Genomic DNA, 57,025 nt, shown 5'->3' with positions numbered 1-57,025 from the left:
GACGGTGGCGGTGGACAAGGTGGCGGCCAGCGGCGGCTACATGATGGCCTGCGTGGCCAACCGCATCATCGCCGCCCCCTTCGCGGTGATTGGCTCGATAGGGGTGCTGGCGCAATTGCCGAACTTCCATCGCCTGCTAAAAAAACACGATATCGATTTCGAGCTGCTGACCGCGGGAGAGTACAAGCGGACCCTGACCCTGTTCGGTGAAAACACCGACAAGGGCCGGGAAAAATTCCTCGAGGAACTGGAAACCACGCACACGCTGTTCAAGGACTTCGTCGGCCGCCACCGGCCGTCACTGGATATTGCCAGGGTCGCCACCGGGGAGGTCTGGTATGGCCAGAACGCGCTGGACGAGAATCTGGTGGACGAGCTGCAGACCAGCGACGCCTTCATCCAGTCACGCATCGCGGACTGGGAAATCTATGAAGTGCGTTACGTGGCGCGCAAGCACTGGCAGGAAAAGCTGGGTATCGCCGCCGAGGGTGCCGTCGAGCGGAGCCTGCTGCGCCTGTGGCAGCGCAGCCGGGGCCCCCATTTCTGAATTTTTGAATAGTCCCGCGGCCTATTCGTAGCCGCGGTAGCGATTGTAATCGAAAAGGCCGTGGTACAGCGGGTCCGCGGCCAGGTGACGACGGTGAAACTTGTCGCTCAGGGCCCAGAACCAGGGCGCGTTGCGGGCCACCGCGTAGCGCTCCAGCAATAGCCGCCAGTCGGCTTCGTTTTTCAATCCGGCGATATCGGCGACGAACAGCGGCACCTGCTTTTCGTGGACCTGGAAGAACAGGTTGGGGTGCTCGCCGATGAATCCGCGCACCACCGTCAATCGGTCTTCCGCTTCGATCCGCCGCGACTCCTCCAGGAACAACAGCGCGATATTGGCATAGCCGGAATCCCGCAACACGGTGTAGGTTTCGTCGCGGTCCGGGCCGATCACATTGACGAAGCTTACCTGCGGCATGAAGCTGTTGTGGCGGCCCGCGCTGCCCGCCAGTACGTCCAGGGCCTGCCGTACTTCGGTCCTGGCGCCTTCGCGGTAGTCGTAGCGCGTGGCGCGGGCGCCGTGAATCCGCTCGCGCATCCAGCCCAGGAACTCGGCCTTGGGGTCGTCGCTGTCGAAGCGCAGGTCCGTCGGCTGTTCACGCATCAGCGCGCTGTCGGCGAACACGTGGTCCTTGGCGAAGCCCGGCGCCTTGCGGTACCAGTAACTGCGCAACTTGAGCCGTTCCCGCGCCGGCAGGTAGAGCAGGAAGTTTAGCTCGCCTTCCATGCGCAGGAAGTCCATGTACAACCGGGTTTCCAGCTGGTGGGCCACCGCCCCGTAGACGTCGAAACCCGCCACCAGCAGGTAGTGGATGCGCTCCAGCAGCGAATAGCTGATTACCCAGGCGGTCTTCGGCGTATCCCCGACAAAGCCCTTGACCACCGAAGCGGTATCGAAGTGGCGGAAGATGGTGAGAGCGGCATTGGGGTTGCGGCCGTCGCCATCCCAGAGCGTATCCAGGTTGATGCTTCGCCGCTTGTTCGCCAGCAGTTCGCCGAGGTGCTCCACCTTGGCCTCCTGGTAGCGGTCGTGGGCGCGGGCGTAGCTGCGCCAGTTGACCAGGTCCGCCACGGTCCCGGTGGTGGTTTTGGGCAGTCTGAGGTTGTCGCTCTCGCGGGCGAGAAAAGCGCCGTCGAGTTCCGGGTCCACCGCCTCCGGGTCGACGAACATGACCCAGAAGCGATCCTCGATCACGTTGAGCGCCACCTGGCCCCTGCACACCGGCCCCTTGATAAAATTCATGATGGTGAACTGGGCCTCGCGCAACAGGAAGCGGTAGCGGGCCCGCACCGGGATGGCGACAAAACTCTTGAAGGGGTTGGAAGCCACTTCCGGGCTGTAACCCGGCAGCTCGGGCACCAGGTAGTCGCGCTGCAGGAAGTTCTGCCGGTACCAGTCGCGCCGCTTGCCGTCGAAGCGGTAGGCGAGGTGGCTCTTGCCCAGCGGCGTCACCGGCAGTCGTTGCAGGCGGTAGTAGACGCGTTCCACGCCGGGATCGTCGTAGGGGCGTCGCGTGCTGATCAGCTCGAGCGGTTCCCCCGGGGGGGTGGCCGAGCGCACCAGGCGGAACCAGGCCGGTTGCGCGCTACTTTCCAGAAACAGCGAGGCCAGGAACAGGTGTTCGTAGAGGTAGCGCGCCACCAGCCGCTCTTTCAGGCTGTCGCCGTTGAGGAAGGTCTCCCAGGCACGCCACTCGGTTTCGACCGTGGCGGACAGCGGGGATGGGGGCAGAGCGGGGGCGCCGCGTTCCAGCCACTGGGTCATCACCTGATGCTCGTGGGGTTTGAGGCCGGGCAAGCCATAGGGCATGCCCCACAGGGGATAATCCTCGGCGAAGTCGTCGAATTCCTCCTGTTGCGGACACTGCTGGTCCCGGGACAGGGAAAAATCAAAGCCTTCGGGGAGCGGTCCGCGCCCCGGCAGGGGATGGGCCTGCTTCAGGTCGAGCATGCGGTACATCACGCCCCGCCCGGGAGTGTCGTCGTCAGTCACCGCGAAGAAGTCCTTGTCCCGCCATTGCGCCACGGTCTCCGCGTCGTCGAACAGCCGGGTCATGTTGGCCGACACCAGGCGCGTGCCGTCGTAGACCAGTTCCTTGTTCGCCCCGCGCTCCAGACCGGCCCGCGCTTCGAGCTTCAATTGGCAGGGGGCGTCGTAGCAGCCGTGGCAGACCATGCAGCGTTGTTGCAGCAGATTGTGGGCGGCCCGGGTATTGGCGCCGGCGTTCCCGCCGGCGCCGGCGGCGGCCAGCGGCAGCAGGAGCAGGAACGGCAGTAATTGTGTAAATCGTTTGCGAATTGCCTCAGTCCCGCTCGTCCTGCTCACATTTGCCCCTTACAATAATGGCTCGATTGACCAGAGCGTCCTGGTCGCCTTCGCTGTCGGCGAGTACCGCGGCGCCGATGTCCCGCTTTGTACTGGCGCAGGCATCGGCACCGTGTTGGTCCGCGCCGCCGCCGTCATAGGTGAGCCAGAACAGGGCGGCCGCAACGGTGACCACGGCGACGAACGCCACGACCGACAATACCAAGGGCTTTCCCATGCGCCTTACACTCTTTGTTTGTGAGTTTTTACAGGGCCGGATGATAGCACGGCACGTCGAGGACAACCGTGTTCCCGCCTGCAATCGGACGAGGTATTAAGCCATGGACCTGGCCACCACGATCTACACTTTCGACCTGCTCGGCGTGGCGGTGTTCGCCATCAGCGGCGCGCTGGCCGCCGCCGAGCGGCGCATGGATATTCTCACCTTCGTCCTGTTCGGCACCATCACCGGCGTCGGCGGTGGCACCATTCGCGATTTACTGCTCAACACAGACCAGGTTTTCTGGATCGTCGACACGGCCTACCTGTGGGTCTGCATCGGCGCTTCCGTGGCCACCTGGTTCCTGGCCCACCGCTTCCACTCCCGGCGGCGGGTGCTGCTGTGGGCCGACGCCATGGGGCTGGCGCTGTTTTGCGTCCTCGGTACCCAGAAGGCGCTGTCCTGGAACGCGCCGGTGGTGGTGGCGATTGGCATGGGGATGATGACCGCGAGTTTCGGCTCGCTGATCCGCGACAGCCTGCTGAACCGGCCGCCAGTGCTGCTGGGACCGGAAATCTACGTCACCGCGGCGCTGCTCGGCGCGGCCAGTTTCGTGCTGCTCAGCCACCTGCCGGTCACCGCCTCGCTGGCCCTGCCGGTGAGCATCGCCGCGGCCTTCCTGCTGCGGGCCGGCGCGCTGCTGTTCGACCTGCGGCTGCCCAAGTACCAGCATGAGCAACCTTGAACGCTTATCGGCATGAACTGCCTGGAGCCCTGTTCGGGCGAATGGCTCGTCGGCGGTCGCCGACGTTGCGCCCAGCTGCTCGCGCCTCCTCCATTGGCCTGATTAATGCTCTGTAAAATGCTCGGTGAGTGTTGCCAGGGCCCGGGCAGTGATCTCGAGCTCTTCCGCGCTGAGCAGGGATTCGATCCGTCGGTTGATGGCGTTAAAGGCCGAGCTGGCCTGGCGGGTCCGCTGCCGTCCCAGCGCGGTTAATGCCAATTCCCACGCCCGCCTGTCATCGGCGCGGCGCCGGCGACTGAGTAGCCCGAGTTTCAGCAGGCGATCCACCATTGCCGTTACCGCCGATTCATTCAGTTTCAGTGCCGCCGCGATGCGTCGCTGAGAGGTGTGTTCCTGCTCGGCGACGACCGCGAGCACGGCGGCCTGGGCCGTGCTGATCCCGGTATGTTGCAAGAGGTGCTGGTCCGCGGTTTTCTTCATGACCTGGGCGGCCAGTTGCAGACGGTGGTGGAAGCGCAGTTGTCGGGCAGTCATAAATAGCTTCACTAGTGAAGTATATGGTCGTATATTACTTTAGCACTGAAGCAATGGGAGTCGACCATGACTGGTGGAAAAATCATTGATGTATGGGCCCAAAACCTCACTCCGCGCATGGCGCAAGCACCCTGGCTGGAATCATTGCTGCGCTGGACGAATCAGTCCACAGCGCAAGTCTTGCCGAGCGTGGGGGATACCGTGGCGGCCATGGATGCGGCGCAAGTGGATATCAGCCTGTTGTCCGCCTGGTACGGGCCGCAGGGCGCGCTGATCTCCAATGACGAGGTCGAGGTGCAGATTGCCGAAGCTCCTGAACGCCTCCGGGGTTTACTCAGCGTGGATCTTGCCGACCCCATGGGCGCGGTGCGCGAGATTCGCACACGCGTAGAGAACGGTCCCTTTGTCGGTGTGCGGGTAGTGCCCTGGTTGTGGGATCTGCCGCCAAATGACCGGCGCTACTATCCGGTCTATGTCGCCTGTGTCGAAGCCGGGGTCCCCCTGTGCACCCAGATCGGGCATACCGGCCCCTTGAAGCGCTCGGAAACCGGCCGGCTGATCCCCTACCTTGAAGACGTGATGCTGGACTTTCCCGAGCTGGTGGTGGTGGGGGGGCACGTCGGTTTTCCATGGCTCGATGAACTGCTGTCCATGACCTTCAAGTTTCGCAACTTTTACGTCGACACCTCGGCCTACACCCTGCAGCGACTGCCTGCCGCCTTTAAGGATTTCATGCGCGGCGCCGGTCGCGGCCGGGTGATGTTTGGAACCAACTGGCCGATGCTGTCGCCGCAACAATGCCTGGCGGGCTTGCAGTCAATGCAGCTCGAGGCGGACGTCGAGACAGCATTCCTGGGGGAAACGGCGCAGCGGGTTTTCCAGCTCTGAGTCGGCCGCGTCGCCTGTCTTCCCGCCAGCATGCGTTGCGCGCTTCAAGCCGTTGGCGGGTAATTGTCGAGGCCCTGCCCGAAAAACCGACAGGTGTCGCCGCGCGCGCTCCTCCCGCGCGGCGCTCGGTGCTAACATGGCGCGCTGATTGAATCACCGCCATCGCACCGACACGGAGAGGGGCCTTGCGACTGTTACACACCTCCGACTGGCACCTGGGGCGGCAGCTCCACGGTGTGTCCCTGCTGCCGGACCAGGCCCACGTGCTGGCACAAATCGTCGACATCGTGCGCGAAGAAGCGGTGGATGTCGTGGCCATCGCCGGCGACATCTACGATCGCTCGGTGCCGCCGGCGGAGGCCGTGGAACTGCTGGGCGCAACCCTGCGCAGCCTGTGCCTGGAACTGGGCCGGCAGGTGGTACTGATCGCCGGCAACCACGACGGCCCGGAACGACTGGGCTTCGCCGCCGAGCTGCTGGTCGATGCCGGCCTGCATATCGCCGGCCCGCTGCGGGACAGCCTGTCGCCGGTTACGCTCGCCCTGGCGGGCGGCGAGCTCGATATTTTCTGCCTGCCCTACGCCGGGCCAGCCACGGTGCGGCAGGTTTTCGGCGAGGCGGTGAGTACCCACGAAGAGGCGATGGCGGCCCTGCTGCGGCGCGTGGACGATCAGCGAAGGGCGGATCGGCCGAGTGTGGTCATGGCGCACTGTTTCGTGGACGGCGGCGAGGAGAGCGACTCCGAGCGGCCCCTTTCCCTGGGCGGGGCGGACCGGGTGCCGGCGGCGTTGTTCGAGCCCTACACCTACACCGCGCTGGGCCACCTCCACCGCCCGCAACAGCGCGGCGCCGAACACATCCGCTACAGCGGTTCGATCCTCAAGTATTCCTTTTCCGAGGCCGCGCACCGCAAATCGGTAACCCTGGTGGATATCGCCCAGGGCGGGGACGTGGCTATATCCCAGCGCGAACTCACCCCGCTGCGGGAACTCAGGGTCCTAGAGGGCCCCCTGGACACGCTGCTGCGCCAGGGCGAAAGCGATCCCCGGCGGGAGGACTATATCTGCGCCCGCCTCACCGACACCGCGGCCCAGCTGGATGTGATGGGCAAGTTGCGCGCCCTCTACCCCAATGTGCTCCAGGCCCAGTTGCTGGCCCGGGAGTACAACGGGCAAGGCCCCGTGGCCAGCCGCGAGATGCTGAAGAAATCCCACCTGGACCTGTTCGGTGAATTTTTCGAGGAGGTTCAGGGCGAGCCCCTCGCGCGGGACCAGGCGGACTACCTGAAGGCGGTGCTCGACACCCTGCACGCGGAGGGCGGGCTGTGAGGCCACTGACCCTGACCATGCAGGCTTTCGGGCCCTTCGCCGGCCGGGAGAGCATCGATTTCGCCGAACTCGGCGAGGCGCCGCTGTTCCTGATCAACGGTCCCACCGGCGCGGGCAAGACCACCATCCTCGACGCCATCTGCTACGCCCTCTACGGCACCACCACCGGCGCCGAGCGCGAGGGGGCGCAAATGCGCTGCCAGTACAGCCCGCCGGAGCTGCTGACCGAGGTCTGTCTGCGCTTTGAATTGAATGGCCAGTGCTACCAGATCACCCGACTGCCGGAGCAGGCGCGCCCCAAGCAGCGCGGCGACGGCACTACCGTGCAGAAGGCGCGGGCGGAACTGTACCGCCTGGGCGAGGACGGCGACACCGCCACTGGCAAGTTGCTGGTGGAACAGAAGGTGACCGATGCCAACCGCGTGGTGCGCGAACTGACCGGCATGAACGCCGACCAGTTCCGCCAGGTCATGGTGCTGCCCCAGGGCCAGTTTCGCAAACTGTTACTGGCGGATTCCCAGGAGCGGGAACAGATCTTCCAGTCGCTGTTCCAGACCGGCGTTTACAAACAGATCGAGGAGCGACTCAAGCAAGCCGCCATCGACATCCGGCGCGACTACGAAGCCGGCAATAACAAGCTTCGCGGGATTCTGGAGGCGGGGGAGGTGGTCGACGAAGCGGCGCTCGACGGCGAATTGGAGCAGCTGTCGCCACAGCTCGAGCAACAACAGGCCGCTTACCGGGAGGCCTATGACCGCTGGCAGCAGGCCGAGCGGCAATTGACCCGCGCCCGCCATGCCACCCAGACCCGCCAGCGACGGCGGCAGGCCGAGGCCGAGTTGGCCGCGCTGCTATCCCGAGAGCCCGAGGTGTCCGGCAAGCGCGAGCAATTGCGTTGGGCCATCGCCGCCGCGCAGCTGGAACCCGCCCGCCGCCGGTTGGCGGAGTGCGCGCAGGCAGAGGCGCGCGCGCGCGACGAGGAGGCCGTGGCCGGCGAACAGCTCGATATCGCGGGCAAGGCCATGGAGTCCAGCCGCGAAGCCCTCGCCATCGAAGAGGCCAGGGAACCCGAGCGGTCGGCGTTGCGGCAGTCAGTGGCGGAACTGGAATCCCTGCGGCCGCTGGCGTCCCGCCTCGGGGAGGCCGGACGGGAAGCGGAGCAGGGCGCCACCGCGCTGACCCGCGCCCGGCGCGCCGAATCCGGGGCTCGCGAGACGCTGCGGCGAGCCGCGGAGGAGCGGCGGGCACTGGCGCAGGATATCGACGCGCTGCGCCTCGGGATTGGCGCGGCCCAGGGCGTGGAGCTGGCGCTACACCGGGCTCGCGAGGCCTTGGCCAATGCCCGGCGCCTGGCGGACCTCCAGCAAACCCTCGACACCGCGGGCCGGCAACTGGCCGCGGCCAGGGCGCGGCGCGAGCAGCTGGCGGCGGAGAGTGGGGGGGAGCAGGTCGCGCTCACCGCCCTGCGGCGGGACTGGCATCTGGGCCAGGCCTGGCTGTTGGCAAGGCAGCTTGAGGCCGGGCAGCCCTGTCCGGTGTGCGGCAGCGAGGAGCATCCGGCGCCCGCCAGCACCGAAACCGCGGTGCCCGACGACGCGGCCCTGGAAGCGCAGGAAACGCGCTGTGCCGAGGCGGAGCGACGACTGGCCAGCTGCGACCGCGACACCGCCGCGCTGGCTGCCGAGTGCGAGGCGATCGGGCAGCAGCATCGGGCGCTTGTCGCAAGCGCCGGCGATGCCGCCAGCCATGAACCGCAGGCCCTGCAGCGCCAGGTTGAGCAATTGCAGCGCCAGGAATCGCAATTGATTCGTGACCGGGAACGCCTGCAGGCACTGGAGTCACGGGTGGCGACCAGCGATAACGCGGTGGCGGCGGCGGAAGCGACCCTGGCGCGCGACGTGGAGGCCGCGGTGGCTGCCGGGCAGGCGCTGAGCGCGGCGCGCGCGCGGCTGGAACAAATCGAGGCCGAGTTGCCCCCCGAGTACCGCACCGAGTCCGCGCTGGCGGGGGCGCTGGCCCGACAGCGCAAACAACTCGATAGCCTGGACAGGGCCCTGGCCGAGGCGCGATCGGCGCATGCCCGGGCGGATAAACAACAGGCCGTTGCGGTGACCAGCGCCGCCAGCGCCACCCGGCGTCGCGAGGCCTGTGTGGCGGAGGCCGGGGCTACCGCCCGGGACTACGAGCAGGCGCTGGCCTCCAGTCCCTTCGCCAGCGACGACGAGCGCGCCCGGGCGGCACTGACGGAGGCGCGGCGCCAATCCCTGCAAGCAGAGCTCGAGCAACACGACCGGGCCGTCGCCGAGACGCGCTCCAGACTGCAAACCCTGGAGCGGGAGCTCGAAGGCGAGCCGGAAGAGGACCTGGAAGCCCTGACCGCGGCGGAACAGGTCGCGCGCGAGCAGCGCGACACGGCGCTGCGCGCGCGGCAATCGAGCGAGGCGCGGCGCGACAGCCTGCTGTCGACCCGCGACAAGCTGGAACGCCAGCGCGCCGCCAACAGTGAGCTGGAGGGACGCTATCGGGTGGTGGGTACGCTGGCGGACGTCGCCAGCGGCCAGGGGGGCGCCCGCATCAGCCTGCAGCGCTACGTGCTGGGGGTGCTGCTGGACGACGTGCTCGCCCAGGGCAGTCAGCGCCTGCTGAAAATGTCTGGCGGGCGCTACCAGCTGATCCGCAAACTGGACCCGAACAAGGGCAGGAAAGCGGCGGGACTGGACCTGGAAGTCCACGACGATTTCACCGGCGCCGCGCGGCCGGTGGCCACCCTGTCGGGCGGCGAGAGCTTTATGGCGGCCCTGTCGCTGGCCCTGGGCCTGTCCGACGTGGTGCAATCCCAGGCCGGCGGCATTGCCCTGGACACCCTGTTCGTGGACGAGGGCTTTGGTTCGCTGGACAGCGAGGCGCTGGAACTGGCGATCAATACGCTGCTGGATTTGCAGCGGGCGGGCAGAATGGTGGGTATTATTTCCCATGTCAGCGAATTGCGGGAACAAATGGACCTGCGCATCGACCTGCACGCGGGGCGGCAGGGCAGTCGCCTCGACATCGTCTCGCCTTTTGCCGGTGGGGCGAGCGCAAAAGCCGGATAGAAAATAGAGACATTTTGTATATGCAATCATTTAGCGAAATTCACCAGCGCGCCGTGGAGCGCCAGGGCGGCAAGGCGGCACTGGGCAGGTTATTGCCCGCGGTCAAGAGCCCGCGCCAGCTGGCGCGCACCGACGATCATCGCTGGCTGTCGGAGATGGCGCGCTGCGTTTTTCAGGCGGGTTTCGTCTGGCGGGTGGTGGACAACAAGTGGGAGGGTTTCGAGGAAGTCTTTTTCGGTTTCCCGCCGGAAAAGATCGTTATGTTGAGCCCCGAGCAGATCGACCGTTTCGCGCAGAATCCGCTGATTATCCGCAATCGCCAGAAAGTGATCAGCGTCCAGCACAACGCCCGCTTCGTGCTGGACACCGCGCGGGAACACGGCGGTTTTGGCAAGTTCGTCGCCCGCTGGCCGGATGAGGACCTGGTGGGCCTGTTCGCGCACCTCAAGCGCCACGGCAGCCGCCTGGGGGGCATGACCGGCCAACGCGTGTTGCGCAACATGGGGCGGGACACCTTCCTGATCACCGGCGATGTGGCGCGCTGCCTGCGCGACGCCGGACTGGAAATCGCCAGCAATCCGGGCAGCAAACGGGATCTCGCGCGAATCCAGGATGTGTTCAATGGCTGGCACCGTGAGAGCGGGCTGCCCTACAGCCACATCAGCCGTATTTGCGCCTGCTCGCTGTAGAGCCCGGGCACCTCCACTGGCGGCACAGCGCGGTATAAAGGTAGACAAAAACTAAAAATAAGTCTAAATTTAAACCGAAAGGTGCTTAAAAGGAGCTCCCGATGCCCCAGGCGCTTCCCGTTCGCTCGGACCAGGAAATCGTTACCACCGCCCTGCTTGAGGCGGGGAGCTACCTCGGCCTGACCCTGGCGCAGCTCGCCACGGTGGTCGGGGTGAGTGTCGCCACCATGAAGAACTATTCCCGCGGCAGCGCCTGCCTGAGCAATGACAAGGCGACCGAGCTGGCCCTGGGACTGGTGCGCGTGTACCGCTCCCTCTACGCCATCGTCGGTGGCAACCGGGAGCAAATGCAACACTGGATGCGTACCGCCAACTCCCACCTGCGCGATACCGCGCCCGCCGACCTCGTCGCGACCTACGAGGGCCTGGCGATGGTAAACCACTATCTCGACGGCATGCGCGGCCGGCTTTGATCGACAGGGCCCTGCTGCGGACCGGCCCCTCGGGCGGGCATATCTGGCGCATCGTCGAGCACCAGGAAGAGGCGGCGACCCGCAATATCACCCGCTCGTCGTCGGAACAGGGCAGGCTGGAACAGCTGCTGGACGCCCACAAACCGGCCTACCCCCCGGCCACCAGCCACCTGAACTGGATTCTGCGAGCGCCGTTTCGCTATCCCCCCCTGCGTCACGGTTCGCGCTTTGGTCCGCCGACTGAAATGGGCATTCTCTACGGGGCCCGCGAGCGCAATACCGCGATGGTGGAGGCCGCGGTTTACCTGTGGCTGTTCCAACAGGGTTTGTCCGACCTGGGGCCGCTGGAGGTCATACAGGATGGCCGCAGCGCCTTGCATTTTCCGGTGTTTCACCCCAGCACCGCGGACCTTACCGCCGACCCGCTCAGGGATTGGTGGCCGCGTATTTCCGACCCTGCCGACTACAGTTTTTCCCAGCCCCTGGGCTCCGCCCATCGCCAGGCGGGGAGCGGGATGATCTGGTTTCATTCCGCGCGCTGGCCGGCCGGGGTGAATTGCGCGGTGCTCGATCCCGCCGCCATCCACTCCGGCACGGTTCCCGCGCAGCAGCAGTGGAACCTGCGCATCGATGTTACCGCCTGCTGGTGGGGCCGGCCGGGCGGCGAGCAATTCGAGGTGGGCTACGGCGAGGTCGCCGACGCCACCGGGCGCATTACCCACCCGGCGCTGGCGAGCGGCAGCCTTCCGTCCAGTCATGCGATGCGGTAGCGCCTGCTTGCGGTGATGCGCTGTCACACTGTCATACTTGCGACAAACTTTCCCCGGACGCCGGCCTATACTGCAAGGCTCTAGCGGGTCACGGGCTCGCAAGGGCTTCATTCCGGGCGCGGATTCGCTAAATACACCCTCGAATCTAAACTAGGGTTTGCGCTGTCACGCGGACGGCGACATCGGCGCAACATACCGAGAGGACATAAAAACCATGGCGGACAACCAGAGCAGTCATAAGCCTCCCTACCGATCCACGGTCATGAAAAGCGGCCCCATCAAGGCCGCGGCCCGCGCGATGTTGCGGGGCATGGGCCTGGACGACGAGGATATTGCCCAACCCTTTGTCGGCGTGGTTTCCAGCCACGGTGAAATGAGTCCCTGCAATATGCGTCTCGCCGAAGTAGCCGAACACGCGCGCCGCGGTATCTATCGGGGTGGCGGAACACCGCGCGAATTCAACACCATATCGGTGTCGGACGGCCTGGTGAACGGCCATACCGGGATGCACTTCTCCCTGATGTCGCGCGAATTGATCGCCGACAGCATCGAGATTGTCATGCGCGCTCACCAGTACGACGGCCTGATGTGCATCGGCGCCTGTGACAAGAACTTTCCCGGCATGATGATGGCCCTGACCCGGCTCAATGTGCCCGGCGCCTTTATCAATGGCGGCCCGGCCATTGCCGGGCGCTACAAGGAAGCGCCGGCGGAGATCAAGACGGTCGCCGAATACACCGGCAAGCTGATCGCCTCGCAGACCGACGAGCAGGAGCTGGAAGACGTTTCCCGTGCCGCCTGGCCCGCATCTGGTTGCTGTGCCGGGCAGTTTACCGCCAACACCATGGGCATGGTGGCGGAGGTGCTGGGGTTTGCGCCGCTGGGTTCCAGCACCATCCCCTCGATTCATTCCCAGCGCCAGGCCATGGCGCGAGGGGCAGGGCGACAGTTGATGCGCTCGGTGGAGGCCAACTTCCCCCTGCCGCGGGACCTGGTCACCCGCAACAGCCTCGAGAATGCCTGCGCCGCGGTGGCGGCCACCGGCGGCTCCACCAATGCCGTCCTGCACATTCCCGCCATCGCCAACGAGGCGGGCATCGAGTTTACCATCGAGGATGTGGCCGAAGTGTTCGCCCGCACGCCGCTGCTTACCCACCTCAGCCCCAGCGGGCCCTACCTGTATCCGGACTTGCACGAGGTGGGGGGCGTTCCGGTTATTCTCAAGCAACTGCTAAAAGGCGGATATTTGCATGGCGACTGCCTGACCCTGTGCGGCGAAACCCTGGCCGACGCGCTGGCCGACGCGCCGGAGGCGGACGGCAGGGTGGTGGAGCCGGTTGAGACACCCCGCTCCAGTCATGGTGGCCTGAAAATACTCAAGGGGAACCTGGCGCCGGATGGCGCCGTGATCAAGACCGCGGGGCTGGAGAGCCAGCGCTTTACCGGTCCGGCCCGGGTGTTTGAATCCGAGGAGCAGTGCCTGCAGAGCCTGCTGTCACACCAGATCCGGGACGGCGATGTGGTCGTGATCCGCAATGAAGGGCCGGTCGGCGGTCCCGGCATGCGGGAAATGGTCACCGTCACCGCGCTCCTCTACGGCATGGGCAGGGGCGAGAGCGTGGCGATGGTCACCGACGGCCGGTTTTCCGGCGCCTCGCGCGGCTTCTGCGTGGGCTATGTGACGCCGGAAGCCGCGCATGGTGGCCCGATCGCACTGGTGGAGGAGGGCGACACCATTGATATCAACCTCAACGAAAATTCCCTGGTTTTGCAGGTGGACGAAGCGCTACTGCGCGAACGCGAGCGCGGACTGGCGCGGAATGACCCGAGTGGCAAGGGCTATATCGCCGCGGCTGGCTACGCGCAGAAGTACATCGCCAGCGTCGGCCCGGCCAATCGCGGCGCCGTTACTCACAACGGCAACGTCGATTGGCGCAATGAAGCTGATCACTAATCAATTGGCACTGGCATTGGAGCCGGTCCGGCATAGGGAGTCGACATGTCCACAATCAAACTAGCCCTGGCCACCGAGTTGCCGCCGGCCCTGATGGAAGCGATGGCGCAAATTGGCGAGCTGGTGGTGGCGGGGCGGGACCCTGTCCTCATGACGGACTGCACCGTCTATGTCACCAGCCCGATGAGTGCTGTTGACGCCAGCTTGATCGCCGATTTTCCGGACTCGATGGGACTGGTGGCCAGCATTGGTGTCGGCACCGACCATATCGATCTGCCCGCCGCCAGCGAGCGGGGCCTGATGGTCAGCAATACACCGGTGGTTACCGAGGACACGGCGGATTTGGCCATGGCGCTAGTGCTGGCTACCTGTCGCCGGCTGAATCGCTGCGAGCAGTTGCTGCGCTCCGGCGACTGGGCCGGCGCCCAGCAGAACCTCGGGCAACGGGTACACGGCAAAACCCTGGGCATTGTCGGCTTCGGTGACATCGGCCAGGCGGTGGCGTATCGCGCCGCCGGCTTCAATATGAATCTGCTCTACCATGGACCGAACCGCAAGCCCGAGGCCGAGCAAGCCACAGGCGCGAGCTACTGTGACACACTGGCGCAACTACTCGCCGCAAGTGATATCGTCTCCCTGAACTGTCCGTTGACGGATGCCACCCGGCACCTGATCAACGCCGCCGCCCTGCGGCAGATGAAGGCCGGCGCGGTGTTGATCAATACGGCGCGCGGGCCGCTGGTGGATGAGCGCGCCCTGGTGGAAGCGCTGGCGAGCGGCCATCTCGGCGCCGCCGGTCTCGATGTTTTTGAGTTCGAACCACAGGTCACGCCGGCCCTCAAGGATTTTGCCAATGTGACCCTGCTGCCCCATATTGGCAGCGCCACGGGCGAGTGCCGAACGGATATGGCGCTGCGATTACTCGGCAATATCCGGTCCTATATTCAGCTGGGCGCCCCCGAAGACCGTTGCGTTTGATGAGTGCGCCAAACAAGGAGTCCTACATGAGCATTTTCGATGTCGTTCCCGTCACCGCGGAAGATCACCGACGGCGCGCCCGTCGGCGCGTGCCGCGTTTTCTCTTCGACTATCTCGACGGCGCCGCCAACGACGAACTGACACTGCGCGCCAATGTCAGCGACGTTCGAGCCCTGCGATTGAAACAGCGGGTGATGCGCGACGTATCCTCGGTCAGCACCGACTGCGAGATGCTGGGCTTCAAGGCGCGCATGCCGCTGGTACTGGCCCCGGTGGGGATGGCCGGTATCTATGCCCGCAGGGGTGAAGTGCAGGGCGCGCGCGCGGCGGGTAATCAACAGGTGCCGTTTACGCTTTCCACCGTGGGTATCTGCCCGCTGGAAGAGGTACAGGCCGCGACGCACGCGCCTTTCTGGTTCCAGCTGTACATGCTGCGCGACCGGGAGTTTATCCTGCGCTTGCTGCAGCGCGCCAAGGCCGCCGGTTGTACTACACTGGCTTTCACCGTCGACCTCCCGCTTCCGGGAATGCGCCTGCGGGACTACCGCAACGGCATGCTCGGCGGCGGGCTGCCCGGCAAGCTCAGCAAACTGGCCCAGCTCGCCATCAGTCCGGCCTGGGCCTGGGATGTGGGCATCAAGGGCAAGCCGCACACCTTCGGCAATATCGCGGAGAAAATCCCCAACCCCGAAGACCTGGACCTTTACAAGACCTTTATCGACTCCCAATTCGACCCCAGCTGTACCTGGGACGACATACGCTGGCTGCGGGAACAGTGGGAGGGCAAGCTGTTGGTGAAGGGGGTCATGGAAGCCGACGATGCCCGCGCCGCGGTAGACGCCGGTTGCGACGCGGTCCTGGTGTCCAACCACGGCGCGCGGCAGCTGGATTCCGTGGCTTCCTCCATTGCCAAATTGCCCGGCGTGGTCGACGCGGTGGGCGAGCAGGTGGAAGTCTATGTCGATGGCGGCATCCGCAGCGGTATCGACACCGTGAAGGCACTCTGCCTGGGCGCTCGCGGGGTTTTCCTCGGCCGCCCCTGGATCTACGCCCTGGCCAGCAGGGGGCAAGCCGGTGTCGAACAGCTGCTTGAGCTGTTTCAAAAAGAAATGGCCACCGCGATGGCGCTGATGGGTGTTAATTGCCTGGAAGAACTGGGTCCCGACCTGTTAGATTGACGCCGGGTTCGCGAACCGGCGAACACCTGACAACGACATAAGACACGGAAGCATCTGCATGACAATCGAGACCCTGATCGGCTATCTCGGCCTGCTGGGCGGGCTGGTTTTGTTGATTCGGCTGGCGCTGAGCGGCGTCAATATCATCCTGGCGGCGCTGCTGAGTGCGGCGCTGGTCATCCTCACCAATGGCCTGCCGATCGCCGCGGGCCTGGGCGAGTACTTCTCCTTTGGCCCTCTCGGCGCCTTCACCTTCGCCGGCAAGTTCTTCCTCCTGTTCGCCGCTGGCGCGATGTTTGGCCGGGTAATGGGGGAGAGCCACGCCGCCTCCAGCATCGCCATGGCCCTGGTGCGCAAGCTGGGGGCGCAGCGGGTGCTGTGGATCGCGGTGATGGCCGCCTCCCTGCTGACCTATGGCGGGGTTGTCGTATTCGTGGTGATCTTCGCGATGTATCCGCTGGGACTGAAACTGCTGGAACAGGCCGATGTACCCAAACGCCTGTTTTGCGCGGCACTGGCCCTAGGTTCCGGCACCTACACCCTGACCGCGCTGCCGGGCACGCCCTCCATTCACAACGTCATCGCCTCGGTGGCGCTGGGTACAGACCTGTTCGCCGGCGCCTGGCTCGGCCTGCTGGGCGGATTGATCATGTTCGGGCTGGGCATGTGGTACCTGGAGCGCCAGCGCCTGCTGGCGGCCCGCCATGGCGAGGGATTTACTCCGGGCCCGATGGATCACAGCCTGAACAGCGATCCCGGCGAGGAGCACTATCCTTCGTGGCCGCTGGCCCTGCTGCCGCCGCTGGTGGTGCTGGGCACGATCCTGTTGCCCCGGCTGGTCACGCTGGCGCTCGGCGACGACGCGGCGAACCACGCGCTGCTGGCGTTCGCCAACAGCCAGCCGGTGGTGTGGCCCAGCCTGGCACTGATGGGCGGCACCTTGCTGTGCGTTCTCCTGTTCCGGGAGCTGCGGGGCAAGGCCCTGCACACGGTAGGGCAGGGCACCCAGGATTCCATCATGCCCCTGATCAATACCGCCGCGGTGATCGGCTTTGGCGGCGTGGTTACCCACACCGAGGGTTTCCAGCAGTTCGTGCAGTTGATGCTCGATGCGCCCCTGCCGCCGCTGCTATCGATGTTTACCTCTATCAGCATGATCTCGGCCATTACCGGCTCGGCTTCTGGTGGACTGCAGATATTCATGAGCACCATGGCCGACGGTTATCTCGCCGCGGGTATCGCTCCCGGGACCCTGCACCGCCTCGCCACGATGGCCGCGGGTGGCTTTGATTCCCTGCCCCATTGCGGCGCGGTGGTGGCGATGTTGACCATCACCGGCCTGTCCCACAGGCAGGCCTATAAGGATGTGGGGGTTGTCACGGTGGTGATTCCGGTGATCGCGACACTGTTCTGCATGGGCGCGGCCGGGCTATGGGCGTGAACGGCCCAGCCGCCAGTATTCCCGCAATCGACGCCCCAGCAGGCCGGGCTTCTCGGCGTAGACCCGCGCGCCGAGGCGCAGCGCCTCGCTGCGCAGTGCGCGGCTGCGACGGTACAGTTCCGCGAGCGCCTGCTCGCGCCCATCCTCCGTGGAATCGGCGGCTTCAAGCTCGAGTCGCCGGGCCAGTACCAGGAGATCGTGCTCGTCGCCAAGGAGCTCGCCGAGGCGCGCCGCTTCCCGGTAGTGGGTGCGTAAAACCGCGGGCCACAGCGGGCGCAACAATTTAAGGTGGTAGCCGTGATACTTGACCACCTTGCGCCACTGGTGAAAATCCCCGGGCTCGCTACCGCGGCGGAGTGTTTTCATCTGCCGTTTGCCACGGCGGTACATGCGCAGCAAGCCCGGCCGCAGAATTTCAAAGCCGCGGCTTTGCAGCGGCCACCGCGCGATCCGCTCGCGGCCCTCCCGCAGGCGGTCGGCGCATTGCGCCAGTGCTTCCCGGGCGCGGATGTCCGCGGCGCTTGTCGAAACCCCCTCACCGGCATCGGCGCCCGCCAGGGATTGCCGGGTGCGCGCCGCCTGCTGCGTATCCCGGATATCCGACAACAGGCGCGCGGTGTCCCGATACCAGCGGTTCTCCAGGGCGTACTCATCGCCCAGTTCGTCGGCCACCAGGCGTAGCAGGGCGCGCATCTTCTTGCAGCGTTTGCGCACCTGGTGGACGGCGGTTTCCGCCGACAGGGTGTCGTCCCCGATTTCCCCCAGGCCCCGGTCCACTTGCTGACGGGCGATACGCCGGACTTCCTTCGCGGCATTTCTGTGTGGTTTCAGTGCGAAAGCCATGCGGATTCCTGGGTGATCACTGTATTTTCATCGCCACTGGCGGTAGGGATGCCTGGCGAGGCTGGCATTGTAGTAGCGCGGATCGCCGGTTACTTCCTCGCCCACCCAGGCGGGCAGGGGGACTAGTTGGTCCTCGGATTCCAGTTCGATCTCGGCCACCACCAATCCAGTGTTGTCCCCCAGGAATTCGTCCACTTCCCAGGTAAAGCCCGCGTGCTCGACCTCGAAGCGGCGCTTTTCGACCAGGGGGCCAGGGCACAGGCTCGCGAGCATGTCCCGCGCGTCATCCGCCGGGATGGCGTACTCGTATTCGGCGCGGGTGGCGCCGGTCGTGGGACCCTTGATCGTCAGCCAGGCCCGCTCTCCAGCCAGGCGGACTCTCACCGTCGTGCCACCGCCGCCGCCGAGGTAGCCCTGGCGCATCAATTGCCCCTTGCCCGCGCGCCAGTCTGTATTGCGTACCAGGAACTTGCGCTCGATTTCCAATGCCATTGCCCGCTGTGATCCCCGCTGTTGTGCCTCAGTCGTGACCTCCAGTATAGGCTACCGGCGCGCTAGGTTTCCCACTGGCAATTGAGCGGGTCATAATCCCGCGCGAACTGGGGTATGATCGTGTCACAGCCACTGGGGACCGCCGCGGTCCAGGGAGTCGGGGGATGCGCTATTTCCACGAGACATTGATCGTGGTCGCTTTTCTGTCACTGCTATCGGCCTGTGGCGCTTCTCCCCCGAAGGCAACCCATGCGCAAGCCCCGACGGCGCTGATAGACCGTGAGATCCTGTTCGGCAATCCCACGCGATTCCAGGGCAGGGTGAGTCCCGACGGCCGCTGGATGAGTTTTCGCGCGCCGCTCGAGGGGGTCATGAACCTGTGGCTGGCCCCCGTGGGCCAGATTGAAGCCGCGCGGCCGATTACCCGCAATACCGGGGGTGGTATCCCGGCGCATTTCTGGGCGCTGGACAGCGAGAGCGTGCTGTACATCGAAGACCAGGGCGGCGATGAAAACTGGCATATCTACCGCGTCGATATCGCCTCCGGCCGTATACAGGACCTGAGTCCCTTCGCCGGGGTGCAGGCGCAGTTCATCGCCCAGAGCGAGCGCCATCCCGGCGTGGCGGTGATCGGCATGAACGACCGGGACCCCCGCTGGCACGACGTTTACCGGGTCAACCTGGCCACGGGCGAACGCACCCTGTTGGCCCGCAACGACCGGTTTTCCGCAATACACGTCGACAACAACCTCGAGGTGCGACTGGCCACCGCGCAGACCCAGGGCGGCGGCGCCACTGTCTATCGTCGCGATGGCGACGCCTGGCGCGAGTTGCTGGACATTCCGCCCGAGGATTATTTCAGTACCCGCATAGTCGGTTTCACCGGCGACAACAGCGCCTTCTACATGGTGGACAGCCGCGGCCGCGACACCGCGGCGCTGGCCCGGGTGAACGCCGCCACCGGAGAGAGCCGGACCATGGCGATGGCGGAAGACGCCGACATCAGCGACGTGCTGGTCCACCCGCGCACCCACAAGGTCATCGCGGTGGCGGCCAACCGCCACCAGCGACGCTGGCAGGTGCTGGACGAGCGCTACGCCGAGGACTTCCGGGTGCTGGCCGAACAGTCCGGGGGCGACGTGCAGATCCTCGCCGCCACCCTCGACGGCGAGCAGTGGGTTGCCTTCCTGAGCCCCAGTGATGCCTCCCCGGTGTACGCTTTGTACGATCGCCAGTCGAAGACGCTCGAACCGCTGTTTGTGACCAACACCCGGCTCGCCGGCCTGCCGCTGGCGCCCAAGCACAACGAGGTCATTACCTCCCGCGACGGCCTGCCCCTGGTGTCCTACCTGACACTGCCGGTGGACAGCGACGCCGACGGCGACGGACGCCCCGAACAGCCGCTGCCGCTGGTGCTGTTGGTGCACGGCGGCCCCTGGTCCCGCGATAGCGCGACTTACTCCGGCGAGGTGCAGTGGCTGGCCAACCGCGGCTACGCGGTTCTCGAGGTCAACTTCCGCGGCTCCACCGGCTTCGGCAAGGCTTTCACCAATGCCGGCAACCACGAGTGGGCCGGCAAGATGCACGACGACCTGATCGACGCCGTGGATTGGGCCGTCGCGCGGCGCGTTGCCCGGCGTGACCGGGTGGGGATCATGGGCACCAGTTACGGCGGCTATGCCACCCTGGTGGGCCTGACCTTTACTCCCGAGACTTTCGCCTGCGGGGTGGATGTCGTGGGGCCGTCGAACCTGAATACCTTGCTCAATTCCATTCCCCCTTACTGGGCGGGGTTTCGCCGCTCCCTGGTGGCAGCGATCGGCGATCCGGATACCGAGAAGGGCCGGGCACTGCTTGCCGCCCGCTCCCCGGTTAACCGGGTGGAGGCCATCCAGCGCCCGCTGTTGATCGGCCAGGGGGCCAACGACCCCCGGGTCAAGCAGGCCGAATCCGACCAGATCGTCGGGGCCATGCGGGACCGGGACATCCCGGTGACTTACGTGCTGTTCCCGGACGAGGGCCACGGTTTCCGCCAGCCGGAGAATTCAATGGCCTTTTACGCGGTGGCCGAGCGCTTCCTCGGCGAGTGCCTGGGTGGGCGGGTACAAGCGATTGGCGATGACTTCACGGGCTCCAGTATCCAGGTGAAGGCCGGAGCATCCCATGTGCCCGGTGTCGCGGAGGCATTGGCGAACTAGCCGGCGATACGCCCCGTTCGCTGGCAGCCGATCGCTCTTGCATCGATGCCGCCGCGCTAGGCAAGATGGACTGTCTCTGTTTCCAAGGCGACCACAAGCGGTCGGGCGAGGGCGGCAATGCGCGTGTTTTTCGGTATCGAACTGGACCAGGCAACGGCGCTGGCTATCGGCGACTGGCGCGACCGCCAATTCAGCCACTGGGCCCGGCCCGTGCCCGTGGCCAATTTCCACATCACCCTGGCTTTTGCCGGCGAGCTGTCGGATTTCGACATCGACACCCTGTGCCTGGCGGTGGATGAATGGGTACTCGGCAGCCAACTTCCCGGCGCCGCGCTGGAGCTGAACCAGACCGGCTTCTGGCCCGCGCCGGGACTCTACTGGCTGGGGCCATCCCAGTGGCCGGAGTCGCTGGACACCCAGGCCAGCCGCCTGCGGCACCTGGTGTCCTCGGTGGGCGCGCGCAGGGAGCGCAAACGCTTCCAGCCCCATATCACCCTGTTTCGCCGCTGTGACCGCTCTCCGCCAATGCCTGCGCAACCCCCGGCATTTACCCTCGACTATCGCAGCATTGTCCTGTTCGAGTCACGCCAGCAGCGCGATGGCGTGTCCTATCATGCGCTGCGGGAGTGGCCCCTGGCGGCGCCAGGTCGCAAAAGACCTTGAGCGAATGAACACAAGGCGCAACCCGGGGAACAGGCCCCTGGATAACAGACCGTCCCGGTTGGTCTGAATGACCAAACTCCCGACGGGAACCTGTGCCATCGGGGGAAGCAAGCCGGTGAACTGGCTGTGGCTCGTGACTTAAGCTGGTTCGCGACAAGTGCGGTGCCAATGCGCCGCGCTCTCTACCAGCAGCTTCATTGGACCTACTGTCATGTTTGCAATGATTATCGAGGAGACCGGCGGACCGGAGGTTTTTCAATACGCGGAGATTGACACGCCGCAACCCGGACCTGGGCAGGTGCTGATCCAGGTCGCTTGTGCCGGCGTCAATCCCGCGGACTGGAAAAACCGCCAGGGACACCTGGCCCCGTTCCGCCCCTATGTGTTTCCCTACATCATCGGTTTTGACGCCGCCGGCGTCGTCGCGGCCGTCGGCGAGGGCGTTACCGACCCGCGGGTGGGAGACCGGGTATTCAGCCCCACCAACCACGGCCAGGGCGGGCAGGGGAGCTACGCGCAATATACCCTCGCCGACACCGACCGGGTGGCGCGGATTCCCGATGGCCTGGATTTCGCCCAGGCGGCGGCGCTGCCGGTAGCCGCACTCACCGCCTGGCAGGGCCTGTTTGACCGGGGTGGCTTGCGCGGCGGGCAGCGGGCCCTGATTCACGGCGGTTCCGGTGGTCTCGGCAGTTTCGCCGTGCAGTTCGCGCGCTGGGCTGGGGCCCGGGTCGCCGCTACTTGTTCGACGCCCAATGTGGCTTACCTGCGCGAACTCGGCGTGGAGCGGGTTATCGACTATCGCAGCGAAGATATCGCCGCGGCGGTTTCGGAGTGGGCGCCGCGGGGCCTGGATTTCCTGATGGACGCGGTGGGCGCGAGCACCCTGCCCGCGGGCCTGGACCTGGTGCGGGCAGGTGGTACTTTCGTCAGTATTCCGACACTGGTCGACGACGGCGACATTCCCGCGGCGGCGGCCGCCGCCGCGGAAAAGCGCGTAAACCGTATCTTCTCCACCATGGATGACACCGACTGTGCCGCCACCCTGGAAACCATCGCCGGTCTGCTGGTGCGCGGTGAAATCACGCTACCGCCGGTGCGCGAGTTCGATTTGCGAGACGTGGCCGAGGTACACCGCGGCCTGGAACGGGGGCACAACCGCGGCAAGATGGTACTCAGGGTGGCCGACCTTTAAAGCGTGGCGATAGTGGGGAACGGCTGAAAATTAACCACAAGCCGGTCGCTTTCATTGAACCAGGCGCCACCGCGAGTCCACGCCGGGCCGCGGTCCCGTTTACGCCGCCGGGATTGTTGGCAAGATAGGCGCACCATCGGCACAGCGAGAGCAGGATATGGCGAACTCCATGCGGGTATTCCAGGGCGGCACCGCGGTCATCACCGGCGCGGGGTCCGGCATCGGCGAGGGGCTGGCGCGGGTGGCCGCGGAGCAGGGCATGCGCGTTGTCCTGGCGGATATCGCCGGGGACCGGGCCGAGGCCGTGGCCGAGTCCATTCGCGGGCAGGGCGGCGAAGCGCTGGCCCTGGTTGTGGATGTCTCGGAGCCCCAGTCACTGGACCGGCTGGCGGCGCAAAGCCAGGAGGCCTTTGGCGATGTTATGTTGCTGGTCAACAATGCCGGAGTGGAAACCCTCGGCTTCAGCTGGGAGCTGAGCGCCGAACAGTGGGAGAAAACCCTCAATATCAACATCCACGGCGCCATTCACGGTGTCCGCGCTTTCGCCCCGCGCATGCTCGCCGCGGGCAAGCCCGCCTGGATCGCCAATACCGCGTCCATCGGCGGGCTGGGCATGATGCCCATACAGACTTCCTACATCCTCAGCAAGCACGCCATGATTTCCTTCAGCGAGTGCCTGTCCCTGGAGATGCAGCTCAAGCAGGCGCCGATTCACGTCGCCGCCATCCTGCCGGGGCCGGTGGCCACGCGCATCTTCGCCGACGGCGGCACCAGCGCCGACGCGGGCAGCGAACAGCACCGCGCGATGATGCACAACATGCTGGAAGCCGACGGAATCAGTGGCGAGGAGGCCGCGCGGCGCATCCTTCCGCAACTGGCCGCGAGAGAATTCTGGGTGTCCACGCACCCGGAGATCACCCGCGAATTCGCCGGCAACCGGGCGCGACACCTGGCCGGACTGGAGCAGCCCGCACTGCCCGCGGAGGTACTGGCCGCGATGGGACTCGCGGTGGAGAGTTAAGGCACGGCGACAACGCCGCGCCCACAGTGGTCGGCCGGGGGCCTATTCGTCAAAAGCCTCCCGGTGGGCTTCGCGCAGTTCCCGCTTGAGAATCTTGCCGGAGGGATTGCGCGGCAGGTCCTGCGCGAGGATGATTTTCTTCGGCACCTTGAAGGTCGCGAGGCGCTCGCCGCAATGGGCGATGAGCGCCCCGGCGTCGACTGCCACACCCTCGCGGGCGACCACCACCGCGACCACCGCCTCCACCCAGCGCGCGTGAGGCAGGCCGATCACCGCCACCTCGGCCACGCCGGGGTGCAGGTAGAGCGCTTCCTCCACCTCGCGGCCGGAGACGTTCTCGCCCCCGGTTTTGATCATATCCTTCTTGCGGTCGACGATGGTGAGATAGCCTTCCTCATCCACCGTCGCCAGGTCGCCACTGTGAAACCAGCCGCCGGTAAAGGCCTCCGCGGTTTTCTCCGGGTTGCGGAAATACTCCGTGAGCAACTGCGGAGAGCGGTGCACCACCTCGCCGACCTCGCCCACCGCGACATCCCTGCCGTTGTCATCCACCACTCGCGTTTCCACATGGAGCACCGGCCGGCCGGCGGAGCCCGGCTTGCGCAGCTGGTCCTCGGGCTTGAGTACGGTCGCCACCGGCGCGATTTCGGTCTGGCCGTAGAGGTTCCACAGGCGCAGCTGCGGAATGCGTTGCTGGATCTGCCGCAGCACCTCGACCGGCATGATAGAGGCGCCGTAATAGCCCTTGGCCAGGGCACTGAGATCGGTTCGGTCGAAGGCCGGATCGTTGAGCAGCGCGATCCACACCGTGGGCGGCGCGAAGAACGAAGTAATGGCTTCTTCCTGTAGCAGGCGCAGCAGATTCGCCGGGCTGTTGTCCGCGGTAATGACATTGCTGCCACCGACCTGGAGTGAGGGGCCCAGGAAACAGTCCAGCTGGGCGCAATGAAACAGCGGCAGGGCGTGCAACAGTTTGTCGCCGCCAGTAATTTCCGCGTCGGCGATCATACTGCCGTATTCCCACAGGACGGCGCCGTGGCTGAGTACGGCGCCCTTGGGCGCGGATTCGGTACCGCTGGTGTAGATGATTTGCGCCGCGGCGCTGCTGTCGATTGCCGGCAGCGCCGACAGCGGCTCGGCCGCCAGCAATTCCCCGAAGGCGTCGAGTCCGGCTGGCGCCGGTGCGTCCAGCGACAGCCACAGCAGGGCTTCCAGGTCCGGACACTGCCCGGCGGCCTCACGGGCCTTGTCCAGCTCGGTGTCGCCCACCAGCAGCAGTCGCGCGCCACTGTGTTGCAGGATGTAGGCGGCTTCGGCGGCGTTGAGCATGAAATTAACCGGCACCAGCACGGCACCGAGGGCCGCCACAGCAAAGCGGGCCAGGGCAAAGGCGTTGGAGTTGCGCGACAGGATTGCCACCCGGTCCCCCGGAACTATGCCGTGGGCCTGTAGGCCGCCCGCCGCGCGCAGGCACAAGGCGTGGAATTCGCGATAACTCCAGCTGCTGTCGCGGAACTGAATGGCCATGCCCTCGGGCTGCCGGGCGGCGCTACGTCGCAGGGCGTCAAACAGGGTTTGTCGGTGCAGGGTGGGATATGTCATGGGGCAGTACTCCTCGGCCGCCAAATTGCATTTATTGTGTTGCCATCATCGCCATCGCTTTCCATTCGCGCAATCCCTCGCGGTTGAACTGGTGTACTGTGCGGGGCTCCGCCCCGGTTGACACTCGTGTGGTGGTTGACGGTGTCTTGGCCCACCACCGATGATCGGTGCTCACCGCCACGGAGCTTCGTCGGGGATACGCAGCTATGATTATCGTACAGGACCGCATCGTCGCCACCGCCGCCAGGTTGCCGGCGATAGACAGACTGTTTCGGGAGCGCTACCGCGGTGCCGCCGGGGAGCGCGGATTGCAGTGGCTGTCGTCAGAGGTTTCTCCGCCGGTCAACATTGATGAGGCGCCCCTGACCCTCTGGGTTCGCTGGCGCCTGGCCGATGCCGGCGCTTTCTGGGCGATGCGCGCCCAGTCCGGCACCCCGGAAATCGCCGCTTTCTGGGCCGAAGTGGACCAATATTGTCAGTCCCGCGAACGCACCTACTTGCAGGACGCCGCCAGCGACCTGCCCGCGCCGACACTGACGACGGATGCGCCGGTCAATACCCGGGGTTACCGCGTTACCGCGCAACTGACCGTCAACGCGGGAGCGCAGGGGGCACGGGAGGCGCTGGCGCGGCGCCTGACGAAAGTCGCGGCCAACTTGCCGGGATTGGAGCTGGGTACCCTGGCGCCCAACCTGGCGCCGGAGTACGCCGCCGGACATTTTACCTGGGATCTCCTGTTCCCCGACGCGGCAACCGCCGCCAAGGCCTGGGACAGTGACGGCTGGCGCGAACAGGCGGCGCCGTGTCTCGCCGAACACTGCGGCGCGGTACATGCGCTGGCGCTCGAAACCATCGGCGGCGGCCTGCGCGAGCCGGACATCGCCGGCGGCATCAAGCGCACCGCCTTGTTCCGCCTGCTGCCGCACAGTGACGCCGACACCGCTCGCCGTTTCGAACAGGACCTGCTGGCCATGCCCCGACACATCGCGGAGATCCGCAACTGGCGCCTGAGCCGCGCGCGGCCCGTGGCCTGGCACCGCGCGGACGTCGCGCCCTGGTCCTATGTCTGGGAGCAGGAGTTCGCCACGCTGGATGGTTTGACGGGGCCCTACATGGCACACCCGCACCACTGGTCGCACATCGACCGCTGGTTCGACCCGGAGTCCGGGATACAGGCCATTGACGCGGGCCTGTCGCACGCCTTCGGCCCCTTCGATCACAGCCTGCTGGCGCGGGAACTGTCGGCGGCGCGGGACTGAATTCCAGCAGCACACAGGCAAACGTTGAGGACCGAGATATGGGAGCTTTGTTGAACGGGCGCATCGCCCTGGTCACCGGTGCCAGCCGCGGCATCGGCCGCGCGCTGGCCCGGCGCCTGGCCGCCGAGGGCGCCACGGTGGTGGTCGCCGCGCGCAGCCTGGACGCGGCGGGACCCTACGCCGGTACCCTGCGCGAAACAGTGGCCTTGATCGAAGAGAACGGCGGCAGGGCGCACCCGCTGGTTGCCGATCTGGAAAAGGACAGCGACCTGGCGGAGCTGGTGGGGCGTGTGGTGGAAGTGGCGGGCGGCCTGGATATCCTGGTCCATAGCGGCGGCAAGGCGGAATACGCGCCGACCGCGGACATGCCGCTGGCTACCTTCGATCGCACCATCGGCCACTACCTGCGCGCCCCCTTCACCCTGTACCAACACGCGGTGCCGGAAATGCGCAAGCGCGGCGCCGGCTGGATCGTCACCCTGGGCTCCGTCACGGCGTTGCCGCCACCGCGTCCCTTTGACGACTTCGCCACCCATGGCGGCGCCACCGTATACGCCGCCATCAAATCCGCGGTGCACCGCATGACCCAGGGGCTGGCCGCCGAGTTGTTGCCGGATAACATTGCGGTAAATACCCTGGCGCCGAGCACGGCGATACGCACGCCGGGAGCCGCGGAGTACATCCCCGAGAATTACCCTTCGGAGCGCATCGAATACATCGCCGAAACCGGCCTGGCGCTGTGCCATCGCCCGGCCGCCGAGTGTACCGGTCTCACCGCCTATAGCCTGCACTACCCGCACCACCACCGGTTGCCGGTGTACACACTGGATGGCCGGGAGCGGATCGCCGATCCCGAGCTGCCGGCTTACAGCCATCCTGAGATAGTGGCGTCTGGCCTGGCGGGTTGAATGGTGCAAACGGCCCTATCGCATACATACAGCAACAAAAAAGAGGACATTCCATGCCCCAATTGACCATGCGTTTCGACCTACGGCTGCCCCACTTTTTACACTGCACGCCGGCCGAGCAGTACCAGGCGGCGCTGGATCAGGCCGCCTGGGCGGACCGGATGGGGTTCAGTCATATCATGGTCAGCGAACACCACGGCGCCGAGGATGGCTATCTGCCATCGCCACTGGTGTTCCTGTCCGCCGTGGCGGCCCGTACCCGCTGCGTTCGCCTTATGCAGGCCGTGTTGCTGATGCCATTGCATCACCCGCTCAGGGTCGCCGAGGACGTCGCGGTACTGGACCTGATCAGCAACGGTCGTGTCGACCTGGTGTTGGGACTGGGCTACGCGCGCCAGGATTTCGAGAACTTTGGCGTGCCACTCAAAGGACGCGGCAAGTACATCGAGGAGGGCGTGGAAGTCCTCAAGGCCGCCTGGAGCGGTGACTGGTTTGAATACCAGGGGCGGCGGGTCCGGGTTACCCCGAGGCCGGTGCAGCAGCCGCGTCCCGGCATCCTGCTAGGGGGCAATTCCCGGGTTGCCGCCCGGCGCGCGGCGCGCATTGCCGATGGCTTTGTGCCCGGCAATCCCGAGGCTTTCGCCCACTACCGGGAAGCTTGCGCGGAACTCGGGCGCGAAACGCCCCAGTCCGGTGGCGGGGTAGGACCGGCCTTTCTGCACATCGCCGAGAACGTTGAACAGGCCTGGGAGCAGATCCTGCCCCACGCCCTCCACGAGGCCAATTGCTACGCCCAGTGGGAAAAGGAGGGCGGTATCGTCGGCCTCTACAACAAGCCCCAGACCGAGGACACCCTGCGCGAAAACCCCGAGTACCGCGTGGTGACCCCGGAGGAGTGCATTGAACTGTTTCGCCAGCTCGGCCCCGATGGCCGCGCCTTTGTACACCCGCTCATGGGCGGGCTCGATCCGCAGTTGGCCTGGAGCAGTTTGCGCCTGCTGGAGGAAAAGGTGTTGCCGGCCGTGCGCTAGGGCGTGAAATCAGGCCGACTTTTTCCGCAACCACCAATCGAGCCGGGTTTCCGGCTTGTAGTTGGTGCGCTTGGGCTTGGTCTCCGCCCGTTCTATCGTGAGTGCGTTCAGGTCGGCAACGACCGACCATATCGTACCAAACCCTTCCTTTTTGAGGTCCAGGCAGACACATTTATTCGACAGAATCTCCCTGGCGCTGTTCAGATCCATTGACGAAAGGGCGCTTAGACTGTCTTTTAGCGTAGTGGCGCGTTCGGTATTTTTGCTCCATTCGGTGCCGCCCTTGTCATGGGGTTTCATATCCGTGGAAACGAACTGGTTGGTAATGTAGATAAAATCCTCGCCGGGGGCGGGCCTTCGCACGTGGCTTTTTTCCGGCGCACTTTCAATAACAGCAAGGTCTCCCGATTGATCGGCCACCAGGAAATTGTTCGCGGTTGCAACCGGCGTTTCGCGGATGAGCTTGATGGCTTGCGCGGTTGTGCTGCAATTTTCCAGCACATTGCGAATGACCATATGAAAGCCAACGCCGGGTTGAGTGGACGTTCCATTCACAAACGACATCGCAATCGACAGGCCTGTCTCATTAATGCCGTCGACCTTGCCGATAAAGACGTCTGACTGGCCGATATAGGAATAGCGGTTTTGCGGTGCGACAAGGCTGCTCTCGGTAAACTTTTTGAACGCAAACAGCATGTCGTAGTTTCTGCCAATTATGACATTGCCGGTGTTCCTGTAGGCAAAAACACTGCACTGACCGCTGGTATCGAATATGCCAATACTCAGTAGGAATGCCGCGAGGTTATCCGGCGTGTCATTGATACCCTCGGCGAAACCTTCGATTTCCCGCACGACGTCGGGGTAATGCTCCCTGAGTATTTCAAATGACGCGAGACCGAAGTCGCGTTTTTCCCGGCTAATGGCAGGCAGTACAAATCCCGCTTTTTTATACAGGAGTTCCCCGTATTTACGCCCCATATCATAAAAATCACCGTACAGCCTTGGGTGGTACATAATTTATCCTTAACGCGGGTTGATACTGATCAAGCGACTTGGGTGACAAACCGACTGGAAGGCTAACGCAGCGATTCACATCTTAAAGCGGGGAATGTATTTCGCGCAACGGTTCTGCCCGGCGATTCCGTTGCGCCGTTCATCAGCGGCCGGGCAGGGAATGAACTCTTCCTCGTCCCCGGCGACTTTCGGAAAACGTTGCGCGATCCAGTCCGCCTTGGCCTGCTCGATGCGCTCCTTGCGGCTGGATACGAAGTTCCATTCGATAAAGCGTTCACTCACCTGCTCGCCACCGATGACCGCGATCCGCGCCTCGCGCGTCGCCTCCACGACAATACCCTGCCGGTCCGTGAAAACCGCCATGGCGTGCTCGGGAATGGCTGTGTCCCGCGCATTCAGCGCGCCGCTGGCGACGTACACCGCGCGCTCCTGTGCGTCCGGCAGTTGCAGGGATTGCCCGGCCTGCAAATGTGCCTCCACATACAGTGTGCTGGCGTAGGTCTTCACCGGGGAGGTGACGCCATAGGCCGTCCCCATCATCACCCGCAGGGGCACGCCGCCCACCTCAACGGCGGGAATCTCCCGGGAAGGGTAGTGATAAAAGGCGGGAGCGACTTCCTCGTCGTCCTCCGGCAGGGCGAGCCACAATTGCAGGCCGTGTAGGCGGTGAGCCGCCCTCGTGACTTCAGGGCGTTCACGTTCAGAATGCACGATGCCCCTGCCGGCAATCATCAGGTTGATGTCACCGGGGCGGATGGGCTGCAAACTGCCCAGCGAATCGCGGTGCAGGATCTCTCCCTCGAAAAGGTAGGTAACCGTTGCCAGGTTGACATGCGGGTGGGGCCTGACATTGATGCCCTGGCCCGGGGGAAAATCCACCGGCCCCATATGGTCAAAAAATATCCAGGGGCCGACCATCTTGCGCCCGACGACCGGAAGTACGCGCCTTACCGTAAATCCCCCCAGGTCCTTTTCCCGGGGCTTGATGATCATTTCGATGGCCCCGCAGTCGCTGTCGAGGTCGCAGGGCTGTTCCAGTTGCTGAAGCAGGTTACTCATGGTCTATCGCCTCCGCGCGGATCAATGATGCGACTTGTATCGCTAGAAAAATAGCCGAAGTCGATGGCTTACGCACGGTTTTGCTTCTCGCCGGATCGCCGGATCGCCGGATCGCCAAAAAACATAGTGGGACATGTCACAAGGCCGTGACCCGGCTCGTCATAGGGGGGACCCACAATGAATAGCGTACACCCTGCGCGATCAGTGACGCGATTTACCAAGGCTTCTAGCCGTGAACGGAGACCCGTAATGAAAGAAAGACTCGATCCTCACACCGCCAGTCCGAAAGCAATCAAGGCCATGCTCAAACTGGAAGACTACACCCACCATTGCGGCCTGGAACACGCCCTGGTCGAGCTGGTGAAAATTCGCGCCTCGCAAATCAACGGCTGCGCCTACTGCCTGGACATGCACACTCGGGACGCGCGTTCCGCCGGGGAGAGCGAGCAGCGCCTGTATGTGCTCAGTGCCTGGACGGAGTCGCCCCTGTATTCGGAGCGCGAGCGCGCTGCGCTGGCCTGGACCGAGGCGCTGACCCGTATTGCCGACTCGGGTGTACCCGATGCGGTGTACAATCAGGCGCGGGAGCACTTTAGCGAGGAAGAACTGGTGAACCTGAGCCTGCTGGTGGGCGGCATCAACATCTGGAATCGCCTCGCGGTGGCCTTTCATCGCCAGCATCCGATGGAACCCGCCGGGCTGGGGGCCGTGGGGTAAAGTCATGACGCAGTGGTTGAGCGACTTTGAAGCCCACCGTTCCTATCTGACCAACCTGGCCTATCGCATGTTGGGGTCGGTGGCCGAGGCCGAGGATGTGGTTCAGGATGCCTGGCTGCGCCTGCAGGGTGGAGACGGGCAGGGCATCGACAATCCCCGGGGTTACCTCGTTACCGTGGTGAGCCGCCTGGCCCTGGATCGACTGAAGTCGGCGCGTCATCAACGCGAGGTCTATATCGGGCCCTGGTTGCCGGAGCCGGTGCTGGAGGCGCCGGGGCCCGGCGACGCCGACATGCTGGCCCGGGATGTATCCTACGCACTGATGCTGGCTCTGGAGCGCCTGTCTCCCCTCGAGCGGGCGGCCTTCCTGCTGCACGATGTGTTCGACATGAGCTTTGCCGAGGTCGCGGCCAGCCTGGGGCGCAGTGAAGCCGGCTGCCGGCAGTTGGCTAGCCGGGCCCGGCGGCACGTGCATGCGGCGCGGCCGCGCTTTTCGGTGCCCGAGGAGGATGCTGAACGGCTGGCGGATGCGTTCTTTACGGCTTCCAGGCAGGGCGACACGGCGGTGCTGAGCCACCTGCTGGCCGAGGGCGCTAACCTGCACACCGACGGCGGCGGCAAACGCCCCGCGGCCCTGCGCGTCATAGTCGGCGCCGACAAAGTCTGCCGGTTCTACGCCGGCCTGCTACGCAAACGCGGCTCGCTGGCCGCCCGCTGGCAACAGCGTAGCAGGATCAACGGTATGCCGGGTGTACTGTCAGTGGAGCAGGACGGCCTGCCACAGGCCACGGCCCTGGGCATTGACGGCGGCCGCATCACTGATATCTACGTCATGCGCAATCCGGCCAAACTGCGGCACCTGCACGACCGGATTCCCGATTGGGCAATGATTCGCCCTCACTAGGGCGGGGTTGTCCGTCCCCGTTCAACGCCGCCACGACCTGATCGTTGCCGCGCCTTGACCTCAACATGGCTTGAGGTATTAGTCTGCTCGCCAAACTTTTACGCGCTCCCGTCAGTGGAGCGCCCGCCATCAAGGAAAGCCCGCAAATGAACATCCATCGATGGTTCACGACACTCGCGTTCTGCCTGTTGCTTGTCACTGTGCTGAGCGGCTTCAAATACAGCCAGATCCAGGCCGCCATTGCCCTGGGAGAGGCATATCCGGAGCCCTCGGAATCGGTCCGCGCCATTACACTCCGGGAGCGGCCCTCCGAGCATTTCACCAACACCATCGGCGAGGTCGTGGCGCCGGAGCAACTGGTGCTGCGCAACGAACTCGCCGGCCGTATCACCGCGCTCAACATGATGGCCGGTCAGGAGGTTCGCAAGGGGCAGGTCCTGGTGCAGCAGGATGTGGCCGAACACCGGGCCCAGCTCGCGGCGGCGGAAGCCGGGGCCCGGCTGGCCGGGATGCAGCTGGAGCGACTGCAGCGACTGCTCGAGAACAACACCGCCAGCCAGGACAAGGTCGATCAGGCCCGCGCGGAACACGAAATTGCCCGCGCCAGGATCGATGAATTACAGGCCATTATCGACAGGAAGACCCTGCGCGCGCCCTTCGACGCCCGTGTGGGCCTGCACGACCTGGAACCCGGGGAGTATCTGGCCGCCAACAGCCCGCTGGTGGAGCTGGTGGGCATCCGCGACAGGCTGTGGGTGGATTTCAACCTGCCATTGGCGCAAGGGCGCGTGGCTATGGGCGATACGGTGAGCGTGGCGCTGCCGCCCCCCGCCGGGGAGCGGTTGCAGGCCCGGGTTATCGCCAGAAGCCCGGCCCTGTCCGCCCGCTCACGCAATCTCGGTTACCGCGCCGAGATCGACGCCCATCCCGCGCTCGCCCCCAACGCGGTGGTCAACGTGCGGGTATCGCTGGGCACCGCACCGGTGATCCGGGTGCCGGTATCGGCGGTACTGCGCGACCAGGTTGGCAGTTATGTATTCCGCCTGGATCCGGACGGGGACGGTGACGGTTACCGGGCCCGGCGGCAATCGGTAACACTGGGCCGGGAAAGCCACCGGCGGGTGGATATCATAGAAGGGCTGAAACCGGGAATGCTGATCGCCACCGACGGCGCCTTCAAGCTGCACCAGGACATGCTGGCCTTTGTCCGGCAGCGGACGGAACCCGCGGGGCGCTACGCCGACCTGACGGGGGAGGGCGACAACAATGAATGACCCCGCAACCCCCAAGGCCGGCCCTGCCGACATCTTTGTCACCCGCCCGGTGCTGGCGATGGTGATTTCACTGGTGCTGGTGATGGCCGGGATCAAGGCCGCGACCACGATACCGGTGCTGGAATACCCGCAGATCGAGAGTTCTTCCCTGATCATCAGCACCGCCTATGTGGGCGCCTCGGCCCGGACCGTGCAGGGATTTATTACCGACCCGATCGAACGGGTGGCATCCACGGTGCCCGGCGTGGACTATATCGACTCAAACTCGGTGGCGGGCATGAGCACAGTCACCGTGTGGCTCAAGCTCAACGAAAGCAGTACCAGCGCCCTGGCGGAACTGAATTCGCGGCTCGGCCAGATCCGTTTCGAGCTGCCCGAGCGCGCGGAAGACCCCTCGGTTACGGTGCAGCGGGCGGATCGCTCCGGGGCGTTGTTTTACCTCGATGTGGTGACCGAGAGCTTCTCGCGGGCCGAAGTCACCGATTACCTGCGCCGCTACGTCACGCCGGAAATGGCTGCGATCGAGGGAGTGCAGCGCGTCGGTATCGAAGGGGGGCGCAACCCCGCCATGCGCCTGTGGATCGATCCGGACCGGATGGCCGCCTTTAATATTAGCGCCGGGGACCTGCGGGCCGCGTTGTTGGGCAACAACGTCATCGCCACCATCGGCAAGAGCGAAAATGCGTTGCAGCGTATCAACCTGCTCACCAATACCAACATGCGCACCGAAGACGATTTCCGCAACCTGGTATTGCGCGAAGGGGACGACGGCTCCCAAGTCACCCTCAAGGATATTGCGCGCGTCGGCATGGGCGAGGAGGAGGGCGAACTGATCGCCCGCCACAGCCAGAGCCCCGCGGTCTACCTCTCGGTATGGCCACTGCCCGGCGCCAACGAAATCGCGGTGGGCGATGCGCTCTACAAGCTGCTGGAAGAACTCAACGACAACTTGCCGGAGGGCATGGAAATTCGCGCGTCCTATGACGCCACCCGCTATATGCGTGATGCCATCCGCGAGATATTCACCACCCTGGCCGAGACCGTCGTACTGGTGGGCTTGGTGGTATTGGCCCTGATGGGCGCGGTGCGCACGGCGCTGGTGCCCCTGGTAACCATTCCCATCTCACTTCTCGGAGCGGTCGCGGCAATCACCGCCATGGGCTTTTCCCTGAACCTGCTCACCATCCTGGCCATTGTACTGGCGGTGGGGCTGGTGGTGGACGACGCCATTGTGGTGGTGGAGAACGTGGCCCGCCATATGCGCGAAGGCAAAAGTCGCATCCAGGCCGCCCTGGCCAGCTCGCGGCAACTGTTTTCCCCGATCCTCGGCATGACCATCACCCTGGCGGCGGTGTATGCGCCCATTGGTTTCCTGTCGGGCCTGACCGGAGTGTTGTTCAAGGAATTCGCCTTTACCCTGTCGGTGGCGGTGCTGATATCCGGTGTGGTGGCGCTGACGCTGTCGCCGATCATGAGCGCCTACGCCAATGCCGAAGGGGGCAGGGAAGGGCGGATGACCGCCTGGGTCAACCGCCGTTTCGACCGCCTGCACCACAGCTATGGACGCCTGCTGCAGAAGGTGTTGCGCTGGCGCTGGCAGGTGCTGTTCGCCGGGGCCTTTGTCGCCTTGCTCACAGTTCCTTTTTACCTGTTCTCGCAAAAGGAGCTGGCCCCCATCGAGGACCAGAGCGCCATCAACATCATCATCGACGCGCCGTCCACTGCCTCCCTGGCCTATACCGAAAGCTATATGCGCGATGCCATCGATATCTTGTTGCAGACGCCCGGTATTCGCTACATCTGGCAAGTAGTGAACTCCAGCGGCGGTTTCGGCGGACTGATTTTCGAGGACGTGGACGAACGCGAGCAAAGCGTACATGAGCTGTTGCCCCAGGTCTACCAGGCTGCGTCACAGGTCACCGGCCTGCGGGTCTTTCCCATGCTGTTTCCCGCGCTGCCCTCGGCGGGGCAGTTCGACGTGGAACTGGTGGTGCAGTCCTCCGATGACCCACTGGATATGAAAGAATACGCCGATCAACTGGTGGCCGCCGGTTACGCCAGCGGGCGCTTCATGTTTGTCGACACCGACCTCAAGACCGACATGCCCGAGGTGCGTTTCATCCTGGACCGCCAACGCATCGCCGACCTGGGCATGGACCTGGCCGCGGTCAGCGAGCAATTGGGGCTGCTGTTGTCGGGCAATTACGTCAACCGTTTCAACCTGAACGGCAAGGCCTACCGGGTCATTCCCATGGTGGAGGGCAGCAACCGGGCCGACCCCGAATCCCTGCTGAACCTGCTGCTACGCACTCCCGACGGCGACCTGGTGCCGGTGTCGGCGGTGGCCTCTCTCGACTACGCCGTGGCGCCCCGTGCCCTGGGCCGCTTCCAGCAGAAGAACGCCTTTCGCATCATGGGGGGCGTACTACCGGGCACCACCAAGGAGCAGGGGCTGGCAGTGCTGGAAAAAGCGGCAGCGGATATCCTGCCGCCGGGCTACAGCATCGACCACGCCGGTGAATCGCGCCAGATTCGCAAGGAGGGCAGCACCCTGGTGGGCGTGCTCGGCATCGCGCTGCTGTTTGTCTACTTTGTGCTGGCCGTTCAATTTAACAGCTTTCGCGATCCGCTGGTGGTTCTGCTCGGTTCGGTGCCCCTGGCCCTGGCCGGGGCGCTGCTGATTCCCTTTCTCGGCCTGACCACCATCAACATCTATTCGCAGATTGGTTTCATTACCCTGGTGGGGCTGGTGGCCAAGAACGGCATCCTGATCGTTGAGTTCGCCAACCACTTGCAGGTGGCCGGCCACGGCAAATTGCGGGCGATCCGCGAGGCCGCGGAGACGCGGCTGCGGCCGGTGCTGATGACCACCGCGGCCACGGTGCTCGGTCACTTCCCGCTGATGCTGGTCACCGGCGCCGGCGCCGAGGCCCGTAACAGCATCGGCATCGTACTGGTGGTGGGCATGCTGATCGGCACGCTGTTCACGCTATTCGTATTACCGTGCCTGTATCTGGCGCTGGCCGAACGCCACGGTGCAGCGGAGCGCATGACAGAACGCGTCAGCGTCGACAAACCGCCAATCGGTAGCGGCTCAATCAACGGCCACCAATCACACGGGACTGTTCAGAGGAACTGAAATGACGCCAGGCTGTGAAACTGACATGCGTTGACAGCGTCTAGGGCTGTCCCATACTTTTAAAACTCTCGCGGATGCCTCGGAACTTACATGCGGCGTTTACTCACCGGGAAATGGCCCGAGCTGTGGACGCCGGCCACAGGAGCTGTGACATGATTCAGGGCTTTCATCACGTCGCCATATCGACACCCGACCTCGAGCGTGCCCGCGACTTTTACTGCGGCCTGCTGGGCTTTGAGCAGGTTATGACCATGGGCTATGAGCGCAGCGGCACGCCCAGGCCCCACCTGCAGGCCGATGATGGCGCGGCCCGGGGAGTCGTGATCCGGGCGGGTTTCGTGCACCTGGAGATCGTTGAATACTCCTACCCGGTGCCCAACCCGATTGACCCGCGGCGGCAGGTAGTGGACCACGGCCTGGCGCATTTGAGCTTTCAGGTTACCCACCTGGAGAGTGAATATGCCCGCCTGTGCGAGGCCGGCATGGTCTTTCATTCCGAACCCATGCAGGGTATCGACGAGGGCTCCCTGTTTGTCTACGGCCGGGATCCGGACGGTAATGTGCTCGAGTTTATCGAATTCGGCCCTGTGGCGACCTTCCCCGCCGTGTATTCACAGGCGGCACCTGATTGAGATAAGCGGTTGCGATCCAGATTTCGGAGTAGGGCCCCTGCCTGGCGGGGGCAACGCTATCAGGAAATGGGGCAGTGGGATTGCCCGCCAGCGAATCGGCTGGCGGGCAACAGGCTACTTACGCCTCGGAGGCAGCGGCTTTGGGTTTCGCGGCCCGAGCGGCCTTCTTTTTGGCCGGAGCTTTTTTGGCTGAACCAGCGCTTTTCTTGACCGGTGTGGCGGTTTTGCTCGGTGCTTTCTTTGCGGTGGACGCGGCGGTGCCGGCAGCCTTTTCAGCCGGGGCGGCTTCGGTCTTGGCGGCCGCGGCCTTTTTCGCTACTTTGCGCTTGCCGGCGGCCGGCTTCTTTTTCGCGGCTTTCTGCATTTCGCGCTGAACGCCGGCAATGGCTTTTTCGGTTGCCTTGTGTTCACGCTGCAGCTGTCGCAAAGCGGCGATAGCGGCGTTGATATCGCGCTTTCCGTCATTCACGGTTTTGAGATCCGCCTTGAGTACGGCGAGATCTTCACGGAACTTGGCTACCTTCGCCTTGTTGGCATCGGTCGCGCGGCTCTTTGCCGCCGCACGGGCCTTTGCCAGACGGGCAGAAAGCGCGGTAACTTTTTTGCGCAGCGCGGCAGCTTTGCGCTGCTGTGCCGCGAGATCCTTGTTCCCGCTATTGATATCGGAATCCAGGGCTTTGGTCACCTTGGATCGGAGTGCGGCGATATCATTCAGAAGTTGCGTGGCGATTGAGCTCATGGATGGTCCTTATGGTCCAGTTAATAAAAGGCGCGATTATGCCGTTTGCAAGCACAAGCTTCTACCGTTTTTGACGGAAATTCTCAAACAATCATTGATTTAATGAAGTTTTTCCGTCCATATTTGGTTTTGAATTGGATTTATGTGTTTGCTGGCGCGCGAACAGGGCAATCAACGATGGATAGAGTACCCGATTGTTTATCGGTTCCCATCGTACCGTTTCAGTGTATGAGGCTAGCTTCTCAGCATAAGGTAAATAGGCCGAAGCCCTACATCTGATCATCCGCACCGACAAGCGTTGCGGATATGCAAATGTCGAAATCACAGTGGATGAGTGGGTCGCCTCTGAACTGGTCGATGCTCGTTTCAGAGTGGAATTTCATCGGCCGTATCCAGGGTTCGCTGGAAGAAGGCGGACTCGCAAGGCAAGCAGCTGCCCCAGAAAAGGATTCGCTAGGGCAGCGGAGTCACCAATAGTACACGTGCGGTTTATGGTTCTTGAGCGGCAAAATCACCTCATCCCCGTCAATTGATCTCCGTTCGAGCAACCGGCACAAACGCGTCTCCTCCCTCCGCTGGGGGCGAGTCATCAACGCTTTCACCCACCAACCGGGCGTCTTGTCATAGCGAACTCCCCACTTGTGGCGATGAGTATATTTGCGGCGAATGCGGCCGTTGTGGTCGCGATCTTTCGCTGTGTTTTTGACGGACATTGTCATCTCCCAGGTGTGAATACCTAGAAGATGTCCTGCCCCCGGTAGAAGGTGCCCATGATCGACCTCTGATTTCTGAAGCGTCGAATTTTGCCCGACAGACCAGATTAAGCCCAAAAGAGCGTGGACTACAAGCCTGTTTACTTTCGCTGAAGTGAGGGGGACTCTAAATCCAAGAAGTATGATCTGTAGGTGAATATATGCAATCGACCATCTGGTTTCCTATACTCACGTGAGTATCGTCTTCTCTGGGACATGGGATACTTCTTTCAAATGGTGGTTATCCACTCTCAATTGTATATCCGTCATGTTGGGATAGAACCAAATTTATTCCCGTGAAGTGGTTAGTCGCTCTGTCTACATTGGAAAATAATTTAGAAGAACCGACTATTCAGTGTCCGAACTTATCCAACAATAATCGTTTTCCTTGATATCAAACACCTGAGAAACATTACCAATGTATTAATATCCCTGATTATCAGTAAGGACGGTACCGGTCACTATGACATATCTTGAAGCACACGACATGGTCATTTTCCCGTCTGGCGTTGGATCAGCAACAGAAATTTATTCTGGAGGAAACTTTTAACGTGAGACTAGCTCGTTATTATCTAAGCACTACCCTTCTTTTTACAATGGCGCTGTCCCCATGCGCAAAGTCAGAAGCGGTGTATTCAGAAATGGCTCTGCCCTTGGCGATCAACAATGAGTATTATCCTAGTGGAATAAAAATACTCGCAAAGGTCGAGTCGATTGATTTGCCAGTGCTTCAGTATCTAGACTCTAGTTCTAATGATGAAGATAGCTTGTTAAAGTCACTACTGAGCATCAAGTCAGCTAAAGATAAAAACAGGTATGAAAGTATTTTGTCGGCTAAAAGTTTAGGTACCAGAAATGCCGATGAATACTTCTCTCAATCCCTAAAACTAAATGCAGACCCATCTTTTATCGGCGATGCAATTCTTCTTTATAAAATCTATTTGGGAGAGGACATTGCATTCGTCCTGAAGACCAGATTCTGGGGTGCTGACCGGACTATTTATTATCCCTTTATTAAGGAAGGCTCTGACTATAGCTTTGAACCGCTTGGAATAAGCAGCTCAATTCACGTAGTGGCTAGTTTTATTGTAAAACTCGAAGAAACTGAACTCTCGAATTTTGACTTTATAAGAAGCCCTAAAATCCCATTCTCAGATACTAGGGTACTAATAGATGGCACTAACCAGGTGAGAATATCTCCACCCAATCCCATATACGTAGATGATCAAGTATTTGCCAATTCGTCTAGAGAAAATGGGGGATTGTCGCAATCGGTCACTCCAGTATACGAGAAAATTGAGCTCTTGTTTGACGGTATACGAGCCGATTTAGAGGAATTGGAGTTTGGACAGGCATTTAAAGCTATGGAAAGCCGTGCAATTGCTCGCTTTCGAATACAGGCTGCCTCTACTCCAAATGAAAAAGCCGAACTTGCGGATTACATCAGCTCTATGGCGCTTTCTAATCAAATTCTAGCGGTCGTTGATGCAGAACCGTTTTTTGTCATATATGGAACAAATTTACCCTCAACAAACATAGGCACGCTTCTGAAGGAAATTCGTAAAAAAGGCCGAGTTTCAACCTCGAAATTGCGCGTTCATATTGTGCGACGAGATCGTTCAGATGAAGGAAAGTTGAGTCTGGTGAGTGTCATGTACATCAACCCAGCACGAAATTTCCTGCTGGATCCGATGATTACGAATACATATCTTTCGCAATGAGAGACGCAAGGTATTTTGCGTCTATATAGTAGAACAGATAGAAGACAGGCACCCAAAAAAATCTATGGAAACGGTGATTCTTATAAAAACCCGGGCTTGACTGTAACTATTGCCACACACAGACCCTTCTGGCAAAAGTACTCGTTTAGTACAGGGAGTGCGGCACGCGTTGTCGAAAAGAGGTATGGCTGGGCAGGGCGCGGGGCATTCAGGTCGCCTGGGTGACTTTCTATTCTGTCTATCCGCTGTGGTTACTAAATCGTCGCCGATAAATTTGCTCAAAACGACCTGAATTGATTAGCCATTCCTCTGGTCCAAAGTTTAGTCGTTCCAGTAAAGGCGGAAGATCGCTATTTATATAACCCCGCTTCCAGCGCCGGAACTGTCGCCCCGTCCAGTCCACAAGCTGCGCATAGGCCGGAAAGTCAAAGGGGATGCCGGGCTCTAGTGATGCTGTGCGGTCTGCTGAGAAGTGGAGTAGAGGTTTGAAAGGGAAGTCTTTGATTGTGGCAGTGTAGGCCTCACGAATAGCCACACGCAATTTTCGGTTGATTCGGTTATCTAGCCTTTGCTGAATGCTACTGTAGTCCGATTCTTCTGGTGTCCTAGCAATCCCGGCGCGCACGGGATTAAGATCCACATAGGCCATGCAACTGATCAGGGATTTTTCCGTCTTCAGGGCCTGAGACTTGAAGCGGGCTTCCCAAAAGTGCCCGGTGCATTCGTCCTCTTTATTGGCCTGTCGGGCAATGGGTTCGTTGAGGCATTTCATGAACCAGCTGAGGTCTTCCAGTCTGGCCCGCCAAACGCCGACGATATCACCAACGGTCTGGCGTTGCGCGGGGCTGAGGTCTTCACCGTCCAGGAAGCGGTGGGCCAGAATCGGGCCCTGAAACAGGTGCAACCAGCGGGCGACGACATCGCGATCACTCCAGCTGCGGCTGTTGCCGAGGCGCACAACGAGGTGGTAGTGATTGCTCATGATGGCGTAGGCACAGATATCAATGGCGAAGAGAGAGGCAAGCAGATGCAAACGTTCAACTACCCATTGCCGGCGGTGCTCGTAAGATATGCCCAAGTCGTCGTCGAACCCACAGAGAAAAGCGCGGCGAACACAGCGAGAGATACAGTGGTAGTAGGGCGTCTCTGCTTTGCAGACCTGGGCCTTGCGAGGTCTGGGCATAGTTAACCTGTCGTCGACTTGATAGGTAGTCAGATTGGTCCTTGAGAGGGCGGATTGCAATTCACAGGACGGATTAGATTAAAAGTTCAGTAAAATATTCAGTGCCTGTCTTGTTCCACCTGTCTTGTTCCATTCTTAGCGCGGTTACACAGATTTATTTACACCCTCAAAAATGAATCAGCTATTCTTCTGCAAATTCTCCTTTATATAACACTACGCTTGCACGATCGTAGTTACGTGAGTAGATATGCAATCGACCATCCGATTTATTATCTACTATTAGTTCATCTCCCCATGGATCACGCATTAGCAAATCAAGGTCGCTAACATTCGGTCCGCATCCAGTGATTGTTTCTGCAATCAGCGACTTATTGCTCTCTTCGGTTCTATCAAAAGTGTAGCTGCCCTTTGTTCTGTAGACTTCATTGTAAATATAGGCAAGGCCTTTCACTTGACATGCGGCTATAATTCGCCTCTGTGAAACCAGCTCGCCATGACCGACCTGTAGTACGATACCTAGCATAAGCAAAATCGTAGCAATTGCGATTGATGCTGCAATTACAATTATTCTATTGATTCTAGTCATTCTGCAGCCATGGAGCATCATCTATGCTCGGTAGAGGGAATCCCTTTGGATCCCCCTGGGGAAAGCTCACAAGTAATAAGTCAGTATTTACGTGCTTTCGTAAAAAAAACTTCAATGTGCTCATCTTCTAGCAACAGGTATATCTTACCCGTATACACTTCTCCACTTTGATAGTGCTTAATTACATCCCGTACAGCTTTCTCTGTAACGCCATCAGAAGAAAAAGTAATTGAAGAATTAGGGCCGCACGAATCCAAATAGGCATTTATCGCAGGATCTACTAAGTTAGCCTGAGTAGAATTGTACCTAATGACGGCAACGCCATTCGTATCAAATTCTGGATGGGACTTTCGCTCAGGTAAAAATACATCTGTTTCAAAAGGTCCACCATACTCTTGAAAACGGGATAGCATTTTGCTAAATGAATCGCTACAGTGGGCAAAATATGGGACATTAACACGCTCATCTAGCGACTTGTTATCAATATCACACCCTTGAATAAGTAGTAACAGAGCTATAAAACTGATTCGCCGATTAATCATATTCATCCACCACCCAAGTACTTCGGCCGGAACCCCTTGAGTATCAGTTCGAACTCCATTTGTAGTACCTCGTAGCTCCCATATTTGCGCAAGCATACGGATCATCAATGTTAACCCAACCTTTTAGTTCTCTCATCGCTCCTGAATCGTCAGGATAATAGTATTCTTTATAGACTTTCTCCTGGAGTAAAACATACTTTCTTCGAACCATATCCCACTTATTATTCGCATTGAGTAATCTATCAAGTAAGCCTAAAGCCGCAGTTGGCCACTCGAAGAACAGTTTCCGAGAGTACCGCGGAAATTAGTGGTGGTTTGTAAAAGGGAAGGGCGGCTCCAGATTCTAAAGATTATTTACTGTTCAAGAATCATTTTCACTCATTAAATACTGAGCTATCAGAGAAACAAGTTAACTAATGTTGCCGGGGAGCTGGTACTGGGTATGCCATCGCTCGCAAAGTACGAGGCGATTTATTCGTAAAGTTTTCCTTCACTTACTAGGAGTCGACGCTACCAATTAGTTCCTCTATTGATGGAATATCATCAGAATATTCGGTTGTAATCAAGTTACAGTGATGGGTTCTGTATCGTTCATCGATCAGCCGGGCAAATACAAGGTATTCAATCTCGGGTTGGAAGTTGTAATTGCATCCACATCGATCCACGTTATCACCCGAAACGTTAATTGAATTCGAATCAGCTCCCTTTATCATTTGAAGTATTTTGAAATCTGCAGATATATCAATAATACGTTCACTATCTCTTCTTTCCTGGTAGATAGTTTTTATAACAGACTTCACCTCACCTACAAAAATTAGGTCACTATTTAGTACTGCTCTATGAAACTGAACCTCTTCGCTAGTGTACTTCACCCAACAGCTAGCCTTTGCACCGGCACTAACTAGCAGTAGGGATACAACAATTGTGGCAATTGCGTACAGTTTTTCCATTGTTGAGTTCTCATCCTATCCCTAAGTCTTTCAAATTTTATACGCGTTTAAAAAATATTCCATGCTGAAGTTTTCTCCTATATTCGTATCGTCACGCAACTCACATAGCCTTGCGTTGATCTCTGGCCTGTAATGAGGAATAGTTGCTTCTTCAATATATCCGCCTGCAGCAATAATGTCGGAAACATGAACCAACTCATGCCCAATGGTTAGCGAGATTGTTGCATCGCCAAGATTATCAAAGATATCTGGTGAAACTGTAATCGTTCTATCATTTTCCGGGCTCTGGATTTGACCCACTCAGCTTTCGGATATCCAGCAGGTGAGGGCGGGGGAATACCGCCATACCCGGGTGGACGTCAATTACATGTTCGAACTCCCGCGGCGGGAGGATGTTCCGGCATTAATGCGCGCAGGAGAGTACAACTTCCACAGAGTTTGCGCTCAACCTGCCGAAATACCGGACTGGGCCTTTGATCTCGACCTGGTTCATCCATCGGCGAGGGCCGCTTCATGAATGCGCCCGCCGAGCTGAAAAAGCTATCTGTTGCTCGGCGCTTCAATAGCTTTCACCTGGAGGTTGCTATGTTCAGTGAGCGGATAGGGTGGCTGCTTGAAAGGCTCATCAAGGATGAGATCACCGATGACGGTCCGGACATGGAGTTGTTACACCAGGTCCATGGCGACCTTCAGACCCTGATAGAGGCCCAGGACTGCAGGGCATAGCCGCAGTCTACACAGCCCTAACTACCACCTTTCTTATGTCCAATACTGTTTAGTGTTGGACATTATGTAATAGGCTCTAGCTGGAGCCTCCGCAGTCGGATTCCAACTCAAAGCGTACTCGCAGCCGCTGGCTGAATACCACATCGTGCTTCAGAGACCTGAGATTCACGGCATCAACATTCGCTCCTTGTTCGCGTGCAATCTGTTCCAGGCGAGCCCAATGATCGGTTTCCATCTGGTCACGCGAGCGATTTTCGGGCGGATCATCTGGACCGGCAACCATACGCGATGATTCCTCGACCTCCTTTATGGGCACATCGTGCCATTTCGCGGAACCACCCCAGCCGCGATCATCAAGCAGGAGCACGCGGCTGCCATCTGCCAGTTCCAGTTCGTGACGCGCAGATAGAGAAATATTCTCCTGTTGATAACGCTTTTCGTCGATATCAACATAAGTGACTAGGCGAACGGCAACTGGCATTGGTTTGTTGCGTCTCCGGCTGTTTCTACAACTAACTGTGTTGTTCGGCCAATAAGCAAGTGACTATTGGCTCGACCAACAACGGTGAAATATCCACCGCGTTAGATTGATGAACGACGGTATTTGTAGTTACCAGCGACTCCAGGCCGGCTGCCATTAAGTCTTCATCAACACCGTCGGCAAAGATACCGTGCACGGCGGCACAAGCGATACGGTCGACGCCTTGATCCCTGAGTGCCCGAATACATTGCAGTATTGTCTGTCCGCTGGATATGACGTCGTCGATTATCATCGCGGTGTGCGTACGAAAGGCATCCATACTTGGCAGCGTGACCTGTACGTCGCGGTCTCCCCGACGAACCTTGCTCCCTATAACAAAAGGATGGCCGCTGCGCTCGGCAATGCCGCTAACCCATTGTTCGCTCTCTGCATCGGGGCCGACCAGCACCAAGTTTTGCTTGTTTTTTAGCCAGTCCGCCAGCGCAGGCGCGCCTTGCACAACATGCGAAGGAACACGATATATTTCATCCAGGGAATGATAGCGGTGCAGGTGGGGATCGACGGTAACCAGCCAGTCAATATGGCGGGAAATATCGGCGGCAAATATTCTGGAAGTGACGGCCTCGCCTTGTATAAAACGGCGATCCTGTCGCATATAGCTCAGATAAGGGGCGACAAGCCCGACGGTTGACGCCCCCAATTCCCGAAGTGTCTCCAGCATGAATATCAGAGGCAGGTACTTGGCGTTGGGATGTGAGAGGTCGGCCACGACGATGCAGGGGCGCCCTGCAACCGGTGTTGCGATGCGAAGATAGGACTCGCCATCGGGGAATTGGCGCGTGGTGAAGTCACCACTATCCGCGCACAATAGCGTTGCCAACGAAGGCTGCAAAGGGTGGGGCTCGAGGGCAAATACCACCGCCCTTCCCTTCTCCTCTCCGTCTTCTTCCGGTGTCGTTGTTCTGGGTTGTAAAGACATCATTACCACCCTTTTGCTGAATGGGCTATGTTCGTGGTTGACGCCAGCAATAGTACTACTGGCGTATTTCCCGGACAAATCCGCACCCGGGTGAATCCCCGTGCCTCGCCATTGGCTGTGATGATGTCAGTATTGGGGATAGCAAGCTGTCGCCTACAAGCGCTCCAGCAGCCCGCGGAGATCGCGCAAGAACCAGTCCGGGCGCATCGGGTGTGCCGCGTGTGGCGTATCGGGATACTCGACGATTTCGACTAGAGAAGGATGCAGGTCACGCAGGCGTCGAAAACTCTCGCTCGGGTCAAAGGGGTCACCCGTGGGGTCAATGATCAGCATCGGCACGTTGAGGTTGCGGTAGGTAATGATCGGGTGTGTGCGGCGCCACGACTGGCCGAGAAGCGGCAACTCATGACTGCGTGCCGGATCAAACGTGGCCACGCCCTCCCCCAGTAACCTCGGACCGTCGTAATGTGGCACAAACTTGCCATCATCGCGCTCGCTGATCCAGGCCTGGAACATAGGCGCCACTCCGCTCGGCATGTTTCCGCCCCAACCCGGAACGTAGAATCCGGCGATGGCTTGAAAGGCTTCAAAGCGGCTGTTGAAAACCAGAGCTTCGAAAGGGGGAATCGCGTCGGCCATCTGCTTGGCCATTTCATACATCTTCTCGGTACGCGCTTGCACCGCATCGGCCCCGCCATCCTCCAGAACCAGGCCGAGTACCCGATCCGGGTAGTGGTCGTAGAATGCCGTGGTCACGCCGCCGCCGAGGGATAGCCCCCCTATCACCGCGCGCTCGATACCGAGTGCGTCCATCATCGCGGCGATATCGTCGGCGATATGCGACAGGGAGAAGGCGTAGTCGCCAACCTGGGTCTGGCCGTGTCCCCGGTAGGTGATGCTATAGACGTGATAGCCCGCTTCCGCCAGTTGTGGTCCGACATTGGCCAACTCGTAGCCGGTACTAGAGTACCCGTGGGACCAGATCAGGGGAACGCCCGACTCGTCGCCCCACTCAAGGTAGTGCATACGGATGCCGTTAACATCGATAAACTGACCGTGCTCGGCGTCTAGGCGGCGATACTCATCCCAGGCCTGATCGACGATGCGGCGATTCTCCGGCGTATCGGGGAAGGCTTGCGTCCCCTCCCCCATCGCCATGGCCATGTTTGCGAGCAGAGTCGCGAATAAGAGGAATAGTCTGGTCATTGTCTTTCTCTTTCTCCTTTTTAGTATTTAGCGCCAGCCAGTGGTCACCGCGCGGGGGCGGCGGCGGGACCGGTTTCGGCGCCCACCTCGGGCAGCGCCGCCAGGATGGCGGCTACGTGTCGATTGATATCGAATGCGGCTTCACCGTTGGTCCAACCCGCGCGCACGATCACCGTATTGCGCGAGGGCACCACGACAATGAACTGGCCGTTGAACCCCGCGGCCATGAACAAGTCCCTGGGCGCATCCGGCAGGAAGCGCTTGCCCGGGTCTTGCGGGTCGCCGGCATTGAGCCAGAACTGTCCGCCGTAGCGCCCCTCGGGAGCCTGGGCTATGGGCGTCACCGCAAAGCGGACATATTCCGGTGACAACAGCTGCTGGCCGTTAATTTCTCCCTCATTGAGAAATAACAGGCCGAAACGCGCCCAGTCACGGGCCGTGGCATAGAAGTAGGAACTGCCCACCTGCGCGCCCGATACATCCACTTCAAACACCGAGCTGTGCATGCCCGCGGGACCAAAGAAGCGCGACCAAACGAAATCCTGGAGACCTGCAAGATTCGAGCCCGCTGAATCAAATAGGATTTGCGACAGGAGATTGGTCGTACCGGAGGAGTAGGACCAGTGCGTACCGGGGTCGTGCGCCAGTGGTCTCGCCGCGGTGTACGCCGCCATGTCCGCTTCCTTGAACAGCATGTTGGTGCTGTCATTTCCGGGGCCATAGGGGTGTTCCACAAAGGCCAGCCCATCGGTCATGGTCAGGAGATGGCGCAAGGTGATGGCGCCGCGGGCATCGTCGTCCGAGCGCCAGGCGGGTATCGGAGCCGCCGCGTCCAGGTCCAGCTCGCCATCCGTCACCAGGGTGCCGATCAGCGCGCTGGTAATGCTCTTGCTGGCGGACCAGGCGAGAAAACGCGACTCACGGTCAAATCCCGGTGCGTAGCGCTCGGCGATGAGGCGGCCATCCTGTACTACTACCAGGGCGCGTGTATCAATAGTTGTACCGGGTGCGTCCTCGGCGAAGGCGGCATCGATGGCGGCCTCTAGTGCCAGCTTGCTGGCGCCAGCGGGCAAATCAGCAAGGCCGGCGCCCCGTCCGGCGGGCCACGCTTCTGCGGAAGCTGCCGGCATTTGCGGTATCGGTATACCTTCGGCTTGAGCGAGCAAATCCGCACGGTCGGCATCGATCATCAGGGTACAACCCAGCCCGGGGCGGTACAGGGCTGTGCGCTTGAAAAAGCCATAATACTCCGCAGAGGCCGTTTGCGAACCGGCATCGAACGAGAAGCTCGCGCGCGCCAGCAGGGGGGAATTGAACGGGCGCAGGTCACGTTCGACTACCTGGTCGGGCGCCCGTCCCTGGAGATAGACACCGGAGCAGGCCAGCTTGGCGCCGGCACCGGCGCCCATGGTTGTGGAGTCTGGAAAACCGGGCGGGAACCATTGTTCGAGTTTGGCCACAACGACGGCGAAAACCAGCAGTCCTGCTACAGCGAGGATGAGCGCGTAGCGCCGCCTGGCACGTAGTGAATGTTCCATGTTTATCGATCCTGTTGTAATTGTTCGGAAGCCGCGGCCAGTCCGCAGGACCGGAACCGCGGTAAGTCCAATTGCCTAGGCCGTGTGCAAGCCGCTAGAAGTCATAACTGATGTTGACGCCGACGGTGCGCGGAGGATTAGTGGGAACTTGCTCAAAGTACGCACCCTGACGGTCGATGGCATAGGTGACGGCCTCATCCAGCAGGTTGTGAGCAAACAGGCCGATACTGTAACCCTTCACGCTGTGCAGACCCACATTCAGGTCCATCAGGTCGTAATCGCCCAGGGCGACATCCAGGTCGGTATTGAAGTCGTTGAGTCGATCGCCGACATAGCGGTAAATCAGCGAGCCGTAAAGGTCAAAGCCACCTCTCAAAGGGCGGTTGTAATTCGCGCTGATACTGAATTGTTCCTCGGCGGCACCGGGAAGCGTGTCTCCGGCCTTACCGGAAACGCCTCCGGGCACGTCCTCCTGCAGCTCCGGTCGCGTCAGCGAACCGGCGAGGGTGACATCGAGGCTCGGGGTCAGCTGGGCGGCAACACTGAATTCAAACCCCGGAATTTCCGCCGCGCCCGCGTTCTGTGTGGCGCGCGCAAATGTCGTGGGGTCCTGCACCACAAGCTGAATATCGTCCCAGTCGAGAAAGAAAAGCGCGGCATTGGCCACCAGGCGGCCGTCGAGCCAGCTGCTTTTTACACCCAGCTCGTAGCTCCAAAGCGAATCGGAGTCATAGGTGCTGAAAGGACTGATTGCCGTCGGCTGGTTGAAGCCACCGCGGCGATAGCCCGATGCCGCTGTAAAGTAGGCCATCAGGTCGTCGTGAACAGCGTGCTCCAGCGACACTTTGTAGGTGTTGACGTCCTCCTGTGTCGCGAACTTGATACCGCGGATTGCCGCGGTGCCATCCATTTGCAAGAAAAAACCGTCGGTCTTGGTGAAGGTTGTCGCAAATTCCACGTCAGAGCGGCGGTAGCCCACCGTCAGACGCGTGGCGTCGGTAAAGGCCCATCCCAGCTCGCCATACAGCGCGCGCTCGCTACTGGGTCTTTCCTCGAAGCTGTCAATGGCGATATCGCCGTCGACGACCGGCAGGAATCCAAAAATGCTGTCGCCGCTACCGGTGTATACGATTTTCTGGCTGGTTTCAGCGCGCACATCTTCATAGTAGGCGCCGGCAATCCAGTCCAGGCGGCCTCCCCCGCTGGAGACCAGGCGCAACTCCAGAATGTCAGTGTCTGTGTCTCTGTTTGTCGGGCCCTCGGTGCCATCGCAAACACAGCCATTGGTGACACCGACGAATTCACGTTGATCGAAAACCATATTCCACGATTCTTCGGTATGGGTGGCGATCAGCTTCGCGGTGACATTGTCAAAGCGGTACTCGATATCCAGGTTGATAATATCGTATTCGCTATTGATCTCCGAGATCACTCCGCCAATCGCCTGGCGCTTAGCCGGGTTCACCGGGGTAATGGCGCCGTTGGGATCCGCCGCCGGCGAACGAATCGTCGTGGTCCAGTTGGCGCCCGAGTCAATGGACTGGTGGAGGTAGACAAGGTCCGTGGTGAGCGCTTCCGTGGGTTCCCAACGCAATGCCAGGCGCCCGCCCACGGTATCCTCTTCATTGATATCGTCACGACCGAGTTCTACATTGTCGATAAACCCGTCGTGCTGGTAGCTGTAGCCAACCGCGCGCACGGCAAGCGTATCGCCCAGGGGCAGGTTGACATAGCCAGATCCGCCGTAATTGTCACCGCCATCTTCGGTGGCGGACATATAACCCTTGATCCCACCGGCGAGGCCATTGAAATCGGGCTTGTTGGTGATATAACGGATGATGCCGCCCATTGCGCTGCGGCCGAACAGCGTGCCCTGCGGGCCTTTCAGTACTTCCACGCGGTTCATATCCACCAGCCGTAGCGGCGGTGCGCTGGTCCCCGTGCCGGACACGGCAAAATCATCCAGGTAGGTCGCGGTGGTTTCCCCGCCGGCCTCCTGTGTGGAAGTGGCGATATTGCGGATAATCACGCGGTTGCTCGAGGGCCCCGAGTTGAACGCAGTAACGCCGGGGACGGCGTCGAGAATCTGGGCGGCGTTGGTATACACGTTCTGGCCCAGGTCGTTTCCGCTAATGGCATTGATGGACAGGGCGGTATCCTGGATACCGGTTTCCCGGCGGGTCGCCGTTACGATGACCTCTTCCAGCATCCGCGGGCCATCCGACACGCCCTCCTGCGCCACCGTGCCGCTGCTGAAGAAAGCCGCCAGTGCCGTCAGCAGGAATCCGCGCGAACGCGCCGATTGCCCCTTCCCCTCATTCGATCCTGTTATCATTTGCTCGTCCAATTGCTTGCGGTCCGCGGCCGCCGTCCGGCGCACCACAATGACCCCGTTATCGTTGATCCGGCCTTCAAAACCGGTATTGACGAGCAGCGCCTCAAGGGCCTCCGCGGTGGTATAGGCCCCGTGTAATGCCGGCGCCTCAAGCGCACTGATTGCATCAAACGGGAACAGGGTCTGTACGCCAGCAGTTTCAGCCAGGCCTTTTAATGATTGGTCGAGGCCCTGCGCCGGCAGCTCGAGATGAAAGCGTTCGGGTTCCTGCGCCATCACACCGCTACTGCCGGTGCCCGCGAACAGAAACAACAGCATCCACGCCAGCAGCGACAGCAATACCCCGCGGGTCTGCTCAGGGAATAGGACAGCGGGGCGCGCAAAAACCCCCATGCCAATGCGGCAGTTTCCGGTGTCGGTCATTTCCGGCTGCGCAGTCGCACGGTGCCGTTGTCGGCGCGATCGACATCAATGGGGAACCCGCTTTCCAGCGTATCGAGAAGGCCCGCGGTATCTCCCGCGCGAAAATAGCCGCCAATGCGCATGTTGCTCAAAGCGCTGTCCTCGATGACGATGCGGACATCGGAATACCGGCCAACCTCTTCAATCACCAGGGCAAGCGGCTCTCCCGCGAAAGACAGCATGCCGTCGCGCCAGGCCAGCTCGCGCGCCACTTCCTCGTCGCTGACCGCCTCGGCCGGCTCCAGTTGCTGTGTCAGGCGCACTCGCTGGCCGCGCTTCACGGTACCTAGCAACTTCCGGCCAGAGGCCGGGAGCATGCCGCCGGTGTTGCGCTCCGCCAGCTCCACCACGCCGTCCGTGACCAGCACCTCGATCGATTCGGGGCCCTTGCGCACGGAGAAGGCGGTACCGACAGCGCGCACGGTTCTGCCATTCACGTGCACCAGGAAAGGACGGGAGGCATCGTGACGCACATCAAAGTAGGCTTCGCCGGCCAGTAGGTGCAGTGCCCGGGCTTGATCGTCGTAATTGACCCGAACCCGGGATGCGGTGTTGAGCTGTACCAGCGAGCCGTCCGGCAGCGCGACGGTGCGCTGTTCACCAACGGCGGTTGCATAGAGGTCCGTCCCCGGCCCCGCTCCTCCGCTCACCCACAACACGCCAATAGCAACCACCAGCGCCATCGCGACCGTGGCGAGCATCGCGGGCAGGAAAAGCCGTGGCCGCGGCCGGGGGCGCGGCGGAACAGCCAGCTCGGTCAACACATTCATCTCCCCCCACAGCAGCGACAAACGCTCCATGGCCTCGCGGTGCCGGGGGCTGCGGTTGATCCATTCGCGGAATGCCTCGAGATCCGCGGCGGTGGGTTCTTCGCCGTCGAACTGCGCGATCCAGGCGCAGGCCTCCTTGTCGACATCCGACTGTCCGAAGCCGTGTTGATCAACCATGGCCGCTACCACCCTTGAGCTGTCTCACATCCCCTGCCCTATCGCCAATCTCGCCATCCATCGCCGCCATGAACTGCGCACAACGATAGAGGCCGGTCGCAACGTGCTTCTCCACGGTACTGGTCGACACGCCGAGCGACTCGGCGATCTCGCGATGGGAATAACCGTAAACCTTGCGCATCAGAAATGCCCGGCGGCACTGCGGCGGGAGGCGGGAGGCCGCGCGACAGAACAGCGCCAGGCGCTGCTCACTGTGCACCGTCTCCTCGAGTGTATGCGCTCCACGGGGCTCGCTATCGCCGGCCGCATCCTCGATATAGTCGGTCAGCGCACGCGCCTTGCGTGACAACTCGTTCAGCGCCACATTGCGCGCCACCCGGAACAGAAAGGCCTTTGGCGAACGCACCGCCTGTCCCCGCTCGGATTCGTAGGCGCGCAGGTAGGCCTCCTGCGAGACATCTTCGACGTCGCGAGGGTCCGGCAGGAAACGCGCCAGGAATTTTCTCAGTATATTCCTGTGCTGCAGGTAGGCCTGGGACACCGCCGACCGCCCGGGGCTCATCGCTGGTCCGCGCCTCACAATGCTTTCTTCTTCAATTCCCGCACTCCGCCGGCGTCTGGGACGGCTTATCCGCCCCTATACTATTATCCGCCGATATATGGGGGACAATCGAACCGCCTTTTTCCCCCAGTCGAATTTCAACGACCGGATTACATCTGGGGATATCGCACCCGCACCGGAATCGAGTTCCCCCCTTGGCGGGCGCTCCAGCGCGCTCCTTGCGGCGGTATCACCCACTTGGCGGTTAAAATTTGTGCAATGCGGCATGGGCAGCTCCCTTGCCGCAGGTGGTCACTTCCGGCCAATATTGTGATAATACCGTGAATACCCCGCGTCTCCGACGTGTTCGCGCACTTTTTGGCCCGTTGCAAAAGGCTTCACTGATGGCAACTCCGAAACCGGTCCCACTCTACCCCACCCATGAGGCGCTCAAGCATTTCAGCTTCGGCGACTACCCGGAGCTGAAGGCCTTCCTGGAGTCCGGCGAACCCTGGTGGCTCGCCCACTGGCACTGGGGCCGCGAATTTCTCGAATACACCGGCCGCAACAAATCCGAGCATACCTTTATACGCTTTCGCAATGAAACCGAGCGTTTCCTGTTATGGACCTTCCTGATCAAGGCCAGGCCCATGGACCAGCTGCGCAAGTCGGACATTCTCGACTACGCCGATTTTTGCTGGCAACCGCCGGTTTCCTGGATTTGCCTGGCCAGCCATGAGAAGTTCAAGCTCAACAATGGCTGTTATGTCCAAAACGAGGCCTGGGCCCCCTTTCGGCTCAAATTGCCCAAAAAGAGCCTGGCCACCGACACGCCCCCGGACAAGAAGAAGTACCGGCCCTCGCAACAAACATTAAGCGCGACCTTCACGTCCATCATCGCCTTCTACAAGTACCTGATGAATGAGGAGTACCTCTACGGCAATCCGGCACAGATCGCCAAGTCCGATTGCCGGCATTTTATCCGCGACGCCCAGGTCAAGGAGATCCGGCGGCTGACCGAGGCCCAGTGGGACTATGTATTCAAGGTCGCGCACCGGATGGCCGATGAAGACCCGGTTCACGAGCGCAGCCTGTTCGTCATTTGTGCCCTGAAGACCTTGTTTCTGCGGATTTCAGAGCTCTCGGAGCGCCGGAACTGGTCCCCGGTGATGAGTCACTTCTGGCAGGATTCCGAGGGCAACTGGTGGCTCAAAATCTTCGGCAAGGGGCGCAAGTTACGCGATATCACCGTCCCCCCGAGTTTTATCGACTACCTGAAGCGCTACCGCGCCTACCGGGGCCTGAGCGCCCTGCCCGCCGCCGGTGAAAACTTCCCCATTGTCGAGAAAATCCGCGGCCAGGGCGGCATGACCGCCCGCCAGCTGGCCCGCATCGTCCAGGGCGTCCTCGACCGCGCCTACGACGAAATGAAGCGCGACCACGGCGAGGACAACGCGCGCAAGCTCAAGGAAGCCTCCACCCACTGGCTGCGGCACACCGGCGCCAGCATGGAGGTGGAACGCGGGCGGGCGCTCAAGGACCTTTCGGAGGATTTGGGGCATTCCAGCATGGCCACGACCGACAGCATTTACGTGCAGACCGAGAACCGGGTGCGGGCGCGCAGCGGCAAGGATCGCAGGGTTGAATAACGGGTTCTGCGCACCGTTTTATCGTGCCTTCAACTTCGCACGTCCAAGGCCGGTACTGGGCATCGATACCCGCCACTTGAACGAATCTGTTGTTGACAATACACGCGGTCTGCATATAGATAATAGATCCGACTCATTGGAAGAGGATCACAGGGATGTCAGAAGGACTGTTCGCGCGGGTATCGCGCATCATCTCCGGCAGCGTTAATCTGGCCGTGGACCGGGCCGAATCCGCCGCCCCCGAAGTGGTGATGAGAGAGGCAATTCGCGAGATAGACAGCGCCACCGATGATGTGCGCAAGCAGCTCGGCGAGGTCATCGCACGCCGGCACAATGCCTCGCAACGCCTCGCCTCGGAGCGTGAGCGCCATGAGGAGCTCAGCGAGCAGATCAGGCTGGCGCTCGCCGAGCATCGCGAGGACCTGGCCGAGGCGGCGGCCGCCACGCAGCTCGATGTCGAGGCGCAATTGCCGATTCTCGAATCCAGTATCTCCGAGTACGGTGCCGAAGAGGCCGAACTGGAAAACTATATCCGGGCCTTGCAGGGCCGCAAGCGGGAAATGGAAGCCGAGGCGGAACAGATCATCAAGGCGGCCAGGGCCGCACAGGGCCAAACCGTCAATACCCAGGCTCCCGGCACCGGCAATGTCGAAGCGGCGGTGGAGAAGGCCAGCGATGCCTTCGACCGGGTGGCGTCGGCCGCGACCGGCGCCGCGGGGTCGGTGCGCAGCACAGACCCGGCCAAACTTGCCGAGCTGGAAGAGCTGGCCCGCAAGAACCGCATTCGCGAGCGGCTGGCGCAGTTCAAACAAGACACCAATGACTGATGCTGGAGTTCATCGCCGCGGGTGAAAACCTGCCTTTCGGTATCGCTATCGCCTTGATGGTGCTGATCGCCCTGTTCGAGGGCGTCGGCGCCCTCCTCGGCCTGGCGATCTTCAGCACCATCGACTCCCTGCTGCCGGATTTCGACACCGACATCGATCTCGATACAGGCGACGTCGAAGCGTCCGGCGCGCTGTCGCGGGTACTCGGCTGGCTGCGCGTCGGCCGGGTACCGGTGCTGGTGCTGTTGATCATGTTCCTCACCGCCTTCGGCCTCACCGGCTACCTGCTGCAGGGGCTGATGCTGAATATGTTCGGGCTGATGCTGCCGGCGCTTGTCGCCGCCATCGCGGCGTTCATCGTCGGCTTGCAGGCCATGCACCTGTCCGCGGCGCTCTGGTCGAGGGCCATCCCCAATGCGGAGTCCAGCGGCGTATCCAGCGATGATTTCGTGGGTTCCACGGCGACGGTCACCATTGGCGTGGCGACGCGGGACAAAGCCGCGGAGGCGAAACTCAGTGACCGCTTCGGGCAGGCGCACTTCGTTATGGTAAGGCCCGATACCGGACAGGACACTATGCCCGCCGGCACGACCGTACTCCTGGTTCGCAGGAACGGATCGGAGTTCGTCGCGATACATCCCGATCGTTCGCTTATCCCCGACGCGTAAGGAAGCCAGAAAAAAGGACTCAACTATGGAAACTGGATTTATCGGATCGTTCGGGACCATTGGTCTCGTCGCGGGCGTGGTATTTGTCGCCCTCCTCGCCATCGGGTTGATTTTCGCCAGGCTCTACACCCGGGCCACCAAGCAAAAGGCCTTCGTCCGCACCGGCATGGGCGGCGAAAAAGTGATCAAGGATGGCGGCGCGGTGGTGTTGCCGGTATTGCACGAAATTATCTGGGTGAATATGAACACCCTTCGCCTGGAGGTGCGCCGCGCCAATGAACAGGCCTTGATCACCAAGGACCGCATGCGCGTGGATGTGGCCGCCGAGTTCTATCTGCGGGTGAAGCCCAACGCGGATGCCATCGCCACCGCCGCCCAGACCCTGGGCAATCGCACCATGAACCCCGATGAGCTGAAGCAGTTGGTGGAAGGCAAGTTCATCGACGCGTTGCGCTCGGTGGCCGCGGGCATGACCATGACCGACCTGCACGAAAACCGGGCAAATTTTGTCCAGGAAGTGCAGTCAACGGGGGCCAGCGACCTGGACAAGAACGGCCTCGAGCTGGAGTCGGTCTCCCTGACCGGCATGGACCAGACGTCAAAGGACTTCTTCAACCCCGACAATGCCTTCGACGCCGAGGGCTTGACCCGCCTGACCGAGGAAACCGAGGCCCGCCGCAAGGCCCGCAACGATATCGAGCAGGATACCCGGATCAGCATCGAGCAAAAAAACCTCGAAACCGAAACCCAGTCCTTCGAAATCGCGCGCCAGCAGGAATTCGCCCGCCTCAACCAGGAGCGCGAGATCGAAAACCAGCGCGCCGCGCAGCAATCCGAGATCCAGGCCACGGCGGCACAGCGGCGCAAGGAGGGCGAGTCGGCCAATATCGAGGCCGATCGCGAGATTCAACTGGCGAACATCGAGAAAAACCGGGTCACGCGCGAGAGTGACATCGACGCCGATCGCACCGTCCGCGAGAAGGAAATCGACAAGGACCGGGCAATCGAGCTGGCGAGCCAGGACCGCGATATCGCCATCGCCAATAAATCCAAGGAACAATCCAGCGCCAAGGCCGCGGCCGACGCGGCGCGCTCCGACGC

General features: G+C 61.7%; 53 protein-coding genes (2 of these 53 only partly in view). 31 read left to right on the top strand and 22 right to left on the bottom strand.

Going from position 1 to position 57,025, the window contains the following annotated elements:
* On the top strand, positions 1-547 hold the 3' portion of the coding sequence (gene sohB / locus JYP50_RS13810; RefSeq protein WP_206561130.1) for a protease SohB. Its footprint begins 512 nt before the window's first position; the window shows 547 of its 1,059 coding nt (coding positions 513-1,059); the start codon falls outside the window, past its left edge; its stop codon occupies positions 545-547.
* Positions 548-568: 21 nt separating this feature from the next.
* Here sohB and JYP50_RS13805 read toward each other — a convergent pair whose 3' ends face one another.
* Entirely contained in the window at positions 569-2,872 is a 2,304-nt protein-coding gene (locus JYP50_RS13805) for a fatty acid cis/trans isomerase (protein ID WP_347136792.1), read from the bottom strand.
* Complete coding sequence (locus JYP50_RS13800) at positions 2,850-3,089, bottom strand: hypothetical protein (RefSeq protein ID WP_206561129.1); 240 nt, start codon at positions 3,087-3,089, stop codon at positions 2,850-2,852. The genes JYP50_RS13805 and JYP50_RS13800 overlap by 23 nt, the downstream gene beginning before the upstream one ends.
* Positions 3,090-3,192: 103 nt before the next feature.
* On the opposite strand from JYP50_RS13800, the gene JYP50_RS13795 reads away from it, so the two are divergent.
* Entirely contained in the window at positions 3,193-3,816 is a 624-nt protein-coding gene (locus tag JYP50_RS13795; protein WP_206561128.1) for a trimeric intracellular cation channel family protein, read from the top strand.
* A 102-nt stretch (positions 3,817-3,918) separates the two neighbouring features.
* Here JYP50_RS13795 and JYP50_RS13790 read toward each other — a convergent pair whose 3' ends face one another.
* Positions 3,919-4,350: a MarR family winged helix-turn-helix transcriptional regulator gene (locus tag JYP50_RS13790; RefSeq protein WP_206561127.1), complete on the bottom strand. Its 432-nt coding sequence runs from the start codon at positions 4,348-4,350 to the stop codon at positions 3,919-3,921.
* Between the two features lie 66 nt (positions 4,351-4,416).
* Here JYP50_RS13790 and JYP50_RS13785 point away from each other — a divergent pair, with 66 nt between their 5' ends.
* The 10 genes from JYP50_RS13785 (at position 4,417) to JYP50_RS13740 (ending at position 17,141) form a co-directional block, all read left to right on the top strand.
* Complete coding sequence (locus JYP50_RS13785; protein WP_206561126.1) at positions 4,417-5,238, top strand: amidohydrolase family protein; 822 nt, start codon at positions 4,417-4,419, stop codon at positions 5,236-5,238.
* Between the two features lie 185 nt (positions 5,239-5,423).
* Entirely contained in the window at positions 5,424-6,566 is a 1,143-nt protein-coding gene (locus JYP50_RS13780; RefSeq protein WP_206561125.1) for an exonuclease SbcCD subunit D, read from the top strand.
* Positions 6,563-9,658, top strand: a complete 3,096-nt coding sequence (locus JYP50_RS22015) for an AAA family ATPase (protein ID WP_206561124.1) — start codon at positions 6,563-6,565, stop codon at positions 9,656-9,658. Before JYP50_RS13780 ends, JYP50_RS22015 begins: the two co-directional genes overlap by 4 nt.
* A 20-nt stretch (positions 9,659-9,678) precedes the next feature.
* On the top strand, positions 9,679-10,347 hold the full coding sequence (locus JYP50_RS13770) for a DNA-3-methyladenine glycosylase I (RefSeq protein ID WP_206561123.1): 669 nt from the start codon (positions 9,679-9,681) through the stop codon (positions 10,345-10,347).
* Between the two features lie 101 nt (positions 10,348-10,448).
* Complete coding sequence (locus JYP50_RS13765; protein ID WP_206561122.1) at positions 10,449-10,820, top strand: antitoxin Xre/MbcA/ParS toxin-binding domain-containing protein; 372 nt, start codon at positions 10,449-10,451, stop codon at positions 10,818-10,820.
* A complete protein-coding gene (locus JYP50_RS13760) occupies positions 10,817-11,590 on the top strand; it encodes an RES family NAD+ phosphorylase (protein WP_206561121.1) in 774 nt (257 codons plus the stop codon). Before JYP50_RS13765 ends, JYP50_RS13760 begins: the two co-directional genes overlap by 4 nt.
* Positions 11,591-11,804: 214 nt before the next feature.
* Positions 11,805-13,544 (top strand): dihydroxy-acid dehydratase, encoded by a 1,740-nt coding sequence (locus JYP50_RS13755; RefSeq protein WP_206561120.1) that lies wholly within the window; start codon positions 11,805-11,807, stop codon positions 13,542-13,544.
* Between the two features lie 45 nt (positions 13,545-13,589).
* A complete protein-coding gene (locus JYP50_RS13750; protein WP_206561119.1) occupies positions 13,590-14,522 on the top strand; it encodes a 2-hydroxyacid dehydrogenase in 933 nt (310 codons plus the stop codon).
* Between the two features lie 26 nt (positions 14,523-14,548).
* Positions 14,549-15,700, top strand: a complete 1,152-nt coding sequence (locus tag JYP50_RS13745) for an L-lactate dehydrogenase (protein WP_206561118.1) — start codon at positions 14,549-14,551, stop codon at positions 15,698-15,700.
* A 58-nt stretch (positions 15,701-15,758) separates the two neighbouring features.
* Complete coding sequence (locus JYP50_RS13740) at positions 15,759-17,141, top strand: GntP family permease (RefSeq protein ID WP_241263137.1); 1,383 nt, start codon at positions 15,759-15,761, stop codon at positions 17,139-17,141.
* Here JYP50_RS13740 and JYP50_RS13735 read toward each other — a convergent pair.
* Together JYP50_RS13735 and JYP50_RS13730 are read right to left on the bottom strand one after the other, a co-directional pair.
* Positions 17,130-17,984, bottom strand: coding sequence for a CHAD domain-containing protein (locus JYP50_RS13735; RefSeq protein WP_206561117.1), 855 nt, complete (start codon positions 17,982-17,984; stop codon positions 17,130-17,132). The genes JYP50_RS13740 and JYP50_RS13735 overlap by 12 nt on opposite strands.
* A gap of 27 nt (positions 17,985-18,011) precedes the next feature.
* Positions 18,012-18,476 (bottom strand): CYTH domain-containing protein, encoded by a 465-nt coding sequence (locus tag JYP50_RS13730; RefSeq protein ID WP_206561116.1) that lies wholly within the window; start codon positions 18,474-18,476, stop codon positions 18,012-18,014.
* 164 nt (positions 18,477-18,640) lie between these two features.
* Here JYP50_RS13730 and JYP50_RS13725 point away from each other — a divergent pair, with 164 nt between their 5' ends.
* The 4 genes from JYP50_RS13725 (at position 18,641) to JYP50_RS13710 (ending at position 23,553) form a co-directional block, all read left to right on the top strand.
* Positions 18,641-20,674, top strand: coding sequence for a S9 family peptidase (locus tag JYP50_RS13725; RefSeq protein WP_206561115.1), 2,034 nt, complete (start codon positions 18,641-18,643; stop codon positions 20,672-20,674).
* A 117-nt stretch (positions 20,675-20,791) separates the two neighbouring features.
* Complete coding sequence (gene thpR, locus JYP50_RS13720) at positions 20,792-21,337, top strand: RNA 2',3'-cyclic phosphodiesterase (RefSeq protein ID WP_206561114.1); 546 nt, start codon at positions 20,792-20,794, stop codon at positions 21,335-21,337.
* A 211-nt stretch (positions 21,338-21,548) separates the two neighbouring features.
* Entirely contained in the window at positions 21,549-22,532 is a 984-nt protein-coding gene (locus tag JYP50_RS13715; RefSeq protein ID WP_206561113.1) for a quinone oxidoreductase family protein, read from the top strand.
* A gap of 157 nt (positions 22,533-22,689) precedes the next feature.
* Positions 22,690-23,553 (top strand): SDR family NAD(P)-dependent oxidoreductase, encoded by an 864-nt coding sequence (locus tag JYP50_RS13710; RefSeq protein WP_206561112.1) that lies wholly within the window; start codon positions 22,690-22,692, stop codon positions 23,551-23,553.
* Positions 23,554-23,595: 42 nt separating this feature from the next.
* On the opposite strand, the gene JYP50_RS13705 is transcribed toward JYP50_RS13710, so the two are convergent.
* The gene (locus JYP50_RS13705) at positions 23,596-25,155 is read right to left on the bottom strand and encodes a fatty acyl-CoA synthetase (protein WP_206561111.1); all 1,560 of its coding nucleotides are present in this window, start codon (positions 25,153-25,155) and stop codon (positions 23,596-23,598) included.
* Positions 25,156-25,361: 206 nt separating this feature from the next.
* On the opposite strand from JYP50_RS13705, the gene JYP50_RS13700 reads away from it, so the two are divergent.
* From JYP50_RS13700 to JYP50_RS13690, 3 genes are read left to right on the top strand one after another with little or no spacing between them, the layout of a single operon-like run.
* Positions 25,362-26,414 (top strand): Dabb family protein, encoded by a 1,053-nt coding sequence (locus JYP50_RS13700; protein ID WP_206561110.1) that lies wholly within the window; start codon positions 25,362-25,364, stop codon positions 26,412-26,414.
* 38 nt (positions 26,415-26,452) lie between these two features.
* Positions 26,453-27,322 carry an SDR family NAD(P)-dependent oxidoreductase gene (locus JYP50_RS13695; protein ID WP_206561109.1) on the top strand — a complete coding sequence of 290 codons (870 nt, stop codon included), beginning with the start codon at positions 26,453-26,455 and terminating at the stop codon, positions 27,320-27,322.
* A gap of 53 nt (positions 27,323-27,375) precedes the next feature.
* Positions 27,376-28,353 (top strand): LLM class flavin-dependent oxidoreductase, encoded by a 978-nt coding sequence (locus JYP50_RS13690; protein ID WP_206561108.1) that lies wholly within the window; start codon positions 27,376-27,378, stop codon positions 28,351-28,353.
* Positions 28,354-28,362: 9 nt separating this feature from the next.
* Here the strand turns inward: JYP50_RS13690 and JYP50_RS13685 are convergent, their stop codons facing one another.
* Positions 28,363-29,367 (bottom strand): C45 family autoproteolytic acyltransferase/hydolase, encoded by a 1,005-nt coding sequence (locus tag JYP50_RS13685; RefSeq protein WP_206561107.1) that lies wholly within the window; start codon positions 29,365-29,367, stop codon positions 28,363-28,365.
* A gap of 75 nt (positions 29,368-29,442) precedes the next feature.
* A complete protein-coding gene (locus tag JYP50_RS13680; protein WP_206561106.1) occupies positions 29,443-30,426 on the bottom strand; it encodes a pirin family protein in 984 nt (327 codons plus the stop codon).
* A 249-nt stretch (positions 30,427-30,675) separates the two neighbouring features.
* Between JYP50_RS13680 and JYP50_RS13675 the strand changes: the two genes are divergently transcribed.
* The 5 genes from JYP50_RS13675 to JYP50_RS13655 all read left to right on the top strand — a co-directional run bounded on the left by JYP50_RS13675 (position 30,676) and on the right by JYP50_RS13655 (position 37,092).
* A complete protein-coding gene (locus JYP50_RS13675; RefSeq protein WP_206561105.1) occupies positions 30,676-31,143 on the top strand; it encodes a carboxymuconolactone decarboxylase family protein in 468 nt (155 codons plus the stop codon).
* Positions 31,144-31,147: 4 nt separating this feature from the next.
* Positions 31,148-32,047 carry a sigma-70 family RNA polymerase sigma factor gene (locus JYP50_RS13670; RefSeq protein WP_206561104.1) on the top strand — a complete coding sequence of 300 codons (900 nt, stop codon included), beginning with the start codon at positions 31,148-31,150 and terminating at the stop codon, positions 32,045-32,047.
* A 146-nt stretch (positions 32,048-32,193) separates the two neighbouring features.
* Positions 32,194-33,321 carry an efflux RND transporter periplasmic adaptor subunit gene (locus tag JYP50_RS13665; protein ID WP_206561103.1) on the top strand — a complete coding sequence of 376 codons (1,128 nt, stop codon included), beginning with the start codon at positions 32,194-32,196 and terminating at the stop codon, positions 33,319-33,321.
* Positions 33,314-36,460 carry an efflux RND transporter permease subunit gene (locus JYP50_RS13660; protein ID WP_206561102.1) on the top strand — a complete coding sequence of 1,049 codons (3,147 nt, stop codon included), beginning with the start codon at positions 33,314-33,316 and terminating at the stop codon, positions 36,458-36,460. Before JYP50_RS13665 ends, JYP50_RS13660 begins: the two co-directional genes overlap by 8 nt.
* Positions 36,461-36,612: 152 nt before the next feature.
* On the top strand, positions 36,613-37,092 hold the full coding sequence (locus JYP50_RS13655; RefSeq protein ID WP_206561101.1) for a VOC family protein: 480 nt from the start codon (positions 36,613-36,615) through the stop codon (positions 37,090-37,092).
* A gap of 118 nt (positions 37,093-37,210) precedes the next feature.
* Here JYP50_RS13655 and JYP50_RS13650 read toward each other — a convergent pair whose 3' ends face one another.
* Together JYP50_RS13650 and JYP50_RS13645 are read right to left on the bottom strand one after the other, a co-directional pair.
* Positions 37,211-37,831 (bottom strand): hypothetical protein, encoded by a 621-nt coding sequence (locus tag JYP50_RS13650; RefSeq protein ID WP_206561100.1) that lies wholly within the window; start codon positions 37,829-37,831, stop codon positions 37,211-37,213.
* A 467-nt stretch (positions 37,832-38,298) separates the two neighbouring features.
* Complete coding sequence (locus JYP50_RS13645) at positions 38,299-38,544, bottom strand: hypothetical protein (RefSeq protein WP_206561099.1); 246 nt, start codon at positions 38,542-38,544, stop codon at positions 38,299-38,301.
* A 512-nt stretch (positions 38,545-39,056) separates the two neighbouring features.
* Here JYP50_RS13645 and JYP50_RS13640 point away from each other — a divergent pair.
* Positions 39,057-40,304 carry a hypothetical protein gene (locus tag JYP50_RS13640; RefSeq protein WP_206561098.1) on the top strand — a complete coding sequence of 416 codons (1,248 nt, stop codon included), beginning with the start codon at positions 39,057-39,059 and terminating at the stop codon, positions 40,302-40,304.
* Between the two features lie 238 nt (positions 40,305-40,542).
* Here JYP50_RS13640 and JYP50_RS13635 read toward each other — a convergent pair whose 3' ends face one another.
* From JYP50_RS13635 to JYP50_RS13615, 5 genes are all read right to left on the bottom strand, one after another.
* A complete protein-coding gene (locus tag JYP50_RS13635; protein ID WP_241263136.1) occupies positions 40,543-41,337 on the bottom strand; it encodes a transposase in 795 nt (264 codons plus the stop codon).
* A gap of 331 nt (positions 41,338-41,668) precedes the next feature.
* Positions 41,669-42,073: a hypothetical protein gene (locus JYP50_RS13630; protein ID WP_206561096.1), complete on the bottom strand. Its 405-nt coding sequence runs from the start codon at positions 42,071-42,073 to the stop codon at positions 41,669-41,671.
* Between the two features lie 80 nt (positions 42,074-42,153).
* Positions 42,154-42,720, bottom strand: coding sequence for a hypothetical protein (locus JYP50_RS13625; RefSeq protein WP_206561095.1), 567 nt, complete (start codon positions 42,718-42,720; stop codon positions 42,154-42,156).
* Positions 42,721-43,112: 392 nt separating this feature from the next.
* A complete protein-coding gene (locus JYP50_RS13620; protein WP_206561094.1) occupies positions 43,113-43,565 on the bottom strand; it encodes a hypothetical protein in 453 nt (150 codons plus the stop codon).
* A gap of 30 nt (positions 43,566-43,595) precedes the next feature.
* Positions 43,596-43,865 (bottom strand): hypothetical protein, encoded by a 270-nt coding sequence (locus tag JYP50_RS13615; protein WP_206561093.1) that lies wholly within the window; start codon positions 43,863-43,865, stop codon positions 43,596-43,598.
* A gap of 13 nt (positions 43,866-43,878) precedes the next feature.
* Here JYP50_RS13615 and JYP50_RS22285 point away from each other — a divergent pair, with 13 nt between their 5' ends.
* Together JYP50_RS22285 and JYP50_RS13610 are read left to right on the top strand one after the other, a co-directional pair.
* A complete protein-coding gene (locus JYP50_RS22285) occupies positions 43,879-44,082 on the top strand; it encodes a hypothetical protein (protein ID WP_431311301.1) in 204 nt (67 codons plus the stop codon).
* Positions 44,079-44,291 carry a hypothetical protein gene (locus JYP50_RS13610; protein ID WP_206561092.1) on the top strand — a complete coding sequence of 71 codons (213 nt, stop codon included), beginning with the start codon at positions 44,079-44,081 and terminating at the stop codon, positions 44,289-44,291. Before JYP50_RS22285 ends, JYP50_RS13610 begins: the two co-directional genes overlap by 4 nt.
* Before the next feature lie 76 nt (positions 44,292-44,367).
* Here the strand turns inward: JYP50_RS13610 and JYP50_RS13605 are convergent, their stop codons facing one another.
* The 7 genes from JYP50_RS13605 to JYP50_RS13575 all read right to left on the bottom strand — a co-directional run bounded on the left by JYP50_RS13605 (position 44,368) and on the right by JYP50_RS13575 (position 52,801).
* On the bottom strand, positions 44,368-44,772 hold the full coding sequence (locus JYP50_RS13605; RefSeq protein WP_206561091.1) for a hypothetical protein: 405 nt from the start codon (positions 44,770-44,772) through the stop codon (positions 44,368-44,370).
* Positions 44,773-44,803: 31 nt separating this feature from the next.
* Positions 44,804-45,754, bottom strand: coding sequence for a ribose-phosphate diphosphokinase (locus JYP50_RS13600; protein WP_241263135.1), 951 nt, complete (start codon positions 45,752-45,754; stop codon positions 44,804-44,806).
* A gap of 150 nt (positions 45,755-45,904) precedes the next feature.
* Entirely contained in the window at positions 45,905-46,957 is a 1,053-nt protein-coding gene (locus tag JYP50_RS13595) for an alpha/beta fold hydrolase (protein WP_206561090.1), read from the bottom strand.
* Between the two features lie 44 nt (positions 46,958-47,001).
* Positions 47,002-48,495 (bottom strand): serine hydrolase domain-containing protein, encoded by a 1,494-nt coding sequence (locus tag JYP50_RS13590; protein ID WP_206561089.1) that lies wholly within the window; start codon positions 48,493-48,495, stop codon positions 47,002-47,004.
* Positions 48,496-48,589: 94 nt separating this feature from the next.
* Positions 48,590-51,253: a TonB-dependent receptor domain-containing protein gene (locus JYP50_RS13585; protein ID WP_206561088.1), complete on the bottom strand. Its 2,664-nt coding sequence runs from the start codon at positions 51,251-51,253 to the stop codon at positions 48,590-48,592.
* Positions 51,250-52,239: a FecR family protein gene (locus JYP50_RS13580; protein ID WP_206561087.1), complete on the bottom strand. Its 990-nt coding sequence runs from the start codon at positions 52,237-52,239 to the stop codon at positions 51,250-51,252. Before JYP50_RS13580 ends, JYP50_RS13585 begins: the two co-directional genes overlap by 4 nt.
* Positions 52,232-52,801 carry an RNA polymerase sigma factor gene (locus JYP50_RS13575; RefSeq protein WP_206561086.1) on the bottom strand — a complete coding sequence of 190 codons (570 nt, stop codon included), beginning with the start codon at positions 52,799-52,801 and terminating at the stop codon, positions 52,232-52,234. Before JYP50_RS13575 ends, JYP50_RS13580 begins: the two co-directional genes overlap by 8 nt.
* A 383-nt stretch (positions 52,802-53,184) precedes the next feature.
* Here JYP50_RS13575 and JYP50_RS13570 point away from each other — a divergent pair, with 383 nt between their 5' ends.
* The 4 genes from JYP50_RS13570 to JYP50_RS13555 form a co-directional block, all read left to right on the top strand.
* Positions 53,185-54,429 carry a tyrosine-type recombinase/integrase gene (locus JYP50_RS13570; RefSeq protein ID WP_206561085.1) on the top strand — a complete coding sequence of 415 codons (1,245 nt, stop codon included), beginning with the start codon at positions 53,185-53,187 and terminating at the stop codon, positions 54,427-54,429.
* A gap of 155 nt (positions 54,430-54,584) precedes the next feature.
* Positions 54,585-55,256, top strand: coding sequence for a PspA/IM30 family protein (locus JYP50_RS13565; protein ID WP_206561084.1), 672 nt, complete (start codon positions 54,585-54,587; stop codon positions 55,254-55,256).
* Positions 55,256-55,924: a YqiJ family protein gene (locus JYP50_RS13560; RefSeq protein ID WP_206561083.1), complete on the top strand. Its 669-nt coding sequence runs from the start codon at positions 55,256-55,258 to the stop codon at positions 55,922-55,924. The genes JYP50_RS13565 and JYP50_RS13560 overlap by 1 nt, the downstream gene beginning before the upstream one ends.
* A 25-nt stretch (positions 55,925-55,949) precedes the next feature.
* A protein-coding gene (locus JYP50_RS13555; RefSeq protein ID WP_206561082.1) for a flotillin family protein crosses the window boundary here: on the top strand, positions 55,950-57,025 show its 5' portion. It continues 703 nt past the right edge of the window; 1,076 of the gene's 1,779 nt are visible here — the first part of the coding sequence; its start codon is at positions 55,950-55,952; its stop codon lies off the right edge, out of view.

The sequence above is a fragment of the Parahaliea mediterranea genome (genome assembly GCF_017255185.1).
GTDB lineage: Bacteria > Pseudomonadota > Gammaproteobacteria > Pseudomonadales > Halieaceae > JAFKCZ01.
This window is presented reverse-complemented; position numbering and strand designations above follow the sequence as displayed.

Bases quoted from the DNA above. Each gene is read 5' to 3' on its own strand.
- JYP50_RS13800 (WP_206561129.1), bottom strand. From the start codon at position 3,089: ATGGGAAAGCCCTTGGTATTGTCGGTCGTGGCGTTCGTCGCCGTGGTC.
- JYP50_RS13795 (WP_206561128.1), top strand. From the start codon at position 3,193: ATGGACCTGGCCACCACGATCTACACTTTCGACCTGCTCGGCGTGGCG.
- JYP50_RS13790 (WP_206561127.1), bottom strand. From the start codon at position 4,350: ATGACTGCCCGACAACTGCGCTTCCACCACCGTCTGCAACTGGCCGCC.
- JYP50_RS13785 (WP_206561126.1), top strand. From the start codon at position 4,417: ATGACTGGTGGAAAAATCATTGATGTATGGGCCCAAAACCTCACTCCG.
- JYP50_RS13770 (WP_206561123.1), top strand. From the start codon at position 9,679: ATGCAATCATTTAGCGAAATTCACCAGCGCGCCGTGGAGCGCCAGGGC.
- JYP50_RS13765 (WP_206561122.1), top strand. From the start codon at position 10,449: ATGCCCCAGGCGCTTCCCGTTCGCTCGGACCAGGAAATCGTTACCACC.
- JYP50_RS13755 (WP_206561120.1), top strand. From the start codon at position 11,805: ATGGCGGACAACCAGAGCAGTCATAAGCCTCCCTACCGATCCACGGTC.
- JYP50_RS13750 (WP_206561119.1), top strand. From the start codon at position 13,590: ATGTCCACAATCAAACTAGCCCTGGCCACCGAGTTGCCGCCGGCCCTG.
- JYP50_RS13745 (WP_206561118.1), top strand. From the start codon at position 14,549: ATGAGCATTTTCGATGTCGTTCCCGTCACCGCGGAAGATCACCGACGG.
- JYP50_RS13740 (WP_241263137.1), top strand. From the start codon at position 15,759: ATGACAATCGAGACCCTGATCGGCTATCTCGGCCTGCTGGGCGGGCTG.
- JYP50_RS13735 (WP_206561117.1), bottom strand. From the start codon at position 17,984: ATGGCTTTCGCACTGAAACCACACAGAAATGCCGCGAAGGAAGTCCGG.
- JYP50_RS13730 (WP_206561116.1), bottom strand. From the start codon at position 18,476: ATGGCATTGGAAATCGAGCGCAAGTTCCTGGTACGCAATACAGACTGG.
- JYP50_RS13725 (WP_206561115.1), top strand. From the start codon at position 18,641: ATGCGCTATTTCCACGAGACATTGATCGTGGTCGCTTTTCTGTCACTG.
- thpR (WP_206561114.1), top strand. From the start codon at position 20,792: ATGCGCGTGTTTTTCGGTATCGAACTGGACCAGGCAACGGCGCTGGCT.
- JYP50_RS13715 (WP_206561113.1), top strand. From the start codon at position 21,549: ATGTTTGCAATGATTATCGAGGAGACCGGCGGACCGGAGGTTTTTCAA.
- JYP50_RS13710 (WP_206561112.1), top strand. From the start codon at position 22,690: ATGGCGAACTCCATGCGGGTATTCCAGGGCGGCACCGCGGTCATCACC.
- JYP50_RS13705 (WP_206561111.1), bottom strand. From the start codon at position 25,155: ATGACATATCCCACCCTGCACCGACAAACCCTGTTTGACGCCCTGCGA.
- JYP50_RS13700 (WP_206561110.1), top strand. From the start codon at position 25,362: ATGATTATCGTACAGGACCGCATCGTCGCCACCGCCGCCAGGTTGCCG.
- JYP50_RS13695 (WP_206561109.1), top strand. From the start codon at position 26,453: ATGGGAGCTTTGTTGAACGGGCGCATCGCCCTGGTCACCGGTGCCAGC.
- JYP50_RS13690 (WP_206561108.1), top strand. From the start codon at position 27,376: ATGCCCCAATTGACCATGCGTTTCGACCTACGGCTGCCCCACTTTTTA.
- JYP50_RS13685 (WP_206561107.1), bottom strand. From the start codon at position 29,367: ATGTACCACCCAAGGCTGTACGGTGATTTTTATGATATGGGGCGTAAA.
- JYP50_RS13680 (WP_206561106.1), bottom strand. From the start codon at position 30,426: ATGAGTAACCTGCTTCAGCAACTGGAACAGCCCTGCGACCTCGACAGC.
- JYP50_RS13675 (WP_206561105.1), top strand. From the start codon at position 30,676: ATGAAAGAAAGACTCGATCCTCACACCGCCAGTCCGAAAGCAATCAAG.
- JYP50_RS13670 (WP_206561104.1), top strand. From the start codon at position 31,148: ATGACGCAGTGGTTGAGCGACTTTGAAGCCCACCGTTCCTATCTGACC.
- JYP50_RS13665 (WP_206561103.1), top strand. From the start codon at position 32,194: ATGAACATCCATCGATGGTTCACGACACTCGCGTTCTGCCTGTTGCTT.
- JYP50_RS13660 (WP_206561102.1), top strand. From the start codon at position 33,314: ATGAATGACCCCGCAACCCCCAAGGCCGGCCCTGCCGACATCTTTGTC.
- JYP50_RS13655 (WP_206561101.1), top strand. From the start codon at position 36,613: ATGATTCAGGGCTTTCATCACGTCGCCATATCGACACCCGACCTCGAG.
- JYP50_RS13650 (WP_206561100.1), bottom strand. From the start codon at position 37,831: ATGAGCTCAATCGCCACGCAACTTCTGAATGATATCGCCGCACTCCGA.
- JYP50_RS13645 (WP_206561099.1), bottom strand. From the start codon at position 38,544: ATGTCCGTCAAAAACACAGCGAAAGATCGCGACCACAACGGCCGCATT.
- JYP50_RS13630 (WP_206561096.1), bottom strand. From the start codon at position 42,073: ATGACTAGAATCAATAGAATAATTGTAATTGCAGCATCAATCGCAATT.
- JYP50_RS13625 (WP_206561095.1), bottom strand. From the start codon at position 42,720: ATGATCCGTATGCTTGCGCAAATATGGGAGCTACGAGGTACTACAAAT.
- JYP50_RS13620 (WP_206561094.1), bottom strand. From the start codon at position 43,565: ATGGAAAAACTGTACGCAATTGCCACAATTGTTGTATCCCTACTGCTA.
- JYP50_RS13610 (WP_206561092.1), top strand. From the start codon at position 44,079: ATGAATGCGCCCGCCGAGCTGAAAAAGCTATCTGTTGCTCGGCGCTTC.
- JYP50_RS13605 (WP_206561091.1), bottom strand. From the start codon at position 44,772: ATGCCAGTTGCCGTTCGCCTAGTCACTTATGTTGATATCGACGAAAAG.
- JYP50_RS13600 (WP_241263135.1), bottom strand. From the start codon at position 45,754: ATGATGTCTTTACAACCCAGAACAACGACACCGGAAGAAGACGGAGAG.
- JYP50_RS13595 (WP_206561090.1), bottom strand. From the start codon at position 46,957: ATGACCAGACTATTCCTCTTATTCGCGACTCTGCTCGCAAACATGGCC.
- JYP50_RS13590 (WP_206561089.1), bottom strand. From the start codon at position 48,495: ATGGAACATTCACTACGTGCCAGGCGGCGCTACGCGCTCATCCTCGCT.
- JYP50_RS13585 (WP_206561088.1), bottom strand. From the start codon at position 51,253: ATGACCGACACCGGAAACTGCCGCATTGGCATGGGGGTTTTTGCGCGC.
- JYP50_RS13580 (WP_206561087.1), bottom strand. From the start codon at position 52,239: ATGGTTGATCAACACGGCTTCGGACAGTCGGATGTCGACAAGGAGGCC.
- JYP50_RS13575 (WP_206561086.1), bottom strand. From the start codon at position 52,801: ATGAGCCCCGGGCGGTCGGCGGTGTCCCAGGCCTACCTGCAGCACAGG.
- JYP50_RS13570 (WP_206561085.1), top strand. From the start codon at position 53,185: ATGGCAACTCCGAAACCGGTCCCACTCTACCCCACCCATGAGGCGCTC.
- JYP50_RS13565 (WP_206561084.1), top strand. From the start codon at position 54,585: ATGTCAGAAGGACTGTTCGCGCGGGTATCGCGCATCATCTCCGGCAGC.
- JYP50_RS13560 (WP_206561083.1), top strand. From the start codon at position 55,256: ATGCTGGAGTTCATCGCCGCGGGTGAAAACCTGCCTTTCGGTATCGCT.